Origin of the sequence: Pseudomonas sp. D4002 (assembly GCF_013385665.1) — a bacterium.
Classification (GTDB): Bacteria; Pseudomonadota; Gammaproteobacteria; order Pseudomonadales; family Pseudomonadaceae; genus Aquipseudomonas.
This window is the reverse complement of the sequence record NZ_JACAPN010000030.1, coordinates 100,518-155,271: the sequence shown is the minus strand read 5'-3', so window position 1 is coordinate 155,271 and position 54,754 is coordinate 100,518. Positions and strand designations below refer to the sequence as shown.

The window sequence follows — 54,754 nt, the reverse complement described above, 5'->3', positions numbered from 1 at the left end:
CGCTGTAAGAGCGGAACCAATCGAAGCCGTAACCGAAGGAATGGATATGTACTCAACCAAACGAAGCCCAAAAGCATGAGCCTCCTGCCTTACGCCTGGGCCAAATCCCAACGTATCCTCCTTCACCCGGGAACCCAGGGCCCGACGTTGACCATCTGCCCCTCGACCCCCGGCTGGTCCATCAGCGAAGTCCACCGCCAGTTCGGCCAAACCCACCTCATCCAGGTGCGCGACGACGAACTCGACGGCCTCCTGGCCACTGCCTACGCCGACACCGGCAGCGCCGCCGCCGTCGTGGGCGCCGCCGAAAACGAAGTCGACCTAGACCGCCTCATGCAAGACATCCCCGAAATCACCGACCTGCTCGACACCCAGGACGGCGCCCCGGTGATCCGCATGATCAACGCCTTGCTCACCCAGGCCGCCCGCGACGAAGCCAGCGACATCCACATCGAACCCTACGAAACCCACTCCGTGGTGCGCTACCGCGTCGACGGCACCCTGCGTGACGTGGTGTCCCCGCGCAAGGCCCTGCACGGCGCCCTGGTCTCACGCATCAAGATCATGGCCCAACTCGATATCGCCGAAAAACGCCTGCCCCAGGACGGCCGCATCGCCCTGCGCGTGGCCGGTCGCCCCATCGATATCCGCGTCTCCACCGTGCCCACCGGCCATGGCGAGCGCGTAGTGATGCGCCTGCTGGACAAACAAGCCGGCCGCCTGCAACTGGAAACCCTCGGCATGGACCCCGCCGTCCTGGCCAAACTCGACACCCTGATCCGCCAACCCCACGGCATCGTGCTGGTCACCGGCCCCACCGGCAGCGGCAAGACCACCAGCCTCTACGCCGCCCTGGCCCGGCTGGATGCGAGCACCAGCAATATCCTGACCGTCGAAGACCCGGTGGAATACGACCTGCCGGGCATCAGCCAGATCCAGGTCAACGCCAAGATCGACATGACCTTCGCCCTGGCCCTGCGGGCAATCCTGCGCCAGGATCCGGACATCATCATGATCGGCGAAATCCGCGACCTGGAGACCGCACAAATTGCCGTCCAGGCCTCGCTCACGGGCCACCTGGTGCTCGCCACCCTGCACACCAACGACGCCGTCTCGGCGGTCAACCGCTTGATCGACATGGGCGTCGAACCGTTCCTGCTGGCCTCGTCACTGCTCGGCGTATTGGCCCAGCGCCTGGTGCGTCGGCTGTGCCCGCACTGCAAGCAGGAAGACCCGGCCGCGCCCGGCACCTGGCGGCCTGTCGGGTGCGCGCAGTGCAACCAGATCGGTTACAGCGGGCGTACCGGTATCCATGAATTGTTCTGCATCGACGACGAGCTGCGCGGGCTGATCCACCAGGGCGCCGGCGAGCAGGCCTTGAAAGCCGCCGCACGCCGGGCCGGCATGTTCAGCATGCGTGAGGATGGCGATCGCTGGGTACGCAGCGGCGCCACCGCCCCCGAAGAAATCCTGCGCGTAACACGGGACGCCTGATGAACCGATACCGCTACGAAGCCGCCGACGCCAGCGGCAAGCTGGAGTCCGGGCACCTTGAGGCAGACAGCCAGAGCGGCGCGTTTGCCCACCTGCGCAGCCGCGGCCTGACGGCCTTGCGGGTGCAGGTCGAGAACAACAACGAGCGTGCCGGGGGTGGCAGCCGGTTCAGCGCCAAGCTCTCGGACAACGACCTGGCCTGGGCCACGCGCCAGCTGGCGAGCCTGCTCGGTGCGAGCTTGCCACTGGAGGCCGCGTTGAGCGCCACGGTGGAGCAAGCCGAGAAAAAACACATTGCCCAGACCTTGAGCGCGGTGCGCGCCGATGTGCGCAGCGGCATGCGCCTGGCCGATGCGTTGGCCGCGCGGCCCCGGGACTTTCCGTCGATCTATCGGGCGCTGATCGCGGCGGGGGAGGAGTCCGGCGACCTGGCCCAGGTCATGGAGCGCCTCGCCGACTACATCGAGGAGCGCAACAACCTGCGGGGCAAGATCCTCACGGCGTTTATCTACCCGGGCGTGGTGGGGCTGGTGTCCATCGGCATTGTGATTTTCCTGCTCAGCTACGTGGTGCCGCAGGTGGTCAGTGCGTTTTCCCAGGCTCGCCAGGACCTGCCGGGGCTGACGTTGGCGATGCTCAATGCGAGTGACTTCATCCGCGCCTGGGGCTGGCTGTGTTTTGCCGGGATCGTGGGTGGTTTCTGGAGCTGGCGCCTGTACCTGCGCAACCCCGTGGCACGGTTGAGCTGGCACAGCCGGGTGTTGCGCCTGCCGTTGATCGGGCGTTTTGTACTGGGCCTCAACACCGCGCGGTTTGCCTCGACCCTGGCGATTCTCGGCGGGGCGGGCGTGCCGTTGTTGCGCGCCCTGGAAGCGGCGCGCCAGACCTTGTCCAACGACCGCCTGAGCCAGTGTGTCAGCGACGCGACGGCCAAGGTGCGCGAGGGCGTCAACCTGGCTCCTGCGCTGGCGGTGGAAAAGGTCTTTCCGCCCGTGCTGATCCACCTGATCGCCAGCGGCGAAAAAACCGGCTCGCTGCCGCCGATGCTCGAACGCGCGGCGCAAACCCTGTCGCGGGATATCGAGCGTCGGGCGATGGGCATGACGGCGTTGCTTGAACCCTTGATGATCGTGGTGATGGGCGCCGTTGTGCTGGTCATCGTCATGGCCGTGCTGCTGCCGATCATCGAAATCAATCAACTGGTGACCTGACTGCTGACGAAACACGATCAAAAATGTGGGAGCGGGCTTGCTCGCGAAAGCGGTGTGTCAATCAACACATGTCGCGCCTGATCCACCGCTTTCGCGAGCAAGCCCGCTCCCACATTTGAATCGCGTTTCTTCAAGACTATTTTCGCGCGCCCGACACGCGGGTCCCAACCTCGGGTTCCTCATTCTGTCATCTGCCCAACCCCACCACACGGCCCGTAACGCCTCCAGCCCGGTCCTCGAAATCCGCGCTGAAACCTCGCTGTCACCTCACCCCCAAACCGCTCAAAAGTGTGACCAAAACACCCGAGAATCTTTTTAAAAATCAAGCCGTTCCTCCCGAGGTTTTTTCCTTTAGCTGTCATCGGATGCTGCGAAATTTCATACCCATGGCCTCACCCCTGGGTACCCCCCGGAACACAGCCCGGGACCGAAGCCATAGCGTCATCTACCCCAACGTACAAACACGACGAAAGGAGCTTCTTCATGTTTAAGCGCAACGTTCTCGCGGTATCCATGACCCTCGCTGCACTGTGCTCGGCCCAGGCTGCCATGGCAGACATCAACGGCGGCGGCGCCACCCTGCCACAACCGCTGTACCAGACCTCCGGCGTATTGACCGCCGGTTTCGCCCCGTACATCGGCGTGGGCAGCGGCAAGGGCAAACTGGCGTTCCTGAACAACGACTACAGCCAGTTCGGCACCGGCACCAAGAACGTTCACTGGGCGGGCAGCGACTCGAAGCTGACCTCGACTGAACTGTCCACCTACGCCTCCACCAAACAAGCGACCTGGGGCAAGCTGATTCAAGTGCCTTCGGTCGCCACTTCGGTTGCCATTCCATTCAACAAGGCCGGTACCAACGCAGTTGACCTGAGCGTTGATCAACTGTGCGGCGTGTTCTCGGGCCGCATCACCACCTGGAACCAACTCCCGGCTACCGGTCGCACCGGTAATATCGTGGTGGTTTACCGTAACGAAGCCAGTGGCACCACCGAGCTGTTCACCCGTTTCCTGGCGGCCAAGTGCGTCAATGAGTCCAAGAAATTTGTGGTCACCACCAACTTCGCGGACAGCTTCGGCGTGCCACCAGGCGCCGTGCCTGCCGTGACCAGCCAAGGCGTGATGACCGCGCTGAACGCCGGTGATGGTCGCATCACCTACATGAGCCCGGACTATGCCGCGCCTACCTTGGCTGGCCTGGATGACGCCACCAAAGTGGCCAAGGTCGCCGGTGTTTCTCCAGCCCCTGATAACGTTTCCGCCGCCATCGCTGCTGTGCCCGTACCGGCTGCTGCCAACGTCGCCAACCAGAACGCCTGGGTACCGGTGTTTGCTGCCGCCGCCGATGCCAACGACCCAAGCGTCGTGCCTTACCCAAGCAGCGGTTATCCGATCCTGGGCTTCACCAACCTGATCTTCAGCCAGTGCTACGCCGACGCCACCCAGACCTCGCAAGTGCGTGCGTTCTTCACCCGTCACTTCGGTGCCAGCGCCTTGAACAGCAACGACAACGCGATCAAGGCCAACCGCTTCGTGCCACTGCCAGCTGCCTGGAAAGCCGCGATCACCAGCAACTTCGTTACCGCAACCAGCGCGCTGAGCATCGGCAAGTCTGATGTCTGCAACGCCATCGGTCGTCCGCTGTAACCCACGCTTTTACCGATCGGCAACACCCGATCAGCAACGGCCTGTGCCGTTGCTGATTTTTGCGTTTGCGGCTCGGCTATCAGCCTTACATGAACTTTCCATGACAGAAGTTCAGTCCCGCCCCTCGCCAACCGCCTAACTCCCATACGTGACGCACTTCGCCAGTTCCCCATGGGCAATAACAAAGAAGGAAGCTTCCTGATGGTCCGCTGCAAACCACCGGTCAACCTGAATGCCCAAGGCCCTGGCGGCCAGACGATCCTGCGCCTCAAACCCCTGGCCCAGGCGATTGCCTTGTTCATGGTGGCAGGCAGCGCCCACGCGGCGACAGCGTTCAGCTCCGGCTGGTTTGCCGACAAGGGTGCCTCCCAGGCGGCGACAGCGGCCCGCCTCAACGGGGCGCAGGTGCCGGGGATTCCGTCGTTGAATCAGCAGGCGCGGGCGAACCAGCAGTTGTCACGTTCCATCAGCACGCTCAACAACAGTGTCGCGGCGATTGCGGCCCAGCAGGCCGCCCAGGCCGCTGGCCGGCAAGCGGCGCTCGGCCAGGTCTCAACGATTCCCGACGGCCTCGGCAAGGGCGGCTTGCAGGTGGACAACAGCCTGACCCAGGGCTGGACCAACGCCAAGGGCCCGACCCAGAGCCAGTCCGGTGGCAAGACCACGGTGACCATCGAGCAGACCGCCGACAAGGCGATCCTCAACTGGGAAACCTTCAACGTCGGACGCAACACCACGGTCGATTTCCAGCAGCAATCGAATTGGGCCGTGCTCAACCGTGTCAACGACCCCAACGCGCGCCCCAGCGAAATCCAGGGCCAGATCAACGCCCCTGGCACAGTGATGATCATGAACCGCAACGGGGTGATCTTCAGCGGCAGCAGCCAGGTCAATGTGCGCAACCTGGTGGCGGCCGCCGCCACCATCACCGATGACCAATTCACCCAACGCGGGATCTATGTGGATGCCAACGGCACCCAGCCGACTTTCACCGACGCGGCGGGCAAGGTCGAGGTGCAGCGCGGCGCGTTGATCCAGACTCACAACCCGGCCACCTCTACCGACGCCGGTGGCTATGCCTTGCTGCTCGGCTCGGAGGTCGAGAACGCCGGCAGCATCATCACCGCCAGGGGCCAGGCCACCCTGGCCGCCGGCGACAGTTTTTATATCCGCAAGGGCGTCGGCACCACCGGCAACGACCGCTCCACCACCCGTGGCAATGAAGTGGCCACCAGCCTCAAGGCCGGCAGCACGTCGGGCAAGGTCAGCAACAGCGGCCTGATCATGGCGTCGACCGGCGACATCACCCTCACCGGGCACCAGGTGCAGCAGAACGGCGTGGCCCTGGCCAGCACCTCGGTGGATACCCGCGGCACGATTCACTTGCTCAACGCCGCCAGCGATGCCACCGGCAGCGTGACCCTAAGCGAGGGCAGCACCACGGCGATCCTGCTGGACGCCAGCGGCAGCACCGCCCTCAACAGCCAGAAGGACAACGGCCTGATCAAGCTCGACGGCTTGCCTGCCAACCTGATCACCGGCCAGTTCAACAACCTCAGCGCGGTGGCCGACCGCACTGACCAGTCGCGGATCGAGATCGTCAGCGGCGGCACTGTGGATTTGCGCAAAGGCTCGATCACCCTGGCCACCGGCGGCCAGGTGGCGGTCAGTGCCGGCCAGCGCAGCCTGGTGCGTGACGGCGCGATGATCGACGTGTCCGGCGCGATTGGCGTCAAGGTGGCGATGGAAGCCAACAACATCAAGATCAACGTGCAGGGCAACGAACAGCGCGACGCGCCCGCCAACCGTGACGGCGGGCAATTGATCAACAATGACGTGTGGGTCGACCTGCGGGACCTGGTGTTCGTCCCGGCCGGCACCAACGGCTATGCGACGGACCGCTGGTACACCGCCGGCGGGCTGCTGGAAGTCGGCGGTTACCTGGGCACCCAGGGCCACTCGGTAGGCGAGTGGATGGCCCAGGGCGGCACTGTGACGTTCACCGGCAAGGACGTGGTGACCCAGCAGGGGGCCCAGGTCAATCTGTCGGGCGGCACCGTCGATGTGCAGGCCGGCTACATCCGCCAGACCTGGCTCAAGGGGCCTGACGGCCAGCTCTATGAGCTGTCGAAAGCCCCCGGGGACATTCTCTACGCGGGGATCTACAAGGGCTTTGAAGACACCAGCGTCCGCTGGGGCCGCAGCGATTTCTACTACAACCCGCTGGTGGCCCAGCAAAGCCGCTACGAGGCGGGCTACACCGTGGGCCGCGACGCCGGCAAGCTGGTGGTGGGCACCACCAACGCGGTGCTGGAAGGCCAGTTGATCAGCGATGTATTCCAGGGCGATCGCCAGACCCAGGCACCGAATATCAACCTTGATGGTTATCAGCAGTCACAGCAGGCCATGGCCCAGCGGGCGCAGTTGATCATTGGCCAGTACACGCCGGTGTACAACAAGGCCACCGGCACCTTGCGCTACGCCTTGACCCCGACCATCGACCAGGTGCTGATCGAGAGCAGCACGCAAAAAATCGCCGACGGCCTGGACCTGGCCACTGCGCTGCCGACCGAACGCCAGGGCAAACTGGTGCTCGACAGTGACCAGCTCAATGGCTACCGGTTGGGCGCGATCAAGGTCGGCGCAAAGCAGCAGATTGACGTCAATGGCGCACTCAAGGTGGCTGACGGCGGCGACATCACCCTGTTCGGCCCCGTGGTTTCAGTCAATGCCAACCTCACGGCCCACGGCGGCAGCATCAACGCGGGCAACCTGCTGAACCAGGTCGACCTCAATCGCTCCAATGTCGTTGGCGATGTGATTCTGCCGGGCATCGGCCGGCTCGATGTGGCCGCCGGAGTCAAGCTGGACAGTTCCGGGCGCTGGAATAATCTGGCGCTGGACCCTTCGGCCACTGACGGGGTGGCGTATATCAACGGTGGCAAGGTGTCGTTGCGCAACTCCGGCGACGTGAAGCTCGCGGCGGGCAGCCTGGTGGAAACGTCGTCCGGGGCAACCATCGGCCTGGATGGCAAAGTCCGGGGCGGCAAGGGCGGCGACGTGACCGTGGGCGCACTGGGGGCTTTGGGCCTGGGCGCCGAGATTCGCGGCTATGGCGTCAGCGCAGGCGGCACCCTGACCTTGCAGGCCAACAAGGTGCAGATCGGCCAGAGCCCGCAGGCGCCGGATGCCAAGACCTTGCAGTTGGCCGGGGATTTTTTCAACAAGGGTTTTTCGGCCTATGACATCACCGGCAACGAAGGACTGCTGGTCGCCGATGGTACTCAGGTGGATGTGAACGTGCCGGCCTACCGGCTCTCGGAGCAGGCCGCCACGACGCCGGGCGGCGGCGCTGCGGCCAGCGTGATGGAGCGCTGGACCCCGCCGCTTTACCAGGAAGACGCGAGCAAGGGCGTACTCGGCCAACGCCGTGGCGCCAGCCTGACCCTTTCCGCCGGCCACCTGGAGTCGCCTGCCGAGCAACTGCCGACAACCGCGCTGGTGGTCGGCAAGGGCGCGGTGATCAGCGTCGACCCGGGCCAGTCGATCAACCTGCGCAGCATCGGCCAACTGACGGTCGACGGCACGCTCAATGCCTGGGGTGGCAGCGTCAACCTGAACGGCCTGACCACGCGTGCGTTCGAGCCGGCCAACGCGGTTGGCCACGGCCGCTCCATCTGGCTGGGTGAAAACGCACTGATCGATGTCGCCGCCCGGGCCGCGACTGCCGTGGACAATCGCGGGAGCCAATACGGTTTGGTCCGTGACGGCGGCAAGATCAGTATCGGTGGCGAGATCAACCTGAGCACCGGCACGGTCACTGCCAGCGACCTGTTTGTGGTGGTACGCGAGGGCGCCCGGCTGGACGCGTCGGGCACGCAAGCGGTGTTGGATGTTCCGGGGCAGGGCGCAACCCGGGTGGCCAGCAATGGCGGCAGCATCAGCCTGGCGTCCAACAATGGCTTGTACCTCGACGGCAGTCTGGTAGCCCGGGCCGGCGGTGCCGGCGCAGCGGGCGGCAGCCTGAACGTAGCGCTGGACAGCCCGTATTACACCAAGAGCAGTGTCACGGATCGCGTGCTGAAGGTGCGTGAACTGGTGCTCGGCCAGACCCATCAGGCCCACCCGCTCGCCGGCACCGCCGCCGACGCGGCCGACAGCCTGGAATACGGCCACGCTCGCCTGGGCGTCGACCAGGTCAGTGCGGGCGGCTTCGACAACCTGGCATTGATGAGCAACGGCCTGTTGAGTTTCGACGGCGATGTGTCCTTGAACATGGGCCAGAGCCTGCGCCTGTACAGCGGTGCCTTCAACCTCAGTGAGGGCGCGGCAGCCAATGCCCGGGTGAATCTGTCGGCACCGTCTCTGCTGCTGTCCGGCATGGATTCGCCGGCCCGGGAGTTCTACGTGAACCCGGTGTCGGTGTTGCCGTTACCCTCGCTGCGCGCCACCGAGGCGCAGTTCAATGCCAGCGGCAGCTTGATCGATGTGCGCGGCAGCGTGTTGTTTGGCAGCAAGGGCAAACTGCGCCAGGCCGACGACAGCCTGGTCGGCCTTGAGCGTCGCGGCTTTGATCAGGTCAACCTGACCAGCCAGGGCGATCTGCGCTTCCTGGCGGGTGCGAACCCGGACGGCGTGGCCTTGAGGGTCAGCACCCAGTTATTGACCCAGGGCGATATGACCTTGCGGGCCGCGCAGTTGTATCCGGCCACGGAGGTCGGTGCGCGGGTCATTGCCGGCTACCTGAGCGAATTCAATAGCCTCAACATCACGTTCGACCCGCTGCGCACCCTGACCATTGGCCGTACCGGCAACACGGATGCCGCGGTGCCTTACTCGGCATTCGGGCGCCTGCAACTGGGCGCCGCGACGGTGCGGCAGGGCGGTGTGGTGCGGGCGCCCCTGGGGTTGATCGATATCGGCAGCATGGGCAGCAGCCAGGTGCATTTGCTGCCGGGCAGCGTGACCTCGGTGAGCGGCAGGGGCCTGGTGCTGCCGTATGGCGGCACCCTGGACGGGCAGGTCTATAAGTACAACGGCAAGACCGTGACGTTTGTCGGCCAGGGCGGGCTGGTCAACCAGGACGCGGAACTCAGCGTCGGGGTGATTCTCGGCGGCCAGTCGGTGCAGGTGCAGCCTGAGGCTACCCTGGACCTGTCGGGCGGCGGCGAATTGCTGGGGGCCGGTTTCGTTTCCGGGCGCGGAGGCTCTACGGATGCGCGCTACAGCCCACTGGTGCAGTTTGGTGCCAATGGCGGTTTTGTGTTGCCGGGCCTGGGCACCAACCCGATTTACGCCATCGTGCCCGGGGTGCAGCCTGGCTCGGCGCCGGTGGCACCGGAGAAGGGCGCAGTCGATCCGTTGGTGGGCCAGCAGGTCACCATCGGCGCCGGAGTGCCGGGGCTGCCGGCGGGCACTTATACCCTGATGCCGTCCACCTACGCCTTGATGCCCGGCGCTTTCCGCGTCGAGATCAACGGCCTGGCCGGGCTCGGCAGTGATGCCGCCACCCAGCGCATGCGCAATGGCTCCTGGTCCACCGCCGGGCGCTTGTCCATCGCCAACACCGGGATCGGCAGCAGCGTTGCCAGCCAGTTGATTCTGACCTCGGCCGATACCTTGCGTCGCTATTCCCAATACAACGAAACCAGCTACGCCCAGTTCGCCATGGCCGACGCCGCGAAACAGGGTGTGCCACGCCCGATGCTCGCTGTCGACGCCAAGACCCTGAAACTGGCCTTGCGGCCGGGGGGCGGCGCTGATGCGTTTTCGTTCCAGGGCATAGGCCGTTTTGAGGCCGCGGCGGGTGGCTATGGCGGCGCGGTGGCGGTGATTGATCCAGGCAAACTGGGTATTGAAGTCGTCGCGGCGGGCAGTTCCGCAACCAGCGGTTTTTCCGGCATTACCTTCAACGATGAGAGCCTCAACGCCTTGGGAGCCTCGCGTTTGATGGTGGGGGGGATGACGGCAGTTACGTATGGCCAGTCCGGGAATTACATCGTCCTGGCGGGCGGTACGAGTCGGGCCAACAGCACCGTCACGCTTCGGGAAGGTGTGACGCTCGCAGCGCCGGAAGTCTTTTTGTTGAGTGACACCAACGCGATCGTCCTGGAGCAGGGCGCATCCATCAACACCATCGGCCGTGGCAAAGCCAGCTACGACGCTCGTGACGGTTTTATCTACAAAGTCACCAATATGCTGGCGGCGTCCAACGGCTTGCTCAATGTCATTGCATTCAATACGACGGTGCCGAGCGGCGGGATCAGCATCGGTGTGTGTGACACGGGCCTGTGCAGCGGGCAAACCGGGCTGTACTCCGAAGGCAGCATCGTGGCGTTGACCAACAATACCTTCCAGTTGGGCGACCAGGTGCGCTACGGCACCCGTCACCTCAACCTGGGGGTCAACACCATTAACCTCGGCAGCGCCCAAACCCTGGCCGCGGCCGCTGCGGCCAATCAGTTGCCGGCTGGCCTGACACTCACCCAGGCGCTTCTTGATCGCCTGCTCAAAGGTGATTCACAGTTCGGTGCGCCGGCGCTGGAAACCCTGCAGCTCTCGGCGCGGGACAGTTTCAACTTCTACGGCAGTACCTCCCTGGACACCTATGACCCACTGACGGGTAAGTCGCGGCTGAGCAACCTGATGCTCTCCACTCCGGCGATCTACGGTGCCGGTGCCGCTGGCGACGTGGCCAACATTCATACCGCCAACCTGATCTGGCAGGGCGCGACCACCCCACCGGGCTCGGTGATCGCCGGCGGGGCGGGTACTGGCAGCGGGCGCCTGGATATCAACGCCGAGCGTATTGAGTTCGGCTACGGCGCCTTTGCCCAGACCAACACCGTGAGCAGTTTCGATCGCCTGGCTTTGGGCTTTGCCAGCGTGAACCTCAATGCCAGCGAGCGCATTACCGCCAACCACAAGGGCAGCCTCTCGGTGTATCAGAGCCAGGGCGCCTATGACCCGGTGAAGGGCTTCCAGTACAGCGGCGGCGACCTGAATATCCTCACCCCACTGATGACCGGCGAAGCCGGTTCGGTGAACCGCATCACCGCAGGAGGGGCGATTGATATTGCAGCGTCCGCGGGGGCGCGTGGCAAGGCCGACGGCCAGGGCGCCGAACTGTCCCTGCAAGGCGACAGCATTCGCCTGGCCACGGCGGTAGTGCTGCCCAGCGGCAAAGTCAGCCTGGGCGCCCGGGGTGATGTGGTGCTGACGGATGCGGCGTTGATCGACGTGGCCGGTGGCGCCACTGTGTTCAACGATGTGACCCAGTACGGCGCGGGCGGCACGGTGCTGCTGGACAGCCGCAGCGGCAACATACTGCAGGCTGCCGGCTCGACCATCGACCTCTCGGCCAAAAACAACCAGGCCGGCAAACTGCGGGCGGTTGCGGTGGACGCGGCGGGCGGTATCGTCGACCTGCAAGGCACGATCCTCGCCGGCAGCAGTGGCTATTACGATGCGGGCGGGACCACGATGCCTTATGAGGCCGGTACCGTGGAAATCCAGGCCCAGCGCCTGGGCAGCAGCGGTTCACTGGACCAGCAGTTCGCCGACCTCAACCAGCGCCTGAATCAAGGCCAGGTGTTCGGCACACGCAGCTTCCAACTCAAGCAGGGCGACTTGACCATCGGCAATGGCCTCAAGGCCGGCACCGTCAACGTCTCCGTGGACAACGGCAGCCTGCGGGTCACCGGCCTGGTGGACGCCAGTGGCGAGCGCGTCGGCAGCATCAACCTGGCCGGCAAGCACGGCCTGACGCTGGACGGCGGCGCGGTACTCGACGCCCATGGCAGCAAGCTGCGGGTGGACAGCTACGGCAAGATCATCGACTCGCCCAACCGGGCCATGGTGGTGCTCGGCTCCGGCACCGGTCAACTGACCCTGGCCGATGGCGCACGCATCGACCTGCGCCACGGCACCGAGGCGGTCCAGGGCAATGACGGGCGCAACCGCGGCACCCTGGAACTGAATGCACCACGGCTGATCAACGTCGATGGCACCAGCAACGACATCAACATCGATGCCCATGGCCGCCTGACGATCCAGGGCGCGCGCTCGATCACCCTCAACGGCATGATCAGTTACGACGATGCGCCACTGGTCACCGATCCGACGGCCAGCGGGCGGCCTTACCAACAGATCGACCAGGCCTACCTGGATGGCAAGCATGTGCTGAGCACGGCCTTTATCAACGGTGCATTGCTCAACCAGAACCTGCTGCAAAACAAGCTCGCCGGGCTTAACAATGCAACCTACGCCGATGCCTTCCACCTGCGCCCGGGCGTGGAAATCGTCAGCAAGACCGCGGACGGTGACCTGGTGGTGCAGGGCGATCTGGACCTGTCCGGCTACCGTTACGCCAGCCTCAACCCCAACAGCCAGAAAACCTCGGTGTATGGCTCCGGTGAGTCGGGCAGCCTGACCCTGCGCGCCGGTGGCGACCTGAATATTTACGGCAGCATCAACGACGGTTTTGCGCCGCCACCGCAGACCGTCGATGACAAGGGCTGGGTGTTGTTGCCGGGCATCGACTTTACCGGCGGCACGATCATCGTGCCGGGTAACGGCATCACCCTGGCGGACGGCACGACCTTCCCGGCGGGCACCGTGCTCAACTACGACCTGCCGATCAAGGCCGTGGGCGTGGCCGCCGGTACGCGCTTGCCGACCCGGGCGACGCTGAACCAGGACCTGACGCTGCCTGCCGGTACGGTATTGGCCGCAGCGGTGTTCGACAGCGCGGGCAATGTGCTGTTTGCCGCAGGCACGTTATTGAGCCAGGCACACACCCTGGCGGCCGGCTCACAGCTGGACGCCGGCAGCCTGCTGACCCAGGACACCCGGCTCGGGGCGCTGACCTGGCCCAAAGGGGTGCCGTTGCCGACGAACTACGAGGCGCTTAACCCGACGCAAAACTACGTGACCCTCAATGGCGACATACCGCTGCCGCGCGGCGCGTTGATTCCTTCCGGCACCAACGTCAAGTTGCCGGGCGGGGCTGAGTCGGTGGCGTTGCGCCCGGAAGTGGCGGGGCGCCAGGGCAAGCTGTGGGCCCTCTCGCCGATGCTGGCCGAAGGTTCGCAATCCTGGTCGCTGCGGTTGGTTGCAGGTGCTGACACCGAGGCGGCCGACAGCCGCATCCTGCAAGCCCATCCGCGCAGCGGCGACCTGCGTTTGGCTGACAGCCACTACGGCATGTTTGCCAAGGAGATGCCCGCCAAGGGCAAGTTGACCTGGACCGCCTTCGCGGTGGAGGACTTTGCGGCCAATGGGGTGGTGGTCAAGGAAGGCGACCCGATCGACCAAAAGATCCTCGATGATTTCGGCCTGGGTTCGATTGATGATTTCTGTGGGGGCAATCCGGCGTACTGCGCCGTGAAAGTTGGCTATGTCTGGACCGAATTCGGCGCCAAGGACCTGGCGGACAACGGGATTATCGTCACCGTCGGAACGCCGATCGAGCAAAGCATCCTGGACCAGTTCGGTATCCCGTCCATCGATGAGTTCTGTGCAAGCTCGCCCGCCTACTGCCAGGCCCAAAGCGGCAAAGAGTATGCGGCGACCCCCTCCAGCAGCCGTTTCAGTGTGATTCGCACCGGTACGGGCGACCTCGAACTGCTCAGCGCCGGCGACTTGAGCATGGACTCCCTGTACGGGGTCTACACCGCCGGTACATCGTCCACTGCAACCGGTGCCAGTGACCCCTACAGCCAGCCCAAGGCGCTGAACAGCGCGAAGACGGTGCTGAACGATACCAACAGTTATTTTGAACAGTTCGTCAACGGCTCATCTGACAGCCTGTACCGTGCCTGGTACCCGGAGGCAGGGGGGAATTTGAGCGTGAACGTGGGGGGCAACCTGACGGGGAATATCCTGGGAGGCGTCTTCAACCCAAGTCGGCCCAACCCCCTGGATAACGGCATCGACTCCGCCGATGTGGCCAACTGGCTGTGGCGCCAGGGCAGCGGCACGGTGAACACCGGCGGGCAGGCGCAGCCGACGGCCTGGTGGATCAATTTCGGGAGCTATACCGCCAACGCCTCCAAGGCTGATGCGTTCGTCGGGTTTACCGGTTTCGGCACCCTCGGCGGCGGTGACGTGGATGTACAGGTAGGCGGGGATGCCGGTGTGCTTCGGCGCATGGACGGCAACCCAATGTCGGCCTCTGCCAACCCGCGCAGCCAGGGGCTGGTGCTGGCGGTCGGCAGTACCGGGCGGGTTGCCGGTGATGGCAGCCTGCAGTTGACGGGCGGTGGTGATCTGCGGGTGCGTATCGGTGGCGCCCTGAACCCTGGCAGCGTGGTTGATGTAAACGATCAGAACGGCCAGTTGGTGAATATCCGGGGCAATGTCCAACTGCAAAGTGCGACCACGGGCCGGATCGACCTGACCTACGGCAGCAACAGCTCTGAGCAGAGCCCGGGCGAAACCCGCGCATTCGATCCGTTCCAGGCGACCCGTGGTCGGGCAGTGGGGGGTATCACCCTGGTGCCGGGGGATGCCACATTCAACCTGACGACATTGGGTGACCTGGTGCTGCAGCAAGTGATTGACCCGGGCCGTGTCGTCCTGCTGAACAACTCATCGTTTACCCGTGGCGGGACGAGTGGGACCGGCGAAAGTTGGTTCTCGTTGTGGACCGGTCACACGGCAATCGACCTGTTTTCAGCGGGGGGCAACTTGACGCCATCTGTCTCCGCCGCAGCGTCCGACCTGGCAACCGTCTACCCATCGATCGTTCGAGCGACGGCGGCTGGCGGCAGTATTTATTACGGTAACGCCGTCCTGGGGTACCAAGCCGATACGAGTCCGATAAATGCCTTGGTGCTCGCCCCCGGTGCCAGCAGCCAGTTGCAATTCCTGGCCCATGACTCGATTTATGCGGGCGGTATGTTTGTCACGCCTTCCGGGGCCGACCCCAGCATCATGGCCACACCTTGGCGGCCGGCGTTCGTCGGGACCATTGATGGTCAGGTGGTTGCCGATGGCAACAATCTGTCGGAGAACGGTAGCTCGTCGGGTTCCATTCCGCGTCCTTTGTTTGCCTTTGGCTCCGCCACGGCGTCGGCAGCCGCTTACGCGCCAACGGAACCGGCGCGGTTCTATGCCTTGACCGGCGATCTGGTGGGGGTCAGCAGCGGCCGGACCCTGACGTTCAATTCTTCCCCCACGTTTTTGCATTCGGGGCAGACCTGGTACGAGGGCAACGGGCCGGTTTGGATGATGGCGGGGCGAGACATTGTCAGCAGTGGCAGCCGTTTTAATACGGCCCCCGGTGCGGTCAGCGAGCAGTCGACCGGCAACCTGTTCATCCACAACAACCCCACTGACATCTCCATCGTCTCCGCCGGGCGCGACATTCTGTACAGCAACTTCCAGGTTGCCGGTCCTGGCCTGCTGGAAGTGACGGCGGGCGGCAATATCCTGATGTCCGGGCGTGACCCGGCGAAGGGCGGCGAAGTCAGCATCACCAGCCTGGGCCCGGTGGTCGCGGGCGACAACCGCCCTGGCGCAGGCATCGTCATGCAAGCTGGCGTCGGCCCCAACGGCCCGGATTACCGGCGCTTTGTCGAGGCCTACCTGGACCCGGCCAACCTCGTCCAGCCAGGCGAAGCCCTGTCGATCCAGGGCGGCAAGGTCGCCAAGACCTATGAGAACGAACTGGTCACCTGGCTCGCCGAGCGCTTCGGTTTCGTCGGCACCCGCGAGCAGGCCCGCGCGGTTTACGCCGCACTGCCCGCTGAACAGCAACGGGTGTTCGCCCGTGATGTGTACTTCGCCGAACTCAAGGCCGCCGGCCGTGAGTACAACGCGGTGGGCGGTGTGCGCCAGGGCAGCTATGTACGGGGGCGTGCAGCGATTGCCGCGCTGTTCCCGGACAAGGACGTGGCCGGCAACCCGATCACCTACAAGGGCGATATCACGTTGTTCGGCGGCTCCGGTGTACACACCAATTTCGGTGGCTCGATCCAGATGCTCACCCCGGGCGGTGGGCAGACCTTCGGCATCGAAGGCGCGGCACCGCCGTCCACCGCCGGTGTGATCACCCAGGGCGCCGGCGATATCCAGCTGTATTCCATGGGCAGCATCCTGCTGGGCCAGAGCCGCATCATGACCACCTTCGGCGGCTCGATCATGGGCTGGTCCGGCGAGGGCGACATCAACGCCGGTCGCGGATCCAAGACCACCGTGGTGTACACGCCGCCCAAGCGTGTCTACGACAACTGGGGCAACGTGACCCTGTCGCCGGCGGTGCCGAGCACTGGGGCGGGGATTGCCACCTTGAACCCGATTCCCGAAGTGCCGGCCGGAGACATCGACCTGATCGCCCCGCTGGGCACCATCGATGCGGGTGAAGCGGGGATTCGGGTCTCGGGCAACATCAACATTGCCGCGTTGCGCGTCGTTAATGCCGCCAACATCCAGACCCAGGGCAAGTCGTCCGGGGTGCCGGTGTCGGCGGCGGTAAACACCGGGGCCATGACCTCGGCGAGCGCAGCCGGTGCGGCGGCGTCCCAGGCGGCGGAAGATGCCGCGCGCAGCCAGCAGGCGGCGGCCAAACAGGGCCGGGCGTCGATTGTCACGGTGGAAGTGTTGAGCTTTGGCAGCGAGCCAGTTGAGCGCAAGCCGGAGGACGGGCAGAAGACCTCGGGCTACAACCCCAACAGCCCGGTGCAGGTGCTCGGCGCCGGACCGTTGAGTGACCAGGCGCGGGCGCGGTTGACGGATGAGGAGCGCCAGCAGATCAGCTTGTAGTTTTAGAAAAGGACCTCTCGTTGTATTTGGGGCGATCATTGATCGCCCCTTTTTTTCGTCTTGGGGCCCCGGCTTTTCCCGGTGGATGGTAGCGCGGTCGAGCCGGTAGTCACTGAAGCCGGGATGAGTGATATCTCGGCCACCAAGTGCGAGCTCTATCACCCTGATCTGTCAGGCCAGGAGCTGGAGGAGATCAAAAGTACGATGCGCTCAGCATTGGAAACCTACAGCGTTTCACAACTTTGGTCGGTGGCATGGACTGAGTAAATTGGTCAGGCGCTTCGCTCGTGAATTATTCAGCCAGTTGTTTGAATTGCCTCGCCAACTCCAACACGACTCGGCCGCTATTGGCGGTAGGCACCAAATGGGTAAACGGAATATCGATCATCCGATTCTCCCGCACCGCCCGCAAACGCGACAGCACCGGGTCGGTGGTCAGCAACTGACGTTTGCGGCTGGCCGGTGACCACAGCGCATCTGCCAGTAAGATCACATCCGGGTCACTCATCAGCAGGGTTTCGCTGCTCACGGTGACGCGGTATTGGTTGATCCCGGCAAATAAATTGCGCGCACCAGCAGCCGCCACCAACGTGGTGACAAAACCACGCCGACCCTCGCTGTCCAACCCGTTGACCTCACTGTCCAGGTAAAACACCGACAGCGGTTTACCCTCACTAGCCAGCGCCTGGGCACTGGCCAGGTCGGCGTCCATGGCATCGCTCAACGCCCGCGCCCGTGGCTGTTTATGCACCAGGGCGCCAAGGGTGAACAGGTCGTTGCGGATATGCCCGAAGTAATCCAGCGAATGCCCGTCGCACGCCGACTCCAGCAAGTACGACGCCACTCCGTTGCCGGCCAGGCCGGTGCGTGAGGTGACGCCAGTGCCAAATGCGCTGGCGAAACCACCGACCACCAGATCCGGTTTCTGCGCATAGAGCACTTCGCTGGACGGGTACTTGGGCGCAATCACCGGCACGCCGAAATACTCGCCGTGTCGGTGGGCCACACCGTTGTCATCCAGATACGCCACGCCCACCAAGGCCGGGCCGACATCCAGCGTCAACAGCAGGTCTGCGGCATGCTGGTTGAGGGCCACGATGCGCGAAGGCGGTGAGTGGGCGGCGGTCCAATCCTGGTTGCAGTTGCGATAGCTGTCGGCCAATACCGATGGCGCGCAGAGCAGGGCGCCCAGCAGCAGCCACGAGGCCTTCATGGGCGCTCCTTGATCAGCAGATCCTCAACGACTTCGCCGCCCACCAGATGCACTTCCACCAGCCGTTGCACGTCTGCGTTGCTGTGCACGCCGTACCAGCACGTGTCCGGGTACACCGTCACGATTGGCCCCAGGTTGCACGGGAACTGGCAGTGGGTGCGTGTCAGCAGCACGCCGCCAGGCTTTTCGATGCAGTCGTGTTGCAGCAGGTGGCGGCGCAGGGTTTTCCACAGTTGCAGCGCGCCACGCTGCGTACAGCGTGGGCCAGTGCACAGGAACACGTGACGGGCGTGGTCAGGCACGTGGGACCAGTCCGGATGAGTTTCCACGGGCGTACTCATCAGAAGCGATACGTGTAGCGTACTTCGGAGGTGAACGGCCGCCCGAGGTTGTCGACGTTGCTGGCGCGGCTGGTGACGTAGTCGCGGTCGAACAGGTTCTCTACCAGCAGGCTCACGCGGTGTTGGTGGGCGTTGTCGAGGTAGCGATAGGCGTCGGCATCCACCACGGTGTAGTTGCCGTATTCGACCTTTTTCGAGCTGACGATATCGCCGATGTAACGCACGGAGGTGCCGGCGCCCCACAGGCGGTCCGCCGATTCATAGCCGACCCGCGAGCGGGCGAAGAAGCCCGGGATATCGTTGATGGTGACACCCGCACGGGACTCGGTGAGGTTGCGGGTCATGTCGGCCTGCACGCTCCATTGTTCATTGAGCTGCAGCTTGGCGTCGGCCTCGAAACCACGCATCTGGATCTGCCCCTGGCCGTTGACCCACTGGATATCGTCCAGGGTGATCAGGTCGGTGATCTTGCGTTTGAACAGCGTGACGCTGGCGCTGAAGTCCCGGGCCAGCAGGCTGCCCTTGTAGTCGACGCCCAGTTCGGCGTTGCGGCTCTTCTCCGGCTTGAGGTTGCGGTTGCCTTTTTCATCGTCTTCGTTGACGAACAGTTGCTCGGCATTCGGCAGTTTGTAGGCAGTGCCGTATTGGCCGCGCAGGGCCCAGTTGTCGTTGAGGTCGTAGAGCGAAGTGAGCATGCCGACGGTGGCGCTGTCGCCGCCGCTCATGGCTTCGTGGCGTACGCCGATGCTCGGGTGCCAGTTCGGCAGGGCTTCGATAGTCGGGCGCAGTTGGGTGTACAGCGCGTGGGCCTGGGCCTTGTTGTCGTCGATGATCAATACATCGTCCTGGCCCTTGAACCACTGGTTATCGGACCCGAATACCAGCACGTGCTCGCCGGGCAGCACGGCCTTGCCTTCGGCCTGCACGCCCCAGTCGGTGAAGCCCCAGTAGTCGTTGTGGTTGATGACCCGGGTGCCGCCGCCTTCGATATTGTTGATGCGGGTATAGCGCGTGTCCCAATCGTTGATATGGCCTTTGACGAAGTAGCTCAGGCGCTCGTTGAGGGTTTGCTCGAAGGTGGCCGTGGCGATCTGTTGCACGCGGTCGTTGGTGGTCTTGTGGTTGTCCACCGGGCGGGCGAAATCGAGGTTGGCGTCGGCGTACTGGTAAAACAGCTCAAGGCGCGTGTCATCGCCAAACGACTGGATCGCCTTGGTGCCGAAGGTGGTGACTTCGTAGGAGCGTTTCTTGTCGCTGACGTTTTTCATGTCGCGGTTGCGAAACGGCTGGTAGCCCTCGGAGGCGTTGCGGCTGACGTAGGCCAGCAAGCCGAGGTCGCCAAATCCGTTATTGAAAATCTTCTCGACCCGGGCGTCGCCGGTGGTGCCGCCGAAGGTGTCTGCGCCCAGGTTCACCTCGCCGGACGCCTCGCGGGTTTGCGGGCTGCGGGTAACGATGTTGATCACCCCCGACACCGCCTGGGTGCCGAACAGCAGGCTCTGGCCACCCTTGAGCACTTCGATGCGCTCGATGGCGTTGGCGGGCAGGGTGTCCAGGTACAGGCCGCCGTACAGGCGGTTGTTCAGGCGCACGCCGTCCAGCAGGATCAACGTGTCATCGTTGCGCCCGCCCAGCAGGGAATAGGTGCCGTAGTCGAACGGACCGTTCTTGGGGGCCACGTACAGGCCGGGGATGAACATCTGCATCACGCGCGACACATCGGCGGCGGGGCCGGCGCGTTCGATCTGTTCGCGGGTGACGATCTCGACCTTGCTGCCGTACTGGGCCATGTCGGCCACGGTAGTGGATTCCACCGACGGTGCGGAAATGATCTGCTGCTTGAGCTCAAGGGGAGGGTCGTCGGCCAGCAGCAGGGGGCTGAACAGGCAGCCGAGCAGCAGGCTGGGCACGGACGTATTGTAAGGTCGAATCATAGTCTTCTCGGAAAAGTATCTTTCGCGAAAAGCACGCACGAGTAGGCACCGAGCACACGCCAATACCGGCCCATGCCCGCCCACCGCAGGATTTTGCCAAACAGAATTCCAGGCCGGTCTCCGGGCTCACGCGTATGGACACCTTCACCTTCCCATGGCGCGCAGGCCACAGTGGTGTGTCGAAGGGGTCACGCGTCTACCGTTGCGGGGGCAGCACCGGACTGGCTCGAAAAGAGCGGCACCGGTTTCCCGTTTCACCCCATGCACGGCGGCATGAGGCACCTGAAACAGGCCGGCATCTGAACATTCGAAAGACCGTTCGTCAACTTGGCGGGTACTTTTCCGGCGGTTGCCAGGGAAGCGACTGACGGATATTGCCAGAAAATTCCCACAGGAGTACAAATGTACTCCATGAAGAATCTAACGCCCCGCCGTACCGCCATCCTGACCTTTATCCGCGACCGTATCGCGCAGCAAGGCCAGTCCCCCAGCCTCGCCGAGATCGCCGAGGCGTTCGGCTTTGCCTCCCGCAGCGTGGCGCGCAAGCATGTGCTGGCGCTGACCGAGGGCGGCTTTATCGAGGTCAACCCCAACCAGGCGCGCGGCATCCGCCTGCTCAATCAACCGGCGCGGCCGGAGCTGCTGGATATTCCGGTGCTCGGCCGGGTGGCCGCCGGTTTGCCCATTGGCGCCGATGCCGAAGTGCACAACCGTCTATTGCTCGACCCGGGCATGTTCGCGAAAACCCCGGATTACCTGCTGCGGGTGCAGGGCGATTCGATGATCGAAGATGGCATCCTCGATGGCGACCTGGTGGGCGTACGCCGCAGTGCCGAGGCCTTGAACGGGCAGATCGTGGTGGCACGCCTGGACGGTGAAGTCACCATCAAACGTTTCGAACACGTGGGCGAGCGCGTGCGCCTGCTGCCGCGCAACCCCGCCTATCAACCCATCGTGGTGCGGCCCGATCAGGACCTGGCCATCGAAGGGGTGTTCTGCGGCCTGGTGAGGCAAGGCTGATGGGCGCCGTCGTTGCACTGGACTCGCTGTTCAATGGCGGCCGGGTCTGGAAAGGCCGGCCCGCCGCGCCGCCGGCCAGCGTCCATCCCACCGGGCTTGCGGCCCTGGATGCGGTGCTGCCCAGCGGTGGCTGGCCGGAAGCGGCGTTGAGCGAAATCCTCATGGCCAAGGAAGGCGTGGGCGAGTTGCAGCTGGTGTGGCCGACCCTGGCACGGTTGGCGGCGGCCGGTGAGCGCATCGTGCTGGTGGCGCCGCCCTACACGCCGTACCCCCACGCCTGGCAAAACGCCGGGGTGGATGTGCGCCAGCTGTCAGTGATCCAGGCCGATGAACGCGATGCCTTGTGGGCAGTGGAGCAATGCCTGCGTTCCGGCAGCTGTGGCGCGGTGCTGTGCTGGCCGCGCAAGGCCGATGACCGCGCCTTGCGCCGCTTGCAGGTGGCGGCGGAAACCGGCCAGACCCTGGCCTTTGCCTGGCGCTCCTTGAACGAGGCCATCAACCCGTCACCGGCCGCGTTGCGCCTGGCGGTTGAGGCGAGCCCGGCGCAAGTGCGGGTGCTCAAGTGCCGGGGTGGCCTGGCCCATCCCGCGCCCATTGCGCTTGGGCACTGAGGTTGGCATGCGCTGGGTGTGTATTGTGTTCCCGCAATTGGCGCTGGACGGGGTGCTGCGTTCGCGCCCCGAACCGGACCAGCCGTTGGCCCTGCTGGCCGGCACGCCGCAGCGGCGGGTGCTGCAAACCGTCAATGACGCCGCGCGCAAACTCGGCCTGCGCCCCGGCCAATCCCTGACGGCGGCCCATGCCTTGACCAAGGCGTTCGCCTGCGCCGAATACGACCCGGCGCAGATCGAATACTGGCAGCAGTTTCTCGCCGCTTGGGCCTACCGTTTCAGCTCCCAGGTCAGCGTGTTCTACCCACGGGCGTTGCTGTTCGAGATCGAGTCGAGCCTGGGCCTGTTCGGGCCCTGGCCGTTGCTCGAAGCACGCTTGCGCAAGGAGCTGACCGAACTGGGGTTTCGTCATCGCATCGTCGCCGCGCCGAACCCGGCGGCGGCGCGGATATTGGCGAATGCCTACGACGGCCTGGCCGTGGCCGATGAGCAATACCTGCAACACGCCCTGGCACCGATCCCCATCGACCGCGCCGGCCTCGACCCGCAAGCCGCCAGCGCATTGTCGCGCATGGGCTTGCGCACCCTGGCCCAGGTGCAGGCGTTGCCTCGGCATACCCTGGCCCGGCGCTTCGACGCTGCGCTGCTCAAGCACCTAGATGCACTGTGCGGCCAACGGCCCCTGGCGCTGGCGTTCTACCAGCCGCCGGACCGGTTTGATGTGCGCATCGAGCTGAATTTTGATGTGTTGTCCCACCAGGCCTTGCTGTTTCCCTTGCGCCGTTTGACTGGCGACCTGTCGGCGTTCCTGTGTGGCCGCGACAGTGGCGTGCAGCGTTTTGACTTGCACCTGGAGCACGCGGCCGAGCCCGACAGCGTGATCAAGGTCGGCCTGCTCAGCGCCGAGCGTGACGCGGCGATGCTGTTCGAACTGGCCCGTGGGCGCCTGGAGCAAGTGCAAGTCACCTCGCCGGTGCGCGGCTTTCGCCTGGTGGCCGAGGACCTGCCGGTGTTTGTGCCCCAGCGCCAGGACCTGTTCGACGAGCGCCCGCAACAAACCCTGCCGTGGGAACAACTGCGCGAACGCCTGCGGGCGCGGTTGGGGGACGAAGCGGTGCAAGGCCTGCGCTTTCACGCCGACCACCGCCCAGAATGCGCCTGGCAAGCCGGTGCTGATCTTCGCCCGTGCTCACCCTCAAACAACGTGCAACGCCCGGGCTGGTTGTTGCATGAACCGACGCCCCTGGCCGAGCAGGGTCTACACATCCTGATGGGCCCGGAGCGCATCGAATCCGGCTGGTGGGATGGCGCCGATGTGCGCCGCGATTACTACCTGGTGCGCACCCGCGCCGGCCAGCAGGGCTGGGCTTACCGCACCGTGGGTGAAAGCGGCACGCTGTGGCTGCAAGGCTGGTTTGCATGAAGTACGCGGAGCTGCACTGCCTGTCCAACTTCAGTTTCCAGCGGGGCGCCTCCAGTGCCCGCGAGCTGTTTGAACGGGCCAGGCAGCAGGGTTACGAGGCGCTGGCGATCACCGATGAATGCACCTTGTCGGGCATCGTCCGTGCCTGGCAGGCAGCCAAGGAAGTCGGGTTGCCGCTGATTATCGGCAGCGAGATGCGCCTGGAAAACGGCCCCAAGCTGGTGCTGCTGGTGGAGAACCTGGAAGGCTATCAACACCTGTGCCGGCTGATCACCATCGCCCGTCGCCGTGCGGGAAAAGGTCACTACCGGTTGCTGCAGGAAGACTTCACCGCGGTACACGGCTTGCTCGCGTTATGGATGGTCGAAGACACCGACACCCAGGCCCATATCCAATGGCTGTGCAGCACCTTCACCGATCGCCTGTGGCTGGCGGTGGAACTGCATTGCGGCCAGAACGATGCCCGTCACCTTGAGCAACGCCTGAACCTGGCCGCCAGCCTGCACCTGCCGGCGGTGGCCTGCGGCGATGTGCATATGCATGTGCGCGGTCGCCGTGCGTTGCAAGACACCATGACCGCAATCCGTCACCACGTCCCGGTGGCCGAAGCCGGCGCGCGCCTGCATCCCAATGGTGAACGGCACTTGCGCAGCCTCGATGCATTGGCCGCGCTGTACCCGGCGCACTTGCTGGAAGAGTCCCTGAACATTGCCCGGCGTTGCACCTTTGACCTCGGCCAATTGCGCTATCAATACCCCAGGGAGTTGGTACCTGAAGGCCAGGATGCAAAATCCTGGTTACGCAGCTTGACCGAGCAAGGCATCGCCCAGCGTTGGCCGAAAGGGGTCGACGCCAAGACCCTCCAGCAGATCAATAACGAACTGGAACTGATCAGCGACCTCGGCTACGAAAGCTATTTCCTCACCGTACACGACATTGTGCGCTTCGCCCGCAGCCGTTCGATCCTGTGCCAGGGCCGCGGCTCGGCGGCCAACTCGGCGGTGTGTTTTGCCCTGGGCATCACCGAGATCGACCCGAGCCTGATGAACATGCTGTTCGAGCGCTTCCTGTCCCGCGAACGCAACGAGCCGCCGGACATCGACGTGGACTTCGAGCACGAACGCCGCGAAGAAGTGCTGCAATACGTCTTCCAGCGCTACGGTCGTACCCGCGCCGCGTTGACGGCGGTAGTCAGCAGCTACCACGGCGCCGGCGCGGTGCGCGACGTGGCCAAGGCCCTCGGGTTGCCGCCGGATCAGGTCAATGCCCTGGCCGACTGTTGTGGGCGCTGGAGCGACGAAGCACCGCCCCTGGAACGCTTGCGCGAAGGCGGTTTCGACCCCGACAGCCCGGTGCTGCGCCGGGTGCTCACACTCACTCAGCAACTGATCGGCTTCCCCCGGCACCTGTCCCAGCACCCCGGCGGTTTCGTGATTTCCGAACACCCGCTGGACACCCTGGTGCCGGTGGAAAATGCTGCCATGGCCGAGCGCACCATCATCCAGTGGGACAAGGACGACCTCGACGCCGTGGGCCTGCTCAAGGTGGACATCCTCGCGCTGGGCATGCTCAGTGCGATTCGCCGCTGCTTCGACCTGCTGCGCCGCCATCGCAACCGGGACCTGAGCCTGGCTTCGGTGCCCAAGGAAGATGCGGCAACCTACGCGATGATCAGCAAGGCCGACACTATCGGCGTGTTCCAGATTGAGTCGCGGGCGCAGATGTCGATGTTGCCCCGCCTGCGACCGGAAAAATTCTACGACCTGGTCATTGAGGTCGCCATCGTGCGGCCGGGGCCCATCCAGGGTGGCATGGTGCATCCGTACCTGCGGCGGCGGAACAAGGAGGAAGAAACCACCTACCCATCGCCGGAACTAAAGTCCGTACTGGAACGCACCCTGGGCATCCCGCTGTTCCAGGAACAGGTCATGCAGATCGCTATGGTCGCCGCCGATTACACACCCGGCGAAGCCGACCAACTGCGCCGTTCCATGGCCGCCTGGAAACGCCACGGCGGCCTCGAACCCCATCAGCAACGCCTGCGCACCGGCATGCTGAAAAACGGCTACAGCGAAGCCTTCGCCGCGCAGATCTTCGAGCAGATCAAGGGCTTTGGCAGCTACGGTTTTCCCGAGTCCCACGCCGCCAGTTTCGCCTTGCTGACCTATGCCAGTTGCTGGCTTAAATGCCATGAACCGGCAGCGTTCGCCTGCGCCCTGATCAACAGCTGGCCCATGGGCTTCTACAGCCCGGACCAGATCCTGCAGGACGCCCGTCGCCATCATTTGCAGATCCGCCCGGTGGATGTGCAGGCCAGTGACTGGGATTGCAGCCTTGAGCCGATCGAAGGCCAGCAACCGGCGATTCGCATGGGCTTGCGCATGATCTCCGGGTTTCGCGAAGAGGACGGCCGGCGTATCGAAGCGGCGCGCCAGGCCCGGGCGTTTTTTGATATTGCCGACTTGGGCGAGCGTGCCCAATTGGACACTCGCGCCCAGGAACTGCTGGCGGATGCCGGTGCCTTGCGCGGCCTGGCCGGGCATCGGCACCGGGCGCGTTGGGAGGTGGCCGGGGTGCAGAAACAACTGGGCCTGTTTGCCGGTATCGCCAGCCCGGAAGAGGCGGTGGTGGAGCTGCCGCAACCGACAGTCGGCGAAGATTTGTATGCCGACTACGCCAGCGTCGGCACCACCCTGGGCCCACACCCGTTGGCGCTGTTGCGCGATGAACTGCGCGCGCGGCGTTGCCGCAGTTCCAGGGAATTGCTGCAGGTTGAGCATGGCCGCAACGTCAGCGTCGCCGGCCTGGTCACCGGTCGACAACGCCCGGGCACGGCCAGCGGCGTTACCTTTGTCACACTGGAAGATGAGTTCGGCAATATCAATGTGGTGGTCTGGCGCGATTTGGCCGAGCGCCAACGCCAGGCGCTGGTGGGCTCGCGGTTGCTCAAGGTGGATGGCCGCTGGGAGGCGGTGGGCGAGGTTCGGCACCTGATCGCCGGGCGCTTGACCGACCTGACCCCGTTGCTGTCGGGCATCAGTGTGCGCAGCCGGGACTTTCGCTGAGCCGGCCCTTGCTCCTTCCTGCCGGCATAAGCAATATGCGATGAAACCAACCGCCACTGCCGGGCTCAAAGTTTTCATTGCCGCCCACCTTTTATCTTTTGCAGAGCCGACCGATGCAGTTTTTATCCAATACCCACGGCTGTGAGGGTTGGGCTGGGGAAATGGCCCAGAGGATTCGTGCTTTCGATTGGTCCACCACCGACCTCGGCCCGATGAATGCCTGGCCCTCCAGCCTGACCAGCGCGGTGCAGATGATGCTGGCATCGCCCATGCCCATGGTGATGCTGTGGGGGCACGCCGGTTACATGATCTACAACGACAGCTATTCGGTATTTGCCGGCGGTCGCCACCCTTATCTGCTGGGTGCGCCGGTGGAACTGGGCTGGCCGGAAGTCGCCGACTTCAACCGCAATGTGGTCGACACCTGCCTGGCTGGCGGCACCTTGTCCTACCGCAACCTGCCCCTGGAACTGTTGCGCGACGGCCGCCCGGAAGAAGTCTGGATGGACCTGTATTACAGCCCCGTGGCCGGCGACGACCAACGACCGGCCGGGGTCCTGGCGATTGTGGTGGAGACCACCGAACATATGATCTCCGAGCGCCTGCGCCAGGAACTCACCCACAACCTGGAGCAGCGCGTGGCCGCGGAGGTGCAGGCCCGTTCCGCCGCCGAAGAACAGTTGCGTCAATCACAGAAGCTGGAAGCCATCGGCGGCCTGACCGGCGGCGTGGCCCACGACTTCAACAACCTGCTGCAAGTGGTCGCCGGCAACCTGCACCTGCTGGCCCGGCATGAGCCGGACAACCCCCAGGTGCAGCGCCGGGTCAGCGCCGCCATCGCGGCAGTGGAACGTGGGGCCAAGCTGACCTCGCAACTGCTGGCCTTCGCCCGTCGCCAGCCATTGTCACCGGCGGTGTACAACCCGCTGCGCATCTATGAAGGCCTGGGCGAGCTGCTGCAGCGGGCGCTGGGAGAAACCATCCACATTGATGTGCAACTGCCCCAGGATCCGTGGTGCATTAACGTCGACCGCAACCAACTGGAAAACGCGCTGCTCAACCTGGCGATCAATGCCCGGGATGCCATGAAAGGCGAGGGGGTGATTCGGATCACCGGCGAAAACATCATCCTCAACCCTCCGGATTGCGCCGGTAAAAGCATCAACCCCGGTGAATACGTGCGCCTGGCCGTCGCCGACAGCGGCGCCGGCATGTCACCAACGATCCTGGCCCGTGCCTTCGAACCGTTTTTCACCACCAAGCCGAATGGCCACGGTACCGGCCTGGGCCTGAGCATGGTGTTTGGGTTCGTGCGCCAAAGTGGCGGGCATGTTGAGGTCGAGAGCGTGGAGGGCAGCGGCACCGTGGTGCAAATGTATTTCCCGCGCAATTTGGGAGAGCCGGAAAACCACGATGCGCCCGTCGAGCTCACACAACCCACCGGCGGCCATGAGACGATCCTGGTGGTTGAGGACAACGAAGGCGTACGCGCGGCCGCGGTGGAATTGCTCGAACAATCCGGCTACACCGTGCTCACCGCCGAAGACGGCGACCGGGCCATGCTGATGCTCCAGGCCGGCCTGCAACCGGACCTGATCTTCACCGACGTGGTGATGCCGGGCCGGGTCAAAAGCACCGACCTGGCCGAGTGGGCGCGCAGGCAAGTGCCGGCGATAGCGGTGCTGTTTACCTCCGGGCATACCCGCGACATTCTTTCCAGCAACCACCTGCTGGGCAACGACATTCACCTGCTGAGCAAACCCTATGGCCCGGATGACTTGGCGCAACGGGTGCGCTCGGTACTGACCTCCCGAATGATGTGACGAATGAAGATCCAGCCAGCAACACCAAACCACTGTGGGGGCCGGGCTTGCCCGCGATGGCGGAGTGTCAGGCACCCCATCCGGTAACTGGCACACCGTCATCGCGGGCAAGCCCGGCTCCCACAGTTGATCTTCACTGCCTTGAACACACCGATAAGGTTACCCATGACTTCCCAGCGCAACCTGCCACCAGACACCTCACTCACCACCCAACGCCCTGGCTTCGTGCGGGTACGAGGTGCCCGGGAACACAACCTGCGCAACGTCGACGTGGACATCCCCCGCGACGCCCTGGTGGTGTTCACCGGCGTGTCAGGCTCCGGCAAGTCGTCGCTGGCATTCTCCACCGTCTACGCCGAAGCCCAGCGCCGCTACTTCGAATCCGTGGCGCCCTACGCCCGCCGCCTGATCGACCAGGTCGGCGTACCGGACGTCGACGCCATCGAAGGCCTGCCGCCCGCCGTGGCCCTGCAACAACAGCGCGGTACACCCAGCACACGTTCATCAGTGGGCAGCGTCACCACCTTGTCCAGCCTGATCCGCATGCTCTACTCCCGCGCCGGCAGTTACCCGGCGGGGCAACCGATGCTGTACGCCGAAGACTTTTCCCCCAACCTGCCCCAGGGCGCCTGCCCGCAATGCCACGGCCTGGGCCGCGTGTACGAAGTGACCGAAGCCCTGATGGTGCCCGATCCTTCCCTCACCATCCGCCAACGCGCCGTGGCGTCCTGGCCACTGGCATGGCAAGGCCAGAACCAGCGCGACATCCTCGTCACCCTCGGCTACGACGTCGACATCCCGTGGCGCGACCTGCCGAAAAAGCAGCGCGACTGGATCCTCTTCACCGAAGAAACCCCCACCGTACCGGTGTACGCCGGCTTCACGCCGGCCCAAACCCGCGACGCCCTCAAACGCAAACTTGAGCCCAGCTACCAGGGCACCTTCACCGGCGCCCGGCGCTACATCCTGCACACCTTCACCCACTCCCAAAGCGCCCTGATGAAAAAGCGCGTGTCGCAGTTCATGCAAGGCAGCCCGTGCCCGCTGTGTGAAGGCAAACGCCTGAACAAGGCCGCGCTGTCGGTGAAATTTGCCGGCGTGGACATTGGCGAACTGTCGCAAATGTCTCTGCTGCAACTCGCCGAACTGCTGCGACCGGTGGCCGAAGGGCAGGGCGATAAAAAGCTCTCCGTGGAAAAACGCCTGGCCGCCCAACGCATCGCCCAGGACCTGCTCGAACGCGTCAGCACCCTGACCGACCTCGGCCTCGGCTACCTGGCCCTGGAACGCAGCACACCGACCCTGTCCTCCGGCGAACTGCAACGCCTGCGCCTGGCCACCCAACTGGGCTCGCAACTGTTCGGCGTAATCTACGTGCTCGACGAACCTTCCGCCGGCCTGCATCCCGCTGACGGCGAAGCCCTGTTCGCCGCCCTCGACCGCCTGAAGGCCGCCGGCAACTCGCTGTTCGTGGTGGAACACGACCTCGAAACCATGCGCCGCGCCGACTGGCTGATCGACGTCGGCCCGGCTGCCGGTGAACACGGCGGCCAAGTCCTGTACAGCGGCCCACCCGCCGGCCTCGCACAGATTGAAGCCTCGCAAACCCGCGAATACCTGTTCGCCGAAAAGCGCCCGGTCAGCCAACCACCGCGCCAACCCACCGGCTGGCTGAGCCTGGAAGGCGTCACGCGCAACAACCTCAACGACCTCAGCGTGGACTTTCCCCTGGGCTGCTTCACCGCCGTCACCGGCATTTCCGGCTCGGGCAAATCCAGCCTCGTCAGCCAGGCGCTGTTGGAACTGGTAGGCGCAGGCATGGGCCGCGTGGTGGAAACCGAAGACGAACCCAGCCTCGAAGACGACGCCCCGCAAACCAGCGGCGGCCGTATCAGCGGCGGGCTGGAACACATCCGCCGCCTGGTGCAGGTGGACCAGAAACCCATTGGCCGCACACCGCGCTCCAACCTCGCGACCTACACCGGCCTGTTCGACAACGTACGCAAACTGTTCGCCGCCACACCCGCGGCGAAAAAGCGCCATTTCGACGCTGGGCAATTTTCTTTCAACGTCGCCAAAGGCCGCTGCCCGAACTGCGAAGGCGAGGGGTTTGTCAGCGTTGAATTGCTGTTCATGCCCAGCGTGTACGCGCCATGCCCGACGTGCCACGGGGCGCGGTACAACCCGGAAACGTTAGCAATCAAGTGGGAAGGGCTGACCATCGCCCAGGTACTGGGGCTGACGGTTGAACAGGCGGTAGAGGTATTTGCCGAAGAGCCGGGTGTGCTGCGCTCGCTGCAAGTGCTGCGGGATATTGGCTTGGGTTATTTGCGCCTTGGCCAGCCGGCGACCGAGTTGTCAGGTGGGGAGGCGCAGCGGATCAAGCTGGCGACCGAGCTGCAACGCAATGCCCGGGGCGCGACGTTGTATGTGCTGGATGAACCGACGACCGGGCTGCATCCGCGGGATGTGGATCGGTTGTTGAGCCAGTTGAATCATCTGGTGGAGGCGGGGCACACGGTGATTGTGGTGGAGCATGAAATGCGTGTCGTGGCGCAGAGTGATTGGGTGATTGATATCGGGCCGGGGGCCGGGGATCGAGGCGGGAAGGTGGTGGTGAGTGGCACGCCGCAGAAGGTGGCGAAGAGCAAGAGCAGCCGGACGGCGCCGTTTTTGGGGCGCGAGTTGGGCTGAGTTTTGCTCGACGTGCGCCAGGTTCGTCGGCAGCTTCGTGATTGCCCGAGCGTTCGGTAGACTGCCCCGATTTTTTCTGATTTCCCCACCTTGTGAATAAATGGCCCTATGAGATATGTCGAAAATGGATCTTTTATCGATCCATTTCTCTTCTTATAGTCGACCAACGCCCCAAGCAGTTAACAGCGGTCATTAGTTCAGCTGTGGGGTTAGGTTTCTCATTGGCGGAAGTTGATATGAATTATAAAAACGGCTCTATCGGTATCGGAGTGTCTGCACTTTTAGTGCTGTCAGTTCTGCGTTTGTCCACTAACCAACCCCCAACCCGGGAAGAGTTTGTAAAGTATCCATCTCTCCGGCAGAAGTGGTTCACGATATGCGACGCTCGCAGCAACCTTGCCGAGCTCAATGATGAAGGCTGCAAGCATTTACGCGAATGGCAGGCGGCCACCAAACTTCCCGTACTGGACAATTTGATGAATCAAAACCTGGGTAAATAGCTGGCGGCCATATGACTTTTTCAGTTGGCTGGAGCATCCAGCTGAAATCCGGAAGTCATCATCGCCCCCTACCTGTGCCCCTCAATGCTGCGCACCAACGCCCCAAAAAGCTCACCCCGCGGCATCTCGCTCAAGGGAATATTCGCCTTCTCGAACCACTCCCGATCCGCCTCAGGATGCGGGCCACTCAGCACCACTATCCCGTTTTCATAGGTGTAACGCGCTGCCGCCACATCACCATTCCGGTAGGTCGCAATGGTTGAAGAAGGCGAGGTCGCGTCAGGCTTGGGGAAGTAAGGCCCATCCTGATAAAAGACGCTATCGGCTTTCCCATCCCACACAACCTGCACCGCCGCGTCCGCAATGCCCGCGACCTCAAACCCAGGCCTGCCCGCCTCTGAATCAAGGTCGTAGGGTATCAGGCCAAAGTTGCTGTCGTCGGCCAGATAAGCACCCATACAAAGCCCCAGGTAGCGCCCACCCTGGGCGACAAAGTCACGAATGGCCTGCACCCGCGCATCCCCCAAACTATCAAGCGCCGCAGGGATGTCCTGACCGCCACCCGGTTGAACGTAGAGGTCATAACGAGCGAGGCTTTGCGGCGTGATGTCGATCGATTCATCGGCACCTACAAAGTCAATCTGCGCATTCGGGCGGACGCGCAGCAGGGCTGTTTTGACATTCTCTGAACATCCCTCGCAGCCCGCCGGGCCTCGGTAGATAGCGACATGGGCGATGGGTGTCGCGGCGTGCACTGAGGAAGGAAGCAGTGTGAAAAACGCAAAAAGCGTCGCGGCGATGGCGTGCAGATTCATGGTTGTAGAGTCGTCTTAGAGCTGATTGGGTCCGATCGGACTTTGTGATTCGAAGCCTAAAGCCAATAGCCAGTTGAAGGAGTTAACATTTGTAAATCGGCTAGGAAAAATCGGGGTTGATGATCGCAACTACGGTTTTCCCATTCATATTTATGGGTTTTCCTTTAGTGCATAAATATCGAAGAGAGCGTTTCTTCCATTTTCAATCCCCGGAATTTTTCAGGCTGTTTGAGTCAGCTCTCGGCCATGCGCGAATGCTATCGGCCAATAGCACACACTCAAGTATCGACTATGCTTGGAGCGATTCAGCCCTGTACCTGAAGGATCTAAACAATGGGGTACCTTGTCGTTGCTCACGCGATGAATGTGAAGCCGGAGTTAGAACCACTTTCTACGTTGCCGGTGAGCATTGGTTGGTCATTGCACCAGGATGAAAACGCCACGTCGTTCTACTTAGACACGTTCAAGGCTGGCGAAGAACGGAAATGGCCCTTTACGTCTATGCCACCCATCAAGGATGTACCGCTTGAGCTCCCTCAAGAATTGGCAGCGCTATCGCGGATATACAAAGTGCTTAAGGATGCTCAGCTAGCCGACTACTTCAAGAGAGCTTTCCTGAATGTGAATTTAGCGCTGAGTAAAAGCCTTCAATTACACGTTTGCAGCTTTTGCACGGATGACGACGGGTTGGATTTTGTGTGTGTATCGTCGAATGGTGAACTGCAAAGGCTGCGTTGCGTTTGCGGTGATCTGGATATCACCTACGAGCTTGGCACGGTCATGATCCAGCCGCTTCTGATAGATGGGGTTGAAGGCGCCGACGTAAGTGGTCTGCATGACCCAGAGAGCGGCATTCACGTCTTGAGTCGGAATATAATGCCCTCGTCGTTACTGCATGCGGTGGCTTCAGCAGAAACCACTCGCTTTCTACAAACAGAAAGCCCCCCTCTGGGTCTAGGTAGCTTCGATGGTCTGGACGTCGCACCGGTAAAGATTGCTGGCTCTAAGATCGCCTCGCTGAAGCCTGAGGTGGTTGCTCAGAAAGCGTGGTGGAGGCGGTGGTAGTTGTATCGACGACTTCGACCCAAGCCAGGAGGTTTTCCGGGGAAAAGTAGCCAATTATCAGCATCGAAAAATTGGGGCCGATAATGGGGGCCAGTTTTCAAAAAGCTACCCGTCACGATGGGCTGCAATCGGCCAATAGCGGTCCCTCCGTCCAGAACCATTTTCCACCCTTAGCAGTCACTCAAGCCGACCACTTTTTCTTATTCGCCTTATCTCTACCTTGTAAATTTGCTCGTGTTCGAGCCGCATATTAGATGACATAGTCATCCACTGATCCGGACCGAGCCCCAAGCTCTTCAACCTCCCGAACCACCGTGCCAAGAATGCCGATCCCTTCATGAATCTGCTGCGTTGTCAGGCCGGCATAGCCCAAAATGAGCCCTGCCGGTCGCTCGTATTCTACCGACGTGGGTTCGGCAAACAGCGGCGAAAGCGGATATACGCCAACCCCGCGTTCGAGCGCTATCGCCTGCAACGTCGGCTCATCCTGAGCGCGAAGCGCGGGTAGCGTTAATACGCCGTGTAAGCCCGCCGCCATGCCGGCCAGTTGCCCATATTCCGCCAGATGCTGTTCAAAAGCCTCCAGTAATGCCCTTCGCCGCAGTTCATTTTCCCGCCGCAGGCGGCGAACGTGACGCTCATAGGTTCCACTTTCGATCAATGAGGCGAGCACGTTTTGTTCCCAGCGCGGTGAGTGTCGATCGGTCAGCCGTTTTGCTTCACGGAAAACGTGAACCAACTCGCGTGGAAGAACCAGATAACCCAACCTGAGTTGCGGTGAGAGTGCCTTGGAGAACGTTCCGACATAAATGACGCGAGCATCTGCGTCCATGGATTGCAGTGCGTCGATGGGCCGCTGGCCATAGCGAAACTCGCCGCCGTAATCGTCCTCAATGATCCACGCGCGATGTCGCCTCGCCCAACTCAGCAGTTCGAGGCGACGTGCGACAGGAAGCACCGCCCCCATGGGAAACTGGTGCGACGGAGTGACAAAGGCCAGGCGCACGCGATCACCTTCCGGCAGAGCACTGGTATCCAGTCCAGAGGCATCGACGGGTATGGGCAACGCCGTCGCGCCCGTGGCCTCAAAGCAATATCTGGCCATGCGGTAGCCAGGCTCTTCGAAGACGAATGCATCTTGCGGGTTCAGCAAAAGCCGGGCGCACAGGTCAAGTCCTTGCTGCGAGCCATGCACTACGAGTATTTGATCCGCATCGCACGCCAGACCGCGTGCGCGTCGCAGATAACCTTGCAGCGCATTGCGCAAGCGCTCTTCCCCTTCGGGGTGGCCGTAAGCGAGGCTCGGTTGACGCTTGACTAGTTCGGAACGGTAGGCGCGCTGCCAACCCAGCGCCGGAAAATCCCTGGTAGCGACCGAGCCGTACCTGAAATCGATGCGGGCTTGGGGTGACGCCATGTTGTACGGCTTCATGATGGCCACTCGTTGCCCGTAAAGGGAAAGCACTGGCGGCAGTTCCTTTTGCTGCGCCGAGTCCCCTTGGGCATGCCCGGATTGAGTGCTGATTATGCTCGCTACCGTGGCGGCCTTGCCCACTGATGTCAGGACAAAGCCTTCGGCCGCCAGTTGCTCGTAAGCCGCCGTTACCGTGGTTCGCGACACGCCGAGTTCGGCCGCGATTGCCCGCGTCGACATGAGCCTCGTGCCGGCGGCAAGCGTGCCGTCTTCTATCTGCGCGCGCAGCCTGGCATAGATCCGACGTTGCGCGCCGCGGGAAAATGCATCCGGATTGGCTGAAAACTGGCCCATGGAAAAACCTCGAAACTGGCACTTTCGATGATGCAGGTCGTGGTCGACATTATGGACTCCCAACAATCCGTAGTGAAATCCCATGTACATTCCCGAACACTTCGCAGAGCACCGCCCGGAACAGTTGCACCGAATTATCCGCGACAATCCGCTGGGCATCCTCGTGACTGAGGGTGAATCCGGCATGGATGCGGACCACATTCCCTTTGAACTCGATACCGGCCACGGAACATACGGGTTGCTGACCGCTCATGTGGCCCGCGCCAATCCTGTGTGGCAACGTTGCGCCGGCAGCACGCCTGTTATGGTGATCTTCAGGGGGGCAGAAGGCTACATTTCGCCCAACTGGTTTGCGTCCAAGCACGAAACGCATCGCCAGGTTCCCACATGGAACTACGAGGTGGTGCATGTGCATGGCGTCATGCACGTGATGTCGGAAGAAAAACTCCTGCGCCGCACCCTGGCCCTGCTGACTCGCCACCAGGAGTCCAAGGAGATCAAGCCCTGGAAGATGGGCGATGCGCCGCGTGAATATCTGGACGAGATGGTGTCGAGAGTCGTCGGTATCGAGATCGAAATGCAGTGCGTTGAATGCAAGCGCAAGCTCAATCAAAACAAGTCGCACGCTGATCGCTTGTCTGCGATCGCGCACTTGCGCGAGCGCGGGCACGTTGAGCTTTCTTCGATAATGCTGGCCAACCTTGAGCAGCCGGATCAGGGGGCAGCACCGTGGACCTTGAGTTGACCACCACCACGATTCTGGTGACCTTCGCCGGAGTTTTTTTGATCTGCTTTATGAAAGGTGCCTTCGGTGGAGGCTTCTCCATTGTCGGCATTCCGCTGCTGTCGCTGGTGATGGATCCGCTCACAGCCGGCGGACTGCTAGCGCCGTTGTTTATCGCGATGGACCTGTTCGGCCTGCGTTACTGGAAGCCATCCACTTGGTCTAAACCCGACTTGGTGCTGTTGTTACCAGGTCTGATTGTCGGCATCGGTGTCGGCTATCTACTCTTTCGCGTCATGGATCACCGCGCAGTCGCGTTAGTGATGGCGGCGGTTACCCTGATTTTTGTCGGCCTCTGGTTCAAAACCGGTGGGGAAATCAGGGTCAGCCAGCGCTCATCGCTCAAGGCGGTGTCCGCAGGCGTCACCTCTGGGATCACGACTATGGTCGCGCATTCTGGTGGGCCACCATTAGCGATGTACCTGTTGCCGCTCGGTCTAAGCAAGAAAACCTATGCCGGCACCACCAGCATGTTCTTTACCGTAGGCAATCTGCTCAAGGCAGTGCCTTGGCTGCTGTTAGCCAGGCCCACCGGTAACGTGCTAAGCCTGATGGTCATCTGCCTGTTAGCAGTTCCAAGTGGTGTCTGGCTGGGCTGGCGACTGCACACCAAGCTGGATCAACGCCAGATGTACCTTGCCTGCTACTGCCTGCTCGTAGTCACGGCGGTAAAACTTCTGTGGGACGGCATAAGTGGCTATATCGTCTGAAAATGCCTCACCACTATGAGGCCCAACGTTACGGCCATTATCCGACTGGCTGCCAACGGAATGTTAGCAGTCAGAGGCCGTTCAAATGGCCTGTGACACTAGGATGCTCTGCTCGGCTAGGCGTGCTTCATCGAGCTAAAATTAGCGCTTGAGGACTTCGTCAGGGTAGTAACCGAGCATCTGAACTGGACGCAGATACTCAGACGGCGCTCCGAACAATTTAATCGAGCTGCTTAGAGTGACGAAGTTGAGATTGAGCGGCGGCGTAATATCACCGGCATTGCGTGCCGTCGCTTGAGCCTCATCGAGTGCCTCGGAGATGCTGTTGATTGCAGCTCCGGAACACTCCGAGGAAGGCATCACACAGCATTTGTGTGAACTGGCTTGCCTGCATTTTGGCTGAGCCGAATTCGGACTAAGCGGCAGTAAAACCGGTCAGGGCTTGGACAAGCTCCTGAACCCAGCTTGGCCACCCACCTTAACAACCAACCAGGCCAGCAGCACCAATCCCAAGGTTGCCCAGGGGATCGATCCCACGCCTGTCGTCTCAAGCAGTACACCGCCCACTACGGCACTGCCCGCAAACGCGAGGTTCAGCACGGTCACCAGCATCGACTGAGCCACATCGGCACCGTCGGCAGCAGCATTCGCCAAAGCTGTCTGTAGCAGGGTCGGTGCACCGCTGTAACTCAGGCCCCAGGCAGCCATCGCCACATAAACCGCTATGGCAGGCAAGCCACCCAACGCCAATGCCAGCGATACCAGCGCAAACCCGGCCAGGCTCAACAGCACCAACCGCCGCAGCCAGCGGTCAATCAATAGCCCAGTGAGCCAGATACCCACGAGAGCCGCAATGCCGAACGCAAGCAATGCCTGCTCGACCTGTCCATCCAACCCGACCGATGCCAGGAATGCCGCAATATAGGTGTAGAGCATGTAATGAGCCATGATCCACAGCATAACTACCGTCAGCACCGGTCGCACGCCTGGCCTGGACAAAACATGGCCCAGGGACAAGCGCTGACCAGCCCGTTGCCCGGCAAAGTCAGGGACATTCAGCCGAATCCAAACCATCAGCGCCAGGCTCAACGCCGCTAGCAGCCCGAACACATTGCGCCAACCGATCTGTTCACCCAGCCAGGCACTCAGTGGTACGCCCAGCGCCAAGGCGACGGGGATACCCAGCATAGCCACTGCCATCGCGCGGCCTTGCAAGGGCGCGGCGACCATGCGTCGCGCATAACCGGCCAACAGGCTCCACGCCACACCAGTGGCGACCCCGACGATCAGGCGCGCGACCAGGGTGAGGGCAAAATACGGCGACAAGGCAGTTACCGCGTTGCACAAACAGAACACCCCCACTGTCAGTAATAACACAAGGCGCCGTGGCCAACCTTGCAAGGCCAAGGTCAAGGGAACGGCCGCCAGCCCGGAACCGAGGGCACACGCGGTGACCCATTGCCCCGCCCATGCCTGGGAAACCTCAAACGTGTCGGAGATGTGTGGCAACAGGCCGGCGGGTACGCTCTCGTTGGCAGTGGCGATAAAACTCGCGGTGGTCAGGGCCAGTAAGCCAGTGATAGGTAGTTCTGAGGACGGCGGGGGGTTGGGTTGAATCGATTCTTCGCGGTTCATGAGCTTGCTCGAAAAACAGGTGAGGCCTGATTGTGATGAAGTGTCTGTGATTTGATAATTGGTCTAGAATTTGATGCTTAATCAAATCTGGATTGAAGATGGCCACTGATCGATTGGGGGACATGCGCTTGTTCGTTGAGGCTGCCGACCTCGGCAGTCTTTCAGCCGCTGGACGCAAGTTGGGGTTGTCGCCGGCGGCGGCCAGCGCACGGTTGCTCAAGTTGGAGGCGGCGCTGCATACCCGCTTGTTTGATCGCACAACCCGTCAACTGCGCCTGACTGATGAAGGCCGGTTCTATCTGCAGCAATGCTGGGTCGCCTTGCGCGCCATTGATGAGGCGGAGGCAGGGTTGCAGGCGAGTCAGCAGGAAGTACGCGGTAAAGTCCGTCTGTCTGCCTCTACTGACTTTGGCCGTCACCTGCTTAATGACTGGCTCGAGACCTTTTGCGCGCAGCATCCGCAGTTGAAGGTGGCGCTGACCTTGTCGGACGCTATGTCTAACCTGGTACAGGACGATGTCGACCTAGCCATTCGTTTCGGCCCACTGCGTGATAGCTCGTTGATCGCCCGGCAACTGGCACCCAACTGGCGGGTGCTTTGTGCCTCGCCGGACTACCTGGCGAGCCACGGCGAGCCGCAGACGCCGGCCGAGCTCACCGGGCATAAATTTATTCTGCTGGTGACTCCGGCGGGTCCTTTAAACACCTTTCATTTCAGGGTGGACGGCCAGACATGGAACCACAGTGTGCCATTGGAAAACGCCTGGGAAGCCAACGATGGCGCCGTGGCACGTGCTTGGGCATTGGCCGGTCATGGCATTGCACGCAAGACCATTTGGGACGCAGCAGCGGATATCCGTGCCGGGCGGTTGAAGGTGCTGCTGCCTGACTATTGCGTAGCAGAAGCTGGGGTGTTTGCGGTGCTGCATGGCAATCGGTACCGAATTGCCAGAGTGCGGGTCCTGTTGGACTTTCTGGTGGAGCGTTTCAAATGTGCCACCGAGGAACTTCTGCGCGACGTCGATGTGCCGAGGTTTTAAATGAATATGAACAGCTCTGGCTGACTTACCATTTTCGCCATAGGAGCAGCAGCTTTTTACATCTACCGTTCGCACAAGCGGAAGGTAGATTACGAATCTGTTTCAACCATCTGCCAAGCGGTACAGCGCCTGAGCATGAGACGCCGCCAGCCCAATGCGCTGCAAATTGCGGCGACTCTGCGAACTTGGAAGCGCAGTTGCAGCAATCACCAGGCTGCCGTGCTTCTTTGCTTGCTCTATCCGGTGAGATATCAGCGCTCCATGATAGCCCAAGCCTCGTGCATTTTTTCGAGTGGCAGCCGTGCCCAGGTAGGCAACGCCATTGCTGGCCAGGTACATCAACGCGCCTGCAACGACTTGCCCATCAGCTTTAAGGACGTAGATTTTCAGGCGTTCATTCGACATCAGTCCTGCAAAACAAGCCTGGCTCAACTGACGATGCTCTGGCTTGGTATGAAAGCCACTCGCATGAACTGCCGCGAACTCCGGAAGAGAGTCTGAAGTGGCCTCTTCGATGTTGAATAATTGGGGTGGCAACACCGCATCCTCGATGGGGCACGCAAGCTGCAGATGCGTCCACCCCCTCAAACGCTCGAATCGCTCCTCACCCACAAAAGCGAATTGCTCCAACGTCGAGGCTTTCCCGATAAGGGGCGTTACTGTTGAATACTCCGCTGACTCCTTGAGCAAGCTCAGCAGTGAAAGGGGGTTGCCGGTGCTGTCACCGTAGATACGATTGAACATCGGGCTAGGTGTTGCCTTCACCTGAAAGCACGGAAAGGCCCCATTGGAAAACACACGAGCACCAAAAGGATTTCCACTAACCCGCGATAAGCTCTCAACGCGGGAACACAAGTACTCGCTTTCTGCGGCTTCGATGGCATGCGCCCATTCAACATCCATGTGCATCGTCTCTTTGCAAGATTTCCAGGGAAGGTAGCGGTAAATCAACCCCTACGCACCTGCGAGGGCAGTGAAATAGATTGTCGGGCCAATGGGAGAAGTTTGGGCATCTGCCACAGAAGAGACATCGCCTGGCTTGTCGATAATCGACCCGGCTGCGTACATGCTCAAAGCCAATCCGATGTGCGATGACTTGATGGAAGAGGCAAGCCGCTATGCGTTATCCGGCCCACGCTCAAAATGAACACGGCACGTCCAAATAAAGGAGCAGAAAGGGCCCGATTCATTTGATTGAAACCCGATCTGCCCGTAGCGACGCTCACGCCTGGACTAACAATCCGCGTCAGAAGCAGCGCTTGAATCAAGCACCGGCCCATGCTCCCACTCACTGATGAAACCGGCGCCCCAACGCATCCAACCGCACCGCAATCGGCGGTAACCGCTCACTGCTCCTGGCCAGCGTCTCCACATCCTGCGCCGTATTCTGCGCGATGCTCTGCACCGACTGCAGCCGCCCCACAATCTCCACATTCGCCGTGGATTGCTCCCGAGTGGTCGACACAATCCGCCCATTCAACTGATCGATCTGCGAAATATCATTGCCCACCGCCCGCAGCATCTCCACCGCCAATTGGCTGTCCTCCACGCAGCGCTCCACGCCCTGGCGACTGTCGTGCATGGCCTCTACCGCTTGCCGGCTGCCGTGTTGCAACCCTTCAATAATCGTCTTGATCTCCTGGGTCGACACCGCCGTGCGTTGCGCCAGGCTGCGGACCTCATCGGCGACCACGGCAAACCCGCGCCCTTGCTCACCCGCGCGGGCGGCTTCGATGGCGGCGTTGAGGGCCAGCAGGTTGGTCTGGTTGGCGATGCTGTTGATCACCTCCAGCACCGAGCCGATTTGTTCGGCTTGCACGGCCAGCCCTTCGACCGTCTCGTTAGTGTCGTGGAGGCGGGTGGCGAGTTGAGTGATTTCCAGCTGGGCGCGGCCGACGCTTTCCTGGCCACGGATGATCTGCTGGCTGGCTTGCCCCGCGTGCTCGACGGCATGCTCCACGTGCACGGCGATATGGCCCATGGCATCTTCCATGCGCTGCATGGAACCGGTCATCTGGGCGATTTCCGCCAGTTGGTGGCGCGCGCCTTTTTCCAGGGTGCCGCTGGCGTGAGCCAGCTCCTGACCCAGTTGGCCGAGGCCGTGGGAGTCGCGGGCGACGCCGTCGATCAGGCCGGTGATCTGGGTCAGAAAGTGATCGAAACGGGTGGCAAGGGAGACATGCACTTTTTCCGGACTGCCCTTGACGGCCTCACCGCTGAACTGCGTGGTGACGGCGAGCATCTTTTCGAGCATTTCCTGGCTTTCTACCGCTTCGGTCTGGCTGTGTACGGCGAGGTAGAGCAGGGCGACCGTTTCCATCACTACGTAGAACGCGTGGATGAAAATCATGCTCCAGCCGCCGTGATGCTCCATCACAAACACCGGGAAACCCTGATGCTGCAACGCATGGAACACCACGTGGTGTACCGCGATGGTGACAGCGGCCACCAGGATAGGCAGCCAGTCGCGGTAGAAGGTCAACACCGCCAGCAGCGCGAAGATACCGAAGTGCGATTCGATGACACCCTGGGCCTGGTTGATGTGCAACGCCGCCATCACCATCAGCCCAACGCCAAGGGCGCAACGCATCAGGCGGGTGCCGCCGATGACGCGATAGGCCAGGGTCAGCACCACGCTGGTGCCGCCGCCTATGAAGAGCGCTTGAAGCAGCGTGTCGTGCCATAACGCCAGGCCGAGGGAGAAGAGGGTCATCAGCCAGATCAGGGCGAGCATGATGCGGTCGGCTTTGCGGTAGTGCTCGATGAAACGGGCTTGGGCAGGCATTCACTCGTACTCCATGTGGACTGGCCGGGGTGAGGCAAGCATGCGACGTGCCATACGGGCATGCGGGGAGCGAATCGGGTGTGGGGGAGCGGGGGTTGATTGATGGTAGGAGGTTATCGGCGGTGTTGGGTGGGGCTTTAGGGGGGATAAGCCAGAAGCTGCTTGTTACGAGGGGCTGCAATCGGCCAGAAGCGGCCGCTCCCGCAGAGCGGTTTTATAGCTGCGAGAACAGCGATATCTAAATGCGACTGATAGGATAGGATCTAGCTTGTGCATCGGTATTTGGCCGAGCGTCGTAGCGGTACGACGGCTGAACACTGCGAGCCGTAAGCTCAGACTGGATTTCCCGCCAAGTATCGCTATGGTATCCAGTAAGAGAAGGGTCATTCCAAGTGCCCGAAATGGTCACTTTATTGTAATCGCATATAAAATCTATAAATATGACTCACTGCAAGGATGATCAGTATGGCGGTAGAGAAAAGAGTGCGATCAGTGGGATCTGTAGCGGGAGAACTTATAAAAAAATCTAGAGAGTCCGCCCTTGCGTCAGTACAGATATTTAACAACCCTGCGCTCACCTTCAAGTCTGAAATATTTATTGTTTTAATGATGATATCTTGGACTTATCTCCTCCATGCATATTATCGTAAAAATGGAGTTGAGTATCGTTACTTCAAAATGGAAGGTACGCGAAAGAGATTTCAAAAAACTGCTAAAGGTGCTGTAAAGCATTGGGAGTTAGAGAAATGTCTGAATCAGCCAGAGTCACCGGTCGATTTGAGTGCCGCAAATAATCTTAGATTTCTAATCGGCTTGAGGCATGAAATCGAACACCAAATGACGACCAGGATAGATCAGTTTTTAAGTGCTAGATTTCAAGCTTGCTGCCTAAATTATAATGAACTTATAAAGTCGCTATTTGGCGCTAGCTTCGGTATAGACAAGCACTTATCCTTTAGCCTCCAATTCTCATCTTTGAATAAGGAACAGGTGGAGAAATTATCCCAGGCTGACGGTCTCCCTGAAAATATCCGGGCATATATAACTGCATTTGATCTGGCTCTAACCGATGAAGAGTTCAATGATCCAAAATTTTCTTATCGTGTTTTCTTCGTTCCCAAAACAGCGAACCATAAAGGTCAGGCAGATCAAGTTATTGAGTTTATCAAACCTGGCTCTGAAATGGCCCAAGGAATAAATACCAAATATATTCAAATCAAGGAGATTGAACGCCCTAAATATTTACCTTCGAAAATTATCGAAAAAGTACAGAGGTCTGGCTATCCACGATTCAATATGAGGCACCACACGCAAATGTGGCAGCTCAACGATGCAAAAAAACAAGGCAAAGGTTTTGGCGTCACCATAATGAACACATGGTACTGGTATGAGACATGGTTGGAAAATGTTCTAGCTGAGTGCGAAAAACGTAAAAAAGAATTTGTTTAAGATGTGCGCAACTTGCACTATTCGAGTTATAGAAACCGCTTGCACAGCGCCGGAATGCTCATGCTCTATAAAATTATCTAGTTTTTATCGAGTAATCACTAACTGAATAAGCAACAAAACAGCTGAGGCCGATGGCTAAATTTGAGCATTTATTCAGCTTCGTACTCATCCAGCGAATGCCAGCAGACCAATTAATTACGCACGCACTGGAGTAAAAATGTTAAAACTACATACTCAGTTGATTTGCGTTTATCACATGAGCAACCCAGACGACCCTTCTGAAGGCATCCCGACCCCGGATAGACGCGCAAACAAACCTATCGGCATTCACGAAACCTCCACAAATAAGACAGCTTTTTTTCAGAAAATAATAAAGCCAAAAATTGGTTCAAAAACCATTACAATAGTGGTCCCCAATGAAATCACTCTTGCAATAAATGTAGCAACCAAGTCGTTACAGCAAGCTAAAAAAATTAAAGTAAAACTCGAACGGTTATCAGAGTCTACTCAATCGATATATGATCACAATGTGGGGCTGGCATATGACTATCTTGAGAGCATACAGACGGCAATAATTTTCGCATATAAGGCAGTGGAATCATTTTGCAATGCGGCAATCCCTGACTCACATGTATACATAAAGTCCACCAACAAATCTACAGAACATTATAGCAAGGAGCAAATCGAACGATGGATTTCTACTTCTGAGAAAGTTTCATCAATATTGCCACCAATATTAAAATGCCCTCCACCTCAATCCGAGAATTTCTGGTCCGATTTCAAGAGTCTTGAAAGACTAAGAAACGAGATAGTACACAGCAAGTCCAGTAATACAGATGCAATATTGGAAGAGTTATTCGCAGAGTGTGTATACAGGCACATACAGTCAGCACTGGTTTTACTGGAGTTTTTTATTGCGATCGACCCGTCAAACCCAATATTTCCGTTAGGCTTTGGAAAATCTATGGTGCGAGTTATGAATGTAGCAAAAGCGGAAGATATATTAGGTAAGGTTGACGAAAGTTAACTCCGTCCATCCGGTTACGCATATAGAATAATTTCTACGATGCGTTAAATTTTTAAGAACACAACGCTCGCTCACGACCGGAATTTACCACTTCACCAAAGGCTGCTTTTGGCCGATAGCAGCCGGTCGTTCCGTAGGCTGCACGCCATCTGTGAGCTGGCAGTATCGGCCCGAGGAGGGGAGATCAAAGTTGATCCAAGCGCGGTCATTTGCATGTAAAACAGCAGGATCAGTCATGTGATGGCCCTTCTCGGCTCGTACTGTCCGCCTTCAATCGTCAATTGTCCTGGTTCTAACCGGGACGTGCTTAACCACCATTAGCCCGGTTGAACTGCCAACGCGTGGAACGACCCGCTATGCCGGCAAGTCTACCTGTATCTACTCATGGGTAAGGTACAGCGCAATGGATAAGACAATCACCGTCGATCAACTAGAGACCACCGACCTTGGATCAATCAACGAAATATGGCTTGGCGGGACGCATACCCAGCTATGCCTATGGCGTGGCGAACAGGTCTTCACCCACGAGATGATGAGCGAGGGCACCCACGATCAGAATGTCCAACGCCTGTGCTTGCAGTTGGTCAACCCTGACGATCAAACCGCCGTAGCCAGCGTCGAGGTAATTGTGCGCGAACGGCTGAAAAAAATGGGGAAGGAGGGCGAGTTTTATCCCGCAGAGGAGGCTGACACTCATCAATAAGAAAAGGTGTATCGGTCATTCATGGGGAGTTGATCCAAGGCCTGTTGTCGCTTGGAGGTGTATCTTTCGATGATGATCCTGAGACGCTTAGGATGACTCACTCAATTCAGTAAAACCACGGAGCAGCCAACAGGTTATGGATATCGAATTTCGCGGTAATCGCATGCGTGATAACCCGTCTGTAGGTACATGAATCGCCCCTGATTTCATAGGCGCGTTATGGATTCAACCGGTTTGTGTAGCCATCCAGGTCAAAAAATCATGGAGCTGAGTCGTAAATTTCTTTGGCTTGGCATCCGGGTTTCTTGCCTGGGACAAGAAAAAAGAGATCTGCATTCTCATACTCGGGTAATGCTGAACAAACTGCTCGACAAGCTCTTCCAGTGTTTGCGGCCACATCAGGTCCTGTTCAGAGCGAAGCACTTGAGTTGACCGGATGAGTTTGCGCGAAGCTTCTCGCTGCAAGCGTAGCGATTGCGTCGGTGTGGTCGCCTGGTCGATAAGGTCGGCATACCGGGTCAGCACGGATTCAAAGTCACCATTCACGGCAATGGCGATAGCGCGCGACGGCTTGAACCGGTCGAAGCGTTGGGTCAGATCATCGCCCCATAAGCAACGACAGTGATGCTTGAGCCAATACCCCCAGCTCAATCGATTGTCAGGTGCCAATACTTCAGCACGACTACCGATATCGAAATCGATCTTGGTGACTTCGGCATGCCGACTTTCCAGCGTGCGCCTTTTCGACTCCAGCATTTCCAGATCCTGCGACGTAGGTGGGCTGTGCAGAATAAGGGTTAGGTCAAGGTCAGAAACCCCCGGCACGGCGTCGCCTCTCGCGACACTGCCATAAAGATAAATCCCGTCCAGCAAAGGTTCCGGCCGCGCGAGCGTCATGCAAACGTCCGTCAGCAAAGCCTGAAACTGTGGCTGCGTCTCGACGTTGGACACGGTGAGGATATAACCGTCCGCATCAGTGCCACGAGGTTGGAGTTGTTCCATGAAGCCGTCCTTGAGTTGCGTTCAGTAAAAATCGGGGTCAAACCCCATCAAGACGTGCGCCGGCCTTCCAGGCTGGAAAACACATGCATACCCGCCAGCATCGCCACTACGAAGATGAGAATTTGCCAGTGCCCGGTAAACAGAAGGGCGACCGCAGGCCCAGGGCAGATACCCGAGAACAAACACGCTGACGGACAGCCCGATCAGTTCCTGCACAGGAGAGTCGGTGAGGGTTGTTGCTCAGCGAACCATCATAACCATCCGTGCGGGGCTGGGTCTGCGCAAGTCAGATTTTGCTGCCGCCCCCCATGGAATGGTGAAGCCCTGCTTCCAGTACTAAAGGAGGTGTCAATGCCCGCTAAAGGACCATTTCGGTCTGACGCCATAGGTTTAGGCTCAGCTTTGTGATCGTCAACGATGACAACAAGAGGCGCCGCATCACCTGCGAGATGAGTAGAAAACCTCACTGACTCCCGTGTCTCCATAATAAAAAGAGGATTTATCATGAGTAGCACCTTCTTCATTCCTTCCGTGAACATGATGGGCATTGGCAGCCTCGACGAGGCGATGCTCGCAATCCGCAAGTACGGATTCCGCAAAGCCTTGATCGTCACCGATGCCGGCCTGGCCAAAGCCGGCGTGGCGGCCAAGGTCGCTGGCCTGTTGGCCCAGCAAGACATCGACTCCACCCTGTTTGACGGCGCCAAACCGAATCCGACCGTCAGCAACGTGGAGAAGGGCCTGGAACTGCTGGCCCGCAGCGACTGTGATTTCATTATTTCCCTGGGCGGCGGTTCACCCCATGACTGCGCCAAAGGCATTGCCCTGTGCGCCGCCAACGGTGGGCACATCAGCGACTACGAAGGCGTCGACCAATCCGCCAAGCCACAAATGCCACTGATCGCCATCAACACCACCGCCGGCACGGCGAGTGAAATGACCCGTTTCTGCATCATCACCGACGAAGTCCGCCACGTGAAAATGGCCATCGTCGACCGTAACGTCACCCCCCTGTTATCCGTCAACGACCCCTCGCTGATGGCCGCCATGCCCAAAGGCCTGACCGCCGCCACCGGCATGGACGCACTGACCCACGCCGTCGAAGCCTACGTGTCGACGGCGGCCACGCCGATCACCGATGCCTGTGCACTCAAAGCCATCGAATTGATCTCGGCCAACCTGCGCACCGCCGTTGCCCAGGGTGACAACATGACCGCCCGGGAAAACATGGCCTACGCGCAATTCCTTGCCGGCATGGCCTTCAACAATGCTTCGCTGGGTTATGTACATGCCATGGCGCACCAACTGGGCGGTTTCTACGACCTGCCTCACGGCGTGTGCAACGCGATTCTGCTGCCCCATGTGTCGAGCTTCAACGCCAGCGTATGCCCGGCCCGGTTTAAGGATATCGCTCATGCGATGGGGGTTGAGACTCAGCAACTCGATGCGGAGAAGGGTGCTGCGGCGGCTATCACGGCCATCCGTAAACTGTCTGCGGATGTGGGGATTCCGAGCGGGCTCGTTGAGCTGGGTGTGAAGGCTGACGATATTCCGACACTGGCAGCCAATGCGATGAAAGATGCCTGCGGTTTTACCAATCCGCGTCCTGCCAATCAGGATGAGATTGAGCAGATTTTTCATACCGCGATGTGATTGATGTGAAGTGATGCTGGAGAGAACGCCCCGCCTTTGGTTGAAGTGCGGGGTGTTTTGGTTTTGTTCGCCGATAGGGTTGGAGTGGCTCACTGGCTTGGCTGGAAGTGGTCTGTCATGAGCGGCTACTGTCGGCCATTAGTCCATGTGCTGCATGGAACCGGTCATCTGGGCGATTTCCGCCAGTTGGTGGCGCGCGCCTTTTTTGAAGGTGCCGCTGGCGTGAGCCAGCTCCTGACCCAGTTGGCCGAGGCCGTGGGAGTCGCGGGCGACGCCGTCGATCAGGCCGGTGATCTGGGTCAGAAAGTGATCGAAACGGGTGGCAAGGGAGACATGCACTTTTTCCGGACTGCCCTTGACGGCCTCACCGCTGAACTGCGTGGTGACGGCGAGCATTTTTTCGAGCATTTCCTGGCTTTCTACCGCTTCTGTCTGGCTGTGCACCGCGAGGTAGAGCAGGGCGACCGTCTCCATCACCACGTAGAACGCGTGGACGAAAATCATGCTCCAGCCGCCGTGATGCTCCATCACAAACACCGGGAAACCCTGGTGCTGCAAGGCATGAAACACCACGTGGTGTACCGCGATGGTGACAGCGGCCACCAGGATAGGCAGCCAGTCGCGGTAGAACGTCAGCACCGCCAGCAGCGCGAAGATACCGAAGTGCGATTCGATGACACCCTGGGCCTGGTTGATGTGCAACGCCGCCATGACCATCAGGCCGACGCCAAGGGCGCAACGCATCAGGCGGGTGCCGCCGATGACGCGATAGGCCAGGGTCAGCACCACGCTGGTGCCGGCGCCTATGAAGAGCGCTTGAAGCAGCGTGTCGTGCCAGAACGCCAGGCCCAGGGAGAAGAGGGTCATCAGCCAGATCAGGGCGAGCATGATGCGGTCGGCTTTGCGGTAGTGCTCGATGAAACGGGCTTGGGCAGGCATTCACTCGTACTCCATGTGGACGGGCCGGGGTGAGGCAAGCATGCGACGTGCCATACGAGCATGCGGGGAGCGAATCGGGTGTAGGGGAACGGGGGTTGATTGATGGTAGGAGGTTATCGGCGTTTTTGGGTGGGGCTTTAGGGGGGATAAGCCAGAAGCTGCTTGTTACGAGGGGCAGCAATCGGCTTGCAGCCGGTCGCGCCCGACGCAGTCGATCAAAATCATCTGCTCATTCACGGTTTGAGGGGGCGGGAAAAATTCAGACGCCTTGAAGGTCGATGACTCAGCTCTTGTAGAGTAACGCCTCAACTACAACGCCAAACGCTGACGAATGTTCACGGCGATTGGGGTAGTAGAGATGGTAACCGGCAAAGGGTTGGCACCAATCTTCCAACATCCGCACAAGGCTACCGTCGGCAAGCTCCTTCGCCACCATGTCCTCTGGCAGGAAAGCCAAGCCACATCCCGCCACGGCCGCACGCAGAATGGGCACGCTGCTGTTGAATGTCCATTGGCCTTCGACGCGGGCCTTGAGTTCGTGGCCATCCTTTTCGAAATCCCATTGCATCAGGCTGCCGTGAGTCGGCAGGCGCAGGTTGATGCAGTTGTGCGCCGCCAGATCTCTCGGTTCCATCGGGTAAGGCCGCTGCTGGAAATACTGCGGTGAGCCGACAACGGCGATGCGTAACGATGGCCCGATCGGCACGGCGATCATGTCCTTGGCCACCTGGTCACCCAGTCGAACACCAGCGTCATAGCGCTGCGCGACGATGTCGGCGAGGGCGTAATCGACGGTGATTTCGACCTTGATGTCCGGGTAGTCGGGCAGCACCTTCAGCAGCTTCGGCCAGAGAATATTGTTCGCCGCATGCTCGGACGCCTGAATCCGTACATTGCCGGCGGGGGTGTCGCGAAACTCGCTGACGGCAGCCAGTTCCAGTTCAATTTCTTCAAAGCGCGGCGCCATCGCTTGATACAGGCGTTGGCCCGCCTCCGTTGGTGAAACACTGCGCGTAGTCCGCGTCAGCAAGCGCACGCCCAGCCGGGTTTCCAGTGCCCGCAGAGTGTGGCTCAGCGCTGACTGCGAAACGCCCAGTTGCGCGGCAGCACGGGTAAAACTGCCTTCGCGGGTGATGACCACGAAGGCTTGCAGGTCGTTGAGATTGGGGCGGGACATTGATGAGAACCTCTCATGAGGAGCGCGTGATTATTCCATGAAAGCAGGTCGCGCACGGATGTGCGACCCTTGGCGCGCTGATCACAAGGTGCGTGCGTAAAAATCCGTCAGTTTGCCGATCGCCGCATCGACATAACGCGGCACCCAGTAGGTTTCAATGTGGGTGGCGCCATCGATGATGAACACTTCCTTGTCGGTGGTGCCGGCGGCTTTGGGAAACGCATCCTGAGTCATGTACAGGCTGTCGGCCTTGCTGCCGGCGATCATCAGCAACGGTTGATTGATCAACTCGATATGGTCGGTGGCGTCGAAACGCATCAGGTCAATAAGGCTGCTGGTGGTGTATTTGAAGGTCGAGTTCGGGTGCGCGTGGGTTTTCCAGTAGTACTCATAGCCTTGGCGATACAGTTCGAAAGGCAGTTTGGCAGTCTGCTCATCGGTGAGGTTGGCATCCCCCGTATACAGCACCGCGCCCCCCGCTGCTTCTTGCGCGCGGGCTGCTGATGCCTGTTGCAAACGTTGCTGGATGCTGTCCAGTTGCGAGTCGCTGTAGCCGTTGCGGCGTACTCGACCCGAGTTGAACATGCTCACCGTTGCCAGGGATTTGAAGCGTTTGTCGGTTTGCGCCGCCGCCAACGAATAACCACCGCCGCCACAAATGCCGAGCAGGCCCAGACGATTGTCATCCACGCCAGCGAACTGGCTGATGAAATCGGCCATGCCGTGAATGTCTTCGATGCGATACGCCGGTTTATCGATGCTGCGCGGCTGACCACCGCTGGCGCCCTGATAGGCCGCATCGGCCGTGATGGTGATGTAGCCCTGTTCGGCGAGGCGCTGGGCATACAGACCGGCGACTTGCTCCTTTACGCCGCCATTTGGATGCGCAACCACCACGGTCGGGTAGGTCTTCTTCGCGTCGTAGTTGGCAGGCGTGTAGACGTTGGCGGCGATGTCCAGACCGTTGAGCTTATAGCTGACCGGGTGGATGTTGACCCTGCCCGGTTCGTTGCGGGTGATCGCGCCGTCGTAGGCGAGGGTGAATGGGTTCTTCTTGTAGTCGGCGGCCAAGGCTTCGCCTGCCGAGAGGCCGACCAATGCCGACATGAACGTGGCTTTGAGGGTGTTCTTCACGTGAAGCTCCTGAGCAAAAAAAGGACGGCAGTTGCGAAAGTATTTGGGTCAGTCCAGCTGTTTTTCTTTGAGGAACTGCGCGACCAGGTCAGCGATCTGCACGTTGTTCAGATCCGACATGGGGAAATGGGTATTGCCGTGAATGCCAATCTCCGGCAGGTGTATCAGTCGCACATCACCGCCATGGCGATTGACCGCGTCACGCCAGAGCCGGGCCATTTTCAGGCGTGCGCGCCAACTGTCCTGAGCGGGCAGATCGACTGCCTGTTCCGGGATGTTGTCGCCGTACAGGATCAGAATCGGAATGCGCGTCAGTGCCATGAATTGCTCCATCGGCACCGCTGCGCCTTGCACCGTGTCGAACGCGCTGGGGATCGGCGCCGGCACTTCACCGTCAGCAAACACGAAACTGCTGCCCGGTTCGAACGCCACGATGGCTTTGACCTTGTCGTTCTTGATCGCCGTCAACCAGCCCGGCCCGCCGCCCTGAGAATGGGTAAACAGGATGCCGGGGCCGATTTTGTCGAACAGCGCCGACACACCATCGGAGACCACGCCCATGTCAAACGGCCCGGTGTTCGGTGTCATAGCCCTGAAAAACTGCTCGCGGGTCTGGGCGTCCTGTGCCACTTGCACGCCGTTGAAGTAGCGGGGCCAAAGGCCGATACGGAACTGGTTGAACCACAGTTGTTCGTCCGGCACAGGCTTGATGGTAGTCTCGACCATGCTGCGCCCGGCATCACCACGCCGGGGTTGATCGATCAGATAGACGCCGTAGTGGCGGCGCAGAAAGATGTTCTGAAAACCCTCGCGACCATCGGCGGTGGTTTCCCAGGTCTTGGAAAACTGACCTGCGCCGTGCCACATGACGATGGGCAGTTTTCGCGCGTCCACCGGGATTTGATAGAAGGCGTAGGCGTGGTCACCGTGGTAGGTCTGACCGTTGGGCGTCATCGGTTGGCGCGGGTTGAAGGTGCCCGGTGCCGTGGTCATCGTTCCGCCGGCGGCGAAGCTGCCTTGTTTCTGGATCAGCAGCGGGCCTTCGGAGTGGTTCGCGCAGGCCGCCAACAGGCTCAACAGCATGACGCTCAGCAGACGTTTTGCAGTTCTCATGTCACTTCCTCGACGCCGCGAGGGCTTGGACCAGCGCTGCGTTGGCCCGCTCGGCAGTCTGTGCATCGCCATGCTTTTTCAGCAGTTCGGTGACTAGGTGCAACTGTGCTGCGCTGAGCCCGACGCGCAGGCTCGCCGCCATGTGCGAGCGCAACTGAGGCTCGACCCCCGGCGTCGCTGCCAGCGCTCCGACAGTCGCCAATTCGCGACTTTGCCAGTCGAGGTTGTCGCGCTCGAAGATGTCGCCGAACAGGTGCGTTTGCAGGAACTGGTTGATCACTGGGGCGAACTCGAACACCGGGCCTTTGACCGGGGCGCCGGAGATTTTCGTTTGATTCGCCGTACCCGCTGCCAATAGCTCATCCCCCACCGGTATCACCCGGCTCGGCTCACGCCCCGGCGCATCGTCAAGGCCGCGTTGTTTGCGCGCCTGCACCACGGTCATCAATTCATTCAAGGCGTTGAGGCTGCGCGGGAAGCCGACGTAGGCGTAGAGCTGCACGAGGACTTCGCGGGTTTCGCTAATGGTCAGGCCGGCATCAAGCCCTTGGTTGAGCGCCGTGTTGAGGTTGGGCATGTCGCTGGTCGCCATGAACGCCGCGATCAGTGGAATGGCTTGTTGCTGGCTCGACAAGCGGGCTGCGCTGGCGGGTGTGCTGGTCATGGTGGGCGAAGCCTCGGCTGCTTGAGTGGTGACGCTGAACATCGCCCCGACGCTCAGGCAGAGCGCCATGAGTGTGGGGAGGGCAGTGCGGTTGCGGGTGTCAGTGATCATCGTGAAGGGCTCCATCCATTGCGGGGCGCTGCGGTGTTGCTGGATCGTAAGGAGGATGGTTGTGGCGATTAACCCCGAAATAGCGCATGGACTCATGAGCAGAACTCATGAGTCGACGTGCGATAACCGCTGGAATCCCGGTGCGGGCAGGTTGTTACGGGGCATTGAGGTTACGTGGCGGTTCGCCGCGAACGTGCCGGTCGAGCAGCTTCGACACATTCCGTAACTTTATTGGCCGGCGTATTGCGCCTCCGAGACCTGCTCCGCCCAGGTGACGGTCTTGCCATCCTCGGCTTCAGCGATGGCGATGTGGGTCATGCCGTTGCTGGCCGTGGCGCCGTGCCAGTGACGGGTGTTCGGTGGAATCCAGACAGTGTCGCCCGGATGGATCTCCTGACGCGCGCCACCCTCTTGCTGCACATAGCCGACGCCGGCAGTGACGATCAGCGTTTGTCCCAGCGGATGGGTGTGCCACGCCGTGCGTGCGCCGGGTTCGAAGGTCACCGTGCCGCCACCGATGCGCGCGGGCGCTTCACCTTTGAACAGGCCATCGACGCGTACAGAGCCGGTAAAGTTTTCCGCTGCGCCCTTGATCGAAGGCTGGGATCCGTTCGGCGTAACGCGGATTTCGCTGGCGGCCTGGGACTCTGCCGCCATCAGTGACAAAGCAACGAGTGGCGCAATCAATCGGTTCATCGGATGAGTTCTCCGGTCAGACAGAGAAAGCGACGCCGCACATGGCGCCGCGTCGGGCAGACTCAGAGTCCGGTCATTTTCAGTGCCGACTCCGGCAGACGTTCGCCGTGCACCCGAATCTGTGCCATCTGTTCGTTGATCACGCGCAGATCGTCGCCGTTCAATTGCAGCTCGACCGCGCCCAGGTTTTCTTCCAGGCGATGCTGTTTGGTCGTGCCCGGTATCGGCACAATCCACGGTTTCTGTGCGAGCAACCAGGCCAGTGCCACTTGCGCCGGCGTGGCGTGTTTGCGTTGCGCGACGGTTTTCACCACATCGACCAACGCCAGATTGGCCCTGCGCGCTTCAGGGGAAAAGCGCGGGACGAAATTGCGGAAATCGCTCGCGTCGAACTGCGTGTTCTCGTCGATCTGACCGGTGAGGAAACCGGCGCCCAGCGGGCTGAACGGTACGAAGCCGATCCGCAGTTCTTCCAGCACGGCTAGCAGTTCCAGCTCCGGGCCACGCCAGAACAGCGAATATTCGCTTTGCACCGCCGTGACCGGTTGCACCGCGTGGGCCCGGCGAATGGTTTCCACACCCGCTTCAGAAAGGCCGAAATGCTTGACCTTGCCCTCGGCGATCAGATCCTTGACGGTGCCGGCCACGTCTTCGATGGGCACCTGGGGATCAACGCGGTGCTGATAAAACAGGTCGATGCAATCGGTGCGCAGACGCTTCAACGCCGCTTCGGCCACGGCGCG

The 54,754-nt window shown here is 61.0% G+C and carries 34 protein-coding genes, 2 pseudogenes and 1 riboswitch (1 of these 37 running past the window's edge); of the genes and pseudogenes, 19 read left to right on the top strand and 17 right to left on the bottom strand.

All coding sequences use genetic code 11. From position 1 onward, the window contains the following. The first annotated feature begins 75 nt into the window (after positions 1-75). The 4 genes from gspE to HX824_RS22100 all read left to right on the top strand — a co-directional run bounded on the left by gspE (position 76) and on the right by HX824_RS22100 (position 17,117). Positions 76-1,494, top strand: coding sequence for a type II secretion system ATPase GspE (gspE, locus tag HX824_RS22115; protein ID WP_087694715.1), 1,419 nt, complete (start codon positions 76-78; stop codon positions 1,492-1,494). Further along, the gene (gene gspF, locus HX824_RS22110) at positions 1,494-2,705 is read left to right on the top strand and encodes a type II secretion system inner membrane protein GspF (RefSeq protein WP_177055063.1); all 1,212 of its coding nucleotides are present in this window, start codon (positions 1,494-1,496) and stop codon (positions 2,703-2,705) included. Before gspE ends, gspF begins: the two co-directional genes overlap by 1 nt. A 483-nt stretch (positions 2,706-3,188) precedes the next feature. Continuing rightward, the gene (locus tag HX824_RS22105; protein ID WP_003210472.1) at positions 3,189-4,352 is read left to right on the top strand and encodes a substrate-binding domain-containing protein; all 1,164 of its coding nucleotides are present in this window, start codon (positions 3,189-3,191) and stop codon (positions 4,350-4,352) included. Between the two features lie 201 nt (positions 4,353-4,553). Then, positions 4,554-17,117: a filamentous hemagglutinin family protein gene (locus tag HX824_RS22100; RefSeq protein ID WP_177055062.1), complete on the top strand. Its 12,564-nt coding sequence runs from the start codon at positions 4,554-4,556 to the stop codon at positions 17,115-17,117. Between the two features lie 292 nt (positions 17,118-17,409). On the opposite strand, the gene HX824_RS22095 is transcribed toward HX824_RS22100, so the two are convergent. The 3 genes from HX824_RS22095 to HX824_RS22085 are packed head-to-tail and all read right to left on the bottom strand — an operon-like array spanning position 17,410 to position 20,605. Continuing rightward, positions 17,410-18,330, bottom strand: a complete 921-nt coding sequence (locus HX824_RS22095) for an ABC transporter substrate-binding protein (protein ID WP_003210477.1) — start codon at positions 18,328-18,330, stop codon at positions 17,410-17,412. Continuing rightward, complete coding sequence (locus HX824_RS22090) at positions 18,327-18,659, bottom strand: ferredoxin (RefSeq protein WP_003210478.1); 333 nt, start codon at positions 18,657-18,659, stop codon at positions 18,327-18,329. The genes HX824_RS22095 and HX824_RS22090 overlap by 4 nt, the downstream gene beginning before the upstream one ends. A gap of 11 nt (positions 18,660-18,670) precedes the next feature. Next, a complete protein-coding gene (locus HX824_RS22085) occupies positions 18,671-20,605 on the bottom strand; it encodes a TonB-dependent siderophore receptor (RefSeq protein ID WP_003210480.1) in 1,935 nt (644 codons plus the stop codon). 93 nt (positions 20,606-20,698) lie between these two features. Further along, positions 20,699-20,906: riboswitch (cobalamin riboswitch) on the bottom strand. Between the two features lie 101 nt (positions 20,907-21,007). Here HX824_RS22085 and lexA point away from each other — a divergent pair. From lexA to HX824_RS22050, 7 genes are all read left to right on the top strand, one after another. Continuing rightward, a complete protein-coding gene (lexA, locus tag HX824_RS22080; RefSeq protein WP_003210482.1) occupies positions 21,008-21,625 on the top strand; it encodes a transcriptional repressor LexA in 618 nt (205 codons plus the stop codon). Beyond that, the gene (gene imuA / locus HX824_RS22075; RefSeq protein ID WP_008432576.1) at positions 21,625-22,236 is read left to right on the top strand and encodes a translesion DNA synthesis-associated protein ImuA; all 612 of its coding nucleotides are present in this window, start codon (positions 21,625-21,627) and stop codon (positions 22,234-22,236) included. Before lexA ends, imuA begins: the two co-directional genes overlap by 1 nt. A gap of 7 nt (positions 22,237-22,243) precedes the next feature. Continuing rightward, on the top strand, positions 22,244-23,659 hold the full coding sequence (locus HX824_RS22070; RefSeq protein WP_177049833.1) for a DNA polymerase Y family protein: 1,416 nt from the start codon (positions 22,244-22,246) through the stop codon (positions 23,657-23,659). Further along, positions 23,635-26,724 (top strand): error-prone DNA polymerase, encoded by a 3,090-nt coding sequence (locus HX824_RS22065; protein WP_371316465.1) that lies wholly within the window; start codon positions 23,635-23,637, stop codon positions 26,722-26,724. Before HX824_RS22070 ends, HX824_RS22065 begins: the two co-directional genes overlap by 25 nt. Before the next feature lie 113 nt (positions 26,725-26,837). Further along, a complete protein-coding gene (locus HX824_RS22060; RefSeq protein WP_023658732.1) occupies positions 26,838-28,547 on the top strand; it encodes an ATP-binding protein in 1,710 nt (569 codons plus the stop codon). Positions 28,548-28,712: 165 nt separating this feature from the next. Beyond that, positions 28,713-31,241, top strand: a complete 2,529-nt coding sequence (gene uvrA / locus HX824_RS22055) for an excinuclease ABC subunit UvrA (RefSeq protein WP_177049851.1) — start codon at positions 28,713-28,715, stop codon at positions 31,239-31,241. Positions 31,242-31,477: 236 nt separating this feature from the next. After that, positions 31,478-31,741 (top strand): hypothetical protein, encoded by a 264-nt coding sequence (locus tag HX824_RS22050; RefSeq protein ID WP_177049853.1) that lies wholly within the window; start codon positions 31,478-31,480, stop codon positions 31,739-31,741. A gap of 68 nt (positions 31,742-31,809) precedes the next feature. Here the strand turns inward: HX824_RS22050 and HX824_RS22045 are convergent, their stop codons facing one another. Next, positions 31,810-32,556 (bottom strand): BPL-N domain-containing protein, encoded by a 747-nt coding sequence (locus tag HX824_RS22045; protein WP_177055061.1) that lies wholly within the window; start codon positions 32,554-32,556, stop codon positions 31,810-31,812. A 333-nt stretch (positions 32,557-32,889) separates the two neighbouring features. On the opposite strand from HX824_RS22045, the gene HX824_RS22040 reads away from it, so the two are divergent. Next, positions 32,890-33,621 (top strand): hypothetical protein, encoded by a 732-nt coding sequence (locus tag HX824_RS22040; RefSeq protein WP_177049856.1) that lies wholly within the window; start codon positions 32,890-32,892, stop codon positions 33,619-33,621. Between the two features lie 250 nt (positions 33,622-33,871). Here the strand turns inward: HX824_RS22040 and HX824_RS22035 are convergent, their stop codons facing one another. Next, positions 33,872-35,473 (bottom strand): PLP-dependent aminotransferase family protein, encoded by a 1,602-nt coding sequence (locus tag HX824_RS22035; protein WP_008432589.1) that lies wholly within the window; start codon positions 35,471-35,473, stop codon positions 33,872-33,874. On the opposite strand from HX824_RS22035, the gene HX824_RS22030 reads away from it, so the two are divergent. Both HX824_RS22030 and HX824_RS22025 read left to right on the top strand, forming a co-directional pair. Further along, positions 35,472-36,134, top strand: a complete 663-nt coding sequence (locus HX824_RS22030; protein ID WP_177028433.1) for an FMN-binding negative transcriptional regulator — start codon at positions 35,472-35,474, stop codon at positions 36,132-36,134. The two genes, HX824_RS22035 and HX824_RS22030, sit on opposite strands and share 2 nt — an antisense overlap. Beyond that, the gene (locus HX824_RS22025) at positions 36,119-36,883 is read left to right on the top strand and encodes a sulfite exporter TauE/SafE family protein (protein ID WP_003210527.1); all 765 of its coding nucleotides are present in this window, start codon (positions 36,119-36,121) and stop codon (positions 36,881-36,883) included. Before HX824_RS22030 ends, HX824_RS22025 begins: the two co-directional genes overlap by 16 nt. 435 nt (positions 36,884-37,318) lie before the next feature. Here HX824_RS22025 and HX824_RS22020 read toward each other — a convergent pair whose 3' ends face one another. After that, on the bottom strand, positions 37,319-38,518 hold the full coding sequence (locus HX824_RS22020) for an MFS transporter (protein WP_177049858.1): 1,200 nt from the start codon (positions 38,516-38,518) through the stop codon (positions 37,319-37,321). A 98-nt stretch (positions 38,519-38,616) separates the two neighbouring features. On the opposite strand from HX824_RS22020, the gene HX824_RS22015 reads away from it, so the two are divergent. Then, positions 38,617-39,558 (top strand): LysR family transcriptional regulator, encoded by a 942-nt coding sequence (locus tag HX824_RS22015; RefSeq protein WP_177049860.1) that lies wholly within the window; start codon positions 38,617-38,619, stop codon positions 39,556-39,558. A 102-nt stretch (positions 39,559-39,660) separates the two neighbouring features. On the opposite strand, the gene HX824_RS22010 is transcribed toward HX824_RS22015, so the two are convergent. Together HX824_RS22010 and HX824_RS32815 are read right to left on the bottom strand one after the other, a co-directional pair. After that, the gene (locus HX824_RS22010) at positions 39,661-40,461 is read right to left on the bottom strand and encodes a GNAT family N-acetyltransferase (protein ID WP_177049862.1); all 801 of its coding nucleotides are present in this window, start codon (positions 40,459-40,461) and stop codon (positions 39,661-39,663) included. 385 nt (positions 40,462-40,846) lie between these two features. After that, positions 40,847-42,343, bottom strand: coding sequence for a methyl-accepting chemotaxis protein (locus HX824_RS32815; RefSeq protein WP_177049864.1), 1,497 nt, complete (start codon positions 42,341-42,343; stop codon positions 40,847-40,849). 465 nt (positions 42,344-42,808) lie between these two features. Between HX824_RS32815 and HX824_RS22000 the strand changes: the two genes are divergently transcribed. The 3 genes from HX824_RS22000 (at position 42,809) to HX824_RS21990 (ending at position 45,522) form a co-directional block, all read left to right on the top strand. After that, positions 42,809-43,792 carry a DUF3644 domain-containing protein gene (locus HX824_RS22000; protein WP_256347043.1) on the top strand — a complete coding sequence of 328 codons (984 nt, stop codon included), beginning with the start codon at positions 42,809-42,811 and terminating at the stop codon, positions 43,790-43,792. A gap of 256 nt (positions 43,793-44,048) precedes the next feature. Further along, complete coding sequence (locus tag HX824_RS21995; RefSeq protein ID WP_177022082.1) at positions 44,049-44,819, top strand: hypothetical protein; 771 nt, start codon at positions 44,049-44,051, stop codon at positions 44,817-44,819. Between the two features lie 403 nt (positions 44,820-45,222). Then, complete coding sequence (locus HX824_RS21990) at positions 45,223-45,522, top strand: hypothetical protein (RefSeq protein ID WP_003212641.1); 300 nt, start codon at positions 45,223-45,225, stop codon at positions 45,520-45,522. A 225-nt stretch (positions 45,523-45,747) separates the two neighbouring features. On the opposite strand, the gene HX824_RS21985 is transcribed toward HX824_RS21990, so the two are convergent. Together HX824_RS21985 and HX824_RS32655 are read right to left on the bottom strand one after the other, a co-directional pair. After that, positions 45,748-46,524, bottom strand: a complete 777-nt coding sequence (locus HX824_RS21985) for a nucleotidyltransferase domain-containing protein (protein ID WP_003212643.1) — start codon at positions 46,522-46,524, stop codon at positions 45,748-45,750. Positions 46,525-46,571: 47 nt separating this feature from the next. Continuing rightward, positions 46,572-46,700: pseudogene (locus tag HX824_RS32655) on the bottom strand (DUF6691 family protein); the annotation flags it as partial. Between the two features lie 328 nt (positions 46,701-47,028). Between HX824_RS32655 and yiaY the strand changes: the two are divergent. Continuing rightward, positions 47,029-48,177 (top strand): L-threonine dehydrogenase, encoded by a 1,149-nt coding sequence (gene yiaY, locus HX824_RS21980; protein ID WP_102368759.1) that lies wholly within the window; start codon positions 47,029-47,031, stop codon positions 48,175-48,177. Between the two features lie 141 nt (positions 48,178-48,318). Here the strand turns inward: yiaY and HX824_RS21975 are convergent. From HX824_RS21975 to HX824_RS21945, 7 genes and pseudogenes are all read right to left on the bottom strand, one after another. Beyond that, positions 48,319-49,116, bottom strand: a pseudogene (locus HX824_RS21975) (methyl-accepting chemotaxis protein); the annotation flags it as partial. Positions 49,117-49,399: 283 nt separating this feature from the next. Continuing rightward, positions 49,400-50,293 (bottom strand): LysR family transcriptional regulator, encoded by an 894-nt coding sequence (locus tag HX824_RS21970; protein ID WP_177055059.1) that lies wholly within the window; start codon positions 50,291-50,293, stop codon positions 49,400-49,402. Between the two features lie 81 nt (positions 50,294-50,374). Continuing rightward, positions 50,375-51,427, bottom strand: coding sequence for an alpha/beta hydrolase (locus tag HX824_RS21965; RefSeq protein WP_008432604.1), 1,053 nt, complete (start codon positions 51,425-51,427; stop codon positions 50,375-50,377). A 48-nt stretch (positions 51,428-51,475) separates the two neighbouring features. Continuing rightward, the gene (locus tag HX824_RS21960; RefSeq protein WP_173406085.1) at positions 51,476-52,420 is read right to left on the bottom strand and encodes an alpha/beta fold hydrolase; all 945 of its coding nucleotides are present in this window, start codon (positions 52,418-52,420) and stop codon (positions 51,476-51,478) included. A 121-nt stretch (positions 52,421-52,541) separates the two neighbouring features. Further along, the gene (locus tag HX824_RS21955; RefSeq protein ID WP_003209734.1) at positions 52,542-53,315 is read right to left on the bottom strand and encodes a carboxymuconolactone decarboxylase family protein; all 774 of its coding nucleotides are present in this window, start codon (positions 53,313-53,315) and stop codon (positions 52,542-52,544) included. Positions 53,316-53,543: 228 nt separating this feature from the next. Continuing rightward, complete coding sequence (locus HX824_RS21950; RefSeq protein WP_008432610.1) at positions 53,544-54,011, bottom strand: cupin domain-containing protein; 468 nt, start codon at positions 54,009-54,011, stop codon at positions 53,544-53,546. A gap of 62 nt (positions 54,012-54,073) precedes the next feature. Next, positions 54,074-54,754, bottom strand: the 3' portion of a protein-coding gene (locus tag HX824_RS21945; protein WP_177028429.1) for an aldo/keto reductase. It continues 312 nt past the right edge of the window; the window shows 681 of its 993 coding nt (coding positions 313-993); its start codon lies beyond the right edge, outside the window; it ends in the stop codon at positions 54,074-54,076.

What these genes read in the sequence shown, in the direction of transcription:
- HX824_RS21985 (WP_003212643.1), bottom strand. Translation starts at nt 46,524, where the DNA reads ATGGAACAACTCCAACCTCGTGGCACTGATGCGGACGGTTATATCCTC.
- HX824_RS21990 (WP_003212641.1), top strand. Translation starts at nt 45,223, where the DNA reads ATGGATAAGACAATCACCGTCGATCAACTAGAGACCACCGACCTTGGA.
- uvrA (WP_177049851.1), top strand. Translation starts at nt 28,713, where the DNA reads ATGACTTCCCAGCGCAACCTGCCACCAGACACCTCACTCACCACCCAA.
- HX824_RS22035 (WP_008432589.1), bottom strand. Translation starts at nt 35,473, where the DNA reads ATGGGATTTCACTACGGATTGTTGGGAGTCCATAATGTCGACCACGAC.
- yiaY (WP_102368759.1), top strand. Translation starts at nt 47,029, where the DNA reads ATGAGTAGCACCTTCTTCATTCCTTCCGTGAACATGATGGGCATTGGC.
- HX824_RS21960 (WP_173406085.1), bottom strand. Translation starts at nt 52,420, where the DNA reads ATGACCACGGCACCGGGCACCTTCAACCCGCGCCAACCGATGACGCCC.
- HX824_RS22070 (WP_177049833.1), top strand. Translation starts at nt 22,244, where the DNA reads ATGCGCTGGGTGTGTATTGTGTTCCCGCAATTGGCGCTGGACGGGGTG.
- HX824_RS21950 (WP_008432610.1), bottom strand. Translation starts at nt 54,011, where the DNA reads ATGAACCGATTGATTGCGCCACTCGTTGCTTTGTCACTGATGGCGGCA.
- HX824_RS22085 (WP_003210480.1), bottom strand. Translation starts at nt 20,605, where the DNA reads ATGATTCGACCTTACAATACGTCCGTGCCCAGCCTGCTGCTCGGCTGC.
- HX824_RS22030 (WP_177028433.1), top strand. Translation starts at nt 35,472, where the DNA reads ATGTACATTCCCGAACACTTCGCAGAGCACCGCCCGGAACAGTTGCAC.
- HX824_RS22045 (WP_177055061.1), bottom strand. Translation starts at nt 32,556, where the DNA reads ATGAATCTGCACGCCATCGCCGCGACGCTTTTTGCGTTTTTCACACTG.
- gspE (WP_087694715.1), top strand. Translation starts at nt 76, where the DNA reads ATGAGCCTCCTGCCTTACGCCTGGGCCAAATCCCAACGTATCCTCCTT.
- HX824_RS22050 (WP_177049853.1), top strand. Translation starts at nt 31,478, where the DNA reads ATGAATTATAAAAACGGCTCTATCGGTATCGGAGTGTCTGCACTTTTA.
- HX824_RS21955 (WP_003209734.1), bottom strand. Translation starts at nt 53,315, where the DNA reads ATGATCACTGACACCCGCAACCGCACTGCCCTCCCCACACTCATGGCG.
- HX824_RS21970 (WP_177055059.1), bottom strand. Translation starts at nt 50,293, where the DNA reads ATGTCCCGCCCCAATCTCAACGACCTGCAAGCCTTCGTGGTCATCACC.
- HX824_RS22040 (WP_177049856.1), top strand. Translation starts at nt 32,890, where the DNA reads ATGGGGTACCTTGTCGTTGCTCACGCGATGAATGTGAAGCCGGAGTTA.
- HX824_RS22015 (WP_177049860.1), top strand. Translation starts at nt 38,617, where the DNA reads ATGGCCACTGATCGATTGGGGGACATGCGCTTGTTCGTTGAGGCTGCC.
- HX824_RS22095 (WP_003210477.1), bottom strand. Translation starts at nt 18,330, where the DNA reads ATGAAGGCCTCGTGGCTGCTGCTGGGCGCCCTGCTCTGCGCGCCATCG.
- HX824_RS22000 (WP_256347043.1), top strand. Translation starts at nt 42,809, where the DNA reads ATGGCGGTAGAGAAAAGAGTGCGATCAGTGGGATCTGTAGCGGGAGAA.
- HX824_RS21995 (WP_177022082.1), top strand. Translation starts at nt 44,049, where the DNA reads ATGAGCAACCCAGACGACCCTTCTGAAGGCATCCCGACCCCGGATAGA.
- HX824_RS22060 (WP_023658732.1), top strand. Translation starts at nt 26,838, where the DNA reads ATGCAGTTTTTATCCAATACCCACGGCTGTGAGGGTTGGGCTGGGGAA.
- imuA (WP_008432576.1), top strand. Translation starts at nt 21,625, where the DNA reads ATGGGCGCCGTCGTTGCACTGGACTCGCTGTTCAATGGCGGCCGGGTC.
- HX824_RS22100 (WP_177055062.1), top strand. Translation starts at nt 4,554, where the DNA reads ATGGTCCGCTGCAAACCACCGGTCAACCTGAATGCCCAAGGCCCTGGC.
- lexA (WP_003210482.1), top strand. Translation starts at nt 21,008, where the DNA reads ATGTACTCCATGAAGAATCTAACGCCCCGCCGTACCGCCATCCTGACC.
- gspF (WP_177055063.1), top strand. Translation starts at nt 1,494, where the DNA reads ATGAACCGATACCGCTACGAAGCCGCCGACGCCAGCGGCAAGCTGGAG.
- HX824_RS22020 (WP_177049858.1), bottom strand. Translation starts at nt 38,518, where the DNA reads ATGAACCGCGAAGAATCGATTCAACCCAACCCCCCGCCGTCCTCAGAA.
- HX824_RS22105 (WP_003210472.1), top strand. Translation starts at nt 3,189, where the DNA reads ATGTTTAAGCGCAACGTTCTCGCGGTATCCATGACCCTCGCTGCACTG.
- HX824_RS22010 (WP_177049862.1), bottom strand. Translation starts at nt 40,461, where the DNA reads ATGGATGTTGAATGGGCGCATGCCATCGAAGCCGCAGAAAGCGAGTAC.
- HX824_RS32815 (WP_177049864.1), bottom strand. Translation starts at nt 42,343, where the DNA reads ATGCCTGCCCAAGCCCGTTTCATCGAGCACTACCGCAAAGCCGACCGC.